The 57,671-nt window shown below is 37.2% G+C and carries 55 protein-coding genes (2 of these 55 only partly in view); 21 read left to right on the plus strand and 34 right to left on the minus strand.

The features are described from left to right. Nucleotides 1–29, minus strand: the beginning of a protein-coding gene (gene hemA / locus BD809_RS04970) for a glutamyl-tRNA reductase (RefSeq protein WP_148781942.1). 1,222 nt of this gene lie to the left of the window's left edge; only the first 29 of its 1,251 coding nucleotides appear in the window; the start codon lies at nucleotides 27–29; its stop codon lies beyond the left edge, outside the window. Between the two features lie 203 nt (nucleotides 30–232). Here hemA and BD809_RS04975 point away from each other — a divergent pair, with 203 nt between their 5' ends. After that, nucleotides 233–1,123, plus strand: coding sequence for an AraC family transcriptional regulator (locus tag BD809_RS04975; protein ID WP_148781835.1), 891 nt, complete (start codon nucleotides 233–235; stop codon nucleotides 1,121–1,123). 3 nt (nucleotides 1,124–1,126) lie between these two features. On the opposite strand, the gene BD809_RS04980 is transcribed toward BD809_RS04975, so the two are convergent. Beyond that, a complete protein-coding gene (locus tag BD809_RS04980) occupies nucleotides 1,127–1,306 on the minus strand; it encodes a hypothetical protein (protein WP_148781836.1) in 180 nt (59 codons plus the stop codon). A gap of 220 nt (nucleotides 1,307–1,526) precedes the next feature. Between BD809_RS04980 and hemH the strand changes: the two genes are divergently transcribed. The 8 genes from hemH (at nucleotide 1,527) to nadD (ending at nucleotide 10,478) form a co-directional block, all read left to right on the plus strand. Further along, on the plus strand, nucleotides 1,527–2,561 hold the full coding sequence (gene hemH / locus BD809_RS04985) for a ferrochelatase (protein WP_148781837.1): 1,035 nt from the start codon (nucleotides 1,527–1,529) through the stop codon (nucleotides 2,559–2,561). After that, nucleotides 2,561–3,952 (plus strand): MATE family efflux transporter, encoded by a 1,392-nt coding sequence (locus BD809_RS04990; protein ID WP_148781838.1) that lies wholly within the window; start codon nucleotides 2,561–2,563, stop codon nucleotides 3,950–3,952. Before hemH ends, BD809_RS04990 begins: the two co-directional genes overlap by 1 nt. A 123-nt stretch (nucleotides 3,953–4,075) precedes the next feature. Continuing rightward, nucleotides 4,076–7,186: a WD40/YVTN/BNR-like repeat-containing protein gene (locus BD809_RS04995; RefSeq protein ID WP_148781839.1), complete on the plus strand. Its 3,111-nt coding sequence runs from the start codon at nucleotides 4,076–4,078 to the stop codon at nucleotides 7,184–7,186. Nucleotides 7,187–7,210: 24 nt separating this feature from the next. Next, nucleotides 7,211–7,762, plus strand: a complete 552-nt coding sequence (locus BD809_RS05000) for a CopD family protein (protein WP_148781840.1) — start codon at nucleotides 7,211–7,213, stop codon at nucleotides 7,760–7,762. Between the two features lie 10 nt (nucleotides 7,763–7,772). Next, nucleotides 7,773–8,288 (plus strand): GNAT family N-acetyltransferase, encoded by a 516-nt coding sequence (locus BD809_RS05005; protein ID WP_148781841.1) that lies wholly within the window; start codon nucleotides 7,773–7,775, stop codon nucleotides 8,286–8,288. Between the two features lie 94 nt (nucleotides 8,289–8,382). Beyond that, nucleotides 8,383–9,240 carry a YicC/YloC family endoribonuclease gene (locus BD809_RS05010; RefSeq protein WP_148781842.1) on the plus strand — a complete coding sequence of 286 codons (858 nt, stop codon included), beginning with the start codon at nucleotides 8,383–8,385 and terminating at the stop codon, nucleotides 9,238–9,240. A gap of 55 nt (nucleotides 9,241–9,295) precedes the next feature. Continuing rightward, nucleotides 9,296–9,865: a guanylate kinase gene (gene gmk / locus BD809_RS05015; RefSeq protein WP_148781843.1), complete on the plus strand. Its 570-nt coding sequence runs from the start codon at nucleotides 9,296–9,298 to the stop codon at nucleotides 9,863–9,865. 28 nt (nucleotides 9,866–9,893) lie between these two features. Next, nucleotides 9,894–10,478, plus strand: coding sequence for a nicotinate (nicotinamide) nucleotide adenylyltransferase (nadD, locus tag BD809_RS05020; protein ID WP_148781844.1), 585 nt, complete (start codon nucleotides 9,894–9,896; stop codon nucleotides 10,476–10,478). Nucleotides 10,479–10,529: 51 nt separating this feature from the next. On the opposite strand, the gene BD809_RS05025 is transcribed toward nadD, so the two are convergent. Next, complete coding sequence (locus tag BD809_RS05025; RefSeq protein WP_148781845.1) at nucleotides 10,530–11,309, minus strand: enoyl-CoA hydratase/isomerase family protein; 780 nt, start codon at nucleotides 11,307–11,309, stop codon at nucleotides 10,530–10,532. Nucleotides 11,310–11,396: 87 nt separating this feature from the next. Further along, nucleotides 11,397–12,854, minus strand: a complete 1,458-nt coding sequence (locus BD809_RS05030) for a sensor histidine kinase (RefSeq protein WP_148781846.1) — start codon at nucleotides 12,852–12,854, stop codon at nucleotides 11,397–11,399. Between the two features lie 103 nt (nucleotides 12,855–12,957). Here BD809_RS05030 and BD809_RS05035 point away from each other — a divergent pair, with 103 nt between their 5' ends. After that, the gene (locus BD809_RS05035) at nucleotides 12,958–14,643 is read left to right on the plus strand and encodes an ABC transporter ATP-binding protein (protein WP_148781847.1); all 1,686 of its coding nucleotides are present in this window, start codon (nucleotides 12,958–12,960) and stop codon (nucleotides 14,641–14,643) included. A 451-nt stretch (nucleotides 14,644–15,094) separates the two neighbouring features. Here BD809_RS05035 and BD809_RS05040 read toward each other — a convergent pair whose 3' ends face one another. From BD809_RS05040 to trhO, 6 genes are all read right to left on the minus strand, one after another. Further along, complete coding sequence (locus tag BD809_RS05040; protein WP_148781848.1) at nucleotides 15,095–15,748, minus strand: CoA transferase subunit B; 654 nt, start codon at nucleotides 15,746–15,748, stop codon at nucleotides 15,095–15,097. Nucleotides 15,749–15,752: 4 nt separating this feature from the next. Continuing rightward, nucleotides 15,753–16,454 (minus strand): CoA transferase subunit A, encoded by a 702-nt coding sequence (locus tag BD809_RS05045; RefSeq protein ID WP_148781849.1) that lies wholly within the window; start codon nucleotides 16,452–16,454, stop codon nucleotides 15,753–15,755. An 87-nt stretch (nucleotides 16,455–16,541) separates the two neighbouring features. After that, nucleotides 16,542–18,875, minus strand: a complete 2,334-nt coding sequence (locus tag BD809_RS05050) for a penicillin-binding protein 1A (protein WP_148781850.1) — start codon at nucleotides 18,873–18,875, stop codon at nucleotides 16,542–16,544. 3 nt (nucleotides 18,876–18,878) lie between these two features. Next, on the minus strand, nucleotides 18,879–19,367 hold the full coding sequence (locus tag BD809_RS05055; protein WP_148781851.1) for a gliding motility lipoprotein GldH: 489 nt from the start codon (nucleotides 19,365–19,367) through the stop codon (nucleotides 18,879–18,881). Continuing rightward, nucleotides 19,354–20,637 (minus strand): PSP1 domain-containing protein, encoded by a 1,284-nt coding sequence (locus BD809_RS05060; protein ID WP_148781852.1) that lies wholly within the window; start codon nucleotides 20,635–20,637, stop codon nucleotides 19,354–19,356. Before BD809_RS05060 ends, BD809_RS05055 begins: the two co-directional genes overlap by 14 nt. 150 nt (nucleotides 20,638–20,787) lie before the next feature. Then, nucleotides 20,788–21,819: an oxygen-dependent tRNA uridine(34) hydroxylase TrhO gene (gene trhO, locus BD809_RS05065; protein ID WP_148781853.1), complete on the minus strand. Its 1,032-nt coding sequence runs from the start codon at nucleotides 21,817–21,819 to the stop codon at nucleotides 20,788–20,790. Nucleotides 21,820–22,293: 474 nt separating this feature from the next. On the opposite strand from trhO, the gene recA reads away from it, so the two are divergent. The 4 genes from recA to BD809_RS05085 all read left to right on the plus strand — a co-directional run bounded on the left by recA (nucleotide 22,294) and on the right by BD809_RS05085 (nucleotide 25,954). Continuing rightward, complete coding sequence (recA, locus tag BD809_RS05070) at nucleotides 22,294–23,301, plus strand: recombinase RecA (protein WP_148781854.1); 1,008 nt, start codon at nucleotides 22,294–22,296, stop codon at nucleotides 23,299–23,301. 160 nt (nucleotides 23,302–23,461) lie between these two features. Further along, complete coding sequence (locus tag BD809_RS05075; protein ID WP_148781855.1) at nucleotides 23,462–23,896, plus strand: hypothetical protein; 435 nt, start codon at nucleotides 23,462–23,464, stop codon at nucleotides 23,894–23,896. A gap of 19 nt (nucleotides 23,897–23,915) precedes the next feature. Next, complete coding sequence (locus tag BD809_RS05080; protein WP_148781856.1) at nucleotides 23,916–24,467, plus strand: RNA polymerase sigma factor; 552 nt, start codon at nucleotides 23,916–23,918, stop codon at nucleotides 24,465–24,467. After that, nucleotides 24,464–25,954, plus strand: coding sequence for an outer membrane beta-barrel protein (locus BD809_RS05085; protein ID WP_148781857.1), 1,491 nt, complete (start codon nucleotides 24,464–24,466; stop codon nucleotides 25,952–25,954). Before BD809_RS05080 ends, BD809_RS05085 begins: the two co-directional genes overlap by 4 nt. On the opposite strand, the gene BD809_RS05090 is transcribed toward BD809_RS05085, so the two are convergent. Next, nucleotides 25,944–26,687: a lysophospholipid acyltransferase family protein gene (locus BD809_RS05090; protein ID WP_148781858.1), complete on the minus strand. Its 744-nt coding sequence runs from the start codon at nucleotides 26,685–26,687 to the stop codon at nucleotides 25,944–25,946. The two genes, BD809_RS05085 and BD809_RS05090, sit on opposite strands and share 11 nt — an antisense overlap. Nucleotides 26,688–26,760: 73 nt before the next feature. Here BD809_RS05090 and trpS point away from each other — a divergent pair, with 73 nt between their 5' ends. Continuing rightward, a complete protein-coding gene (gene trpS / locus BD809_RS05095) occupies nucleotides 26,761–27,729 on the plus strand; it encodes a tryptophan--tRNA ligase (RefSeq protein ID WP_148781859.1) in 969 nt (322 codons plus the stop codon). An 81-nt stretch (nucleotides 27,730–27,810) separates the two neighbouring features. Here the strand turns inward: trpS and BD809_RS05100 are convergent, their stop codons facing one another. The 5 genes from BD809_RS05100 to BD809_RS05120 all read right to left on the minus strand — a co-directional run bounded on the left by BD809_RS05100 (nucleotide 27,811) and on the right by BD809_RS05120 (nucleotide 30,245). Continuing rightward, a complete protein-coding gene (locus tag BD809_RS05100; protein ID WP_148781860.1) occupies nucleotides 27,811–28,206 on the minus strand; it encodes a hypothetical protein in 396 nt (131 codons plus the stop codon). Then, entirely contained in the window at nucleotides 28,207–29,226 is a 1,020-nt protein-coding gene (gene pheS, locus BD809_RS05105) for a phenylalanine--tRNA ligase subunit alpha (RefSeq protein WP_148781861.1), read from the minus strand. Between the two features lie 97 nt (nucleotides 29,227–29,323). After that, on the minus strand, nucleotides 29,324–29,680 hold the full coding sequence (locus BD809_RS05110) for a hypothetical protein (protein WP_148781862.1): 357 nt from the start codon (nucleotides 29,678–29,680) through the stop codon (nucleotides 29,324–29,326). Nucleotides 29,681–29,720: 40 nt separating this feature from the next. Beyond that, nucleotides 29,721–29,999, minus strand: coding sequence for a hypothetical protein (locus tag BD809_RS05115; protein ID WP_148781863.1), 279 nt, complete (start codon nucleotides 29,997–29,999; stop codon nucleotides 29,721–29,723). A 3-nt stretch (nucleotides 30,000–30,002) separates the two neighbouring features. After that, on the minus strand, nucleotides 30,003–30,245 hold the full coding sequence (locus BD809_RS05120; protein WP_148781864.1) for a hypothetical protein: 243 nt from the start codon (nucleotides 30,243–30,245) through the stop codon (nucleotides 30,003–30,005). An 82-nt stretch (nucleotides 30,246–30,327) separates the two neighbouring features. Here BD809_RS05120 and BD809_RS05125 point away from each other — a divergent pair, with 82 nt between their 5' ends. Continuing rightward, nucleotides 30,328–30,852 (plus strand): CvpA family protein, encoded by a 525-nt coding sequence (locus tag BD809_RS05125; protein WP_148781865.1) that lies wholly within the window; start codon nucleotides 30,328–30,330, stop codon nucleotides 30,850–30,852. A gap of 4 nt (nucleotides 30,853–30,856) precedes the next feature. Here the strand turns inward: BD809_RS05125 and BD809_RS05130 are convergent, their stop codons facing one another. The 13 genes from BD809_RS05130 to BD809_RS05190 all read right to left on the minus strand — a co-directional run bounded on the left by BD809_RS05130 (nucleotide 30,857) and on the right by BD809_RS05190 (nucleotide 45,352). Next, complete coding sequence (locus BD809_RS05130; protein ID WP_148781866.1) at nucleotides 30,857–32,710, minus strand: SulP family inorganic anion transporter; 1,854 nt, start codon at nucleotides 32,708–32,710, stop codon at nucleotides 30,857–30,859. A gap of 111 nt (nucleotides 32,711–32,821) precedes the next feature. Then, the gene (locus BD809_RS05135) at nucleotides 32,822–33,454 is read right to left on the minus strand and encodes a carbonic anhydrase family protein (protein WP_148781867.1); all 633 of its coding nucleotides are present in this window, start codon (nucleotides 33,452–33,454) and stop codon (nucleotides 32,822–32,824) included. Nucleotides 33,455–33,478: 24 nt separating this feature from the next. Beyond that, nucleotides 33,479–35,053, minus strand: a complete 1,575-nt coding sequence (locus tag BD809_RS05140) for a SulP family inorganic anion transporter (RefSeq protein ID WP_148781943.1) — start codon at nucleotides 35,051–35,053, stop codon at nucleotides 33,479–33,481. A 117-nt stretch (nucleotides 35,054–35,170) separates the two neighbouring features. Next, nucleotides 35,171–35,392, minus strand: a complete 222-nt coding sequence (locus BD809_RS05145; RefSeq protein ID WP_148781868.1) for a hypothetical protein — start codon at nucleotides 35,390–35,392, stop codon at nucleotides 35,171–35,173. Nucleotides 35,393–35,608: 216 nt separating this feature from the next. Continuing rightward, nucleotides 35,609–36,358 carry a tetratricopeptide repeat protein gene (locus BD809_RS05150; RefSeq protein ID WP_148781869.1) on the minus strand — a complete coding sequence of 250 codons (750 nt, stop codon included), beginning with the start codon at nucleotides 36,356–36,358 and terminating at the stop codon, nucleotides 35,609–35,611. 11 nt (nucleotides 36,359–36,369) lie between these two features. Continuing rightward, nucleotides 36,370–38,136 (minus strand): BatD family protein, encoded by a 1,767-nt coding sequence (locus BD809_RS05155; RefSeq protein ID WP_148781870.1) that lies wholly within the window; start codon nucleotides 38,134–38,136, stop codon nucleotides 36,370–36,372. Nucleotides 38,137–38,179: 43 nt separating this feature from the next. Further along, the gene (locus BD809_RS05160) at nucleotides 38,180–39,073 is read right to left on the minus strand and encodes a tetratricopeptide repeat protein (RefSeq protein WP_148781871.1); all 894 of its coding nucleotides are present in this window, start codon (nucleotides 39,071–39,073) and stop codon (nucleotides 38,180–38,182) included. Between the two features lie 6 nt (nucleotides 39,074–39,079). After that, nucleotides 39,080–40,114 (minus strand): VWA domain-containing protein, encoded by a 1,035-nt coding sequence (locus BD809_RS05165; RefSeq protein WP_148781872.1) that lies wholly within the window; start codon nucleotides 40,112–40,114, stop codon nucleotides 39,080–39,082. 13 nt (nucleotides 40,115–40,127) lie between these two features. Beyond that, nucleotides 40,128–40,652: a flavodoxin family protein gene (locus BD809_RS05170; protein WP_246131426.1), complete on the minus strand. Its 525-nt coding sequence runs from the start codon at nucleotides 40,650–40,652 to the stop codon at nucleotides 40,128–40,130. Between the two features lie 57 nt (nucleotides 40,653–40,709). After that, entirely contained in the window at nucleotides 40,710–41,714 is a 1,005-nt protein-coding gene (locus BD809_RS05175) for a vWA domain-containing protein (RefSeq protein ID WP_148781873.1), read from the minus strand. Beyond that, a complete protein-coding gene (locus BD809_RS05180) occupies nucleotides 41,714–43,378 on the minus strand; it encodes a BatD family protein (RefSeq protein ID WP_148781874.1) in 1,665 nt (554 codons plus the stop codon). Before BD809_RS05180 ends, BD809_RS05175 begins: the two co-directional genes overlap by 1 nt. A 17-nt stretch (nucleotides 43,379–43,395) precedes the next feature. Continuing rightward, nucleotides 43,396–44,262 (minus strand): DUF58 domain-containing protein, encoded by an 867-nt coding sequence (locus tag BD809_RS05185; protein ID WP_148781875.1) that lies wholly within the window; start codon nucleotides 44,260–44,262, stop codon nucleotides 43,396–43,398. Between the two features lie 88 nt (nucleotides 44,263–44,350). Then, nucleotides 44,351–45,352: an AAA family ATPase gene (locus tag BD809_RS05190; RefSeq protein WP_148781876.1), complete on the minus strand. Its 1,002-nt coding sequence runs from the start codon at nucleotides 45,350–45,352 to the stop codon at nucleotides 44,351–44,353. 280 nt (nucleotides 45,353–45,632) lie between these two features. On the opposite strand from BD809_RS05190, the gene BD809_RS05195 reads away from it, so the two are divergent. The 3 genes from BD809_RS05195 (at nucleotide 45,633) to BD809_RS05205 (ending at nucleotide 48,327) form a co-directional block, all read left to right on the plus strand. Further along, entirely contained in the window at nucleotides 45,633–46,388 is a 756-nt protein-coding gene (locus BD809_RS05195) for an SDR family NAD(P)-dependent oxidoreductase (RefSeq protein ID WP_148781877.1), read from the plus strand. A 70-nt stretch (nucleotides 46,389–46,458) separates the two neighbouring features. After that, on the plus strand, nucleotides 46,459–47,595 hold the full coding sequence (locus tag BD809_RS05200) for an ATP-binding protein (RefSeq protein ID WP_148781878.1): 1,137 nt from the start codon (nucleotides 46,459–46,461) through the stop codon (nucleotides 47,593–47,595). Nucleotides 47,596–47,601: 6 nt separating this feature from the next. Continuing rightward, nucleotides 47,602–48,327, plus strand: a complete 726-nt coding sequence (locus tag BD809_RS05205; RefSeq protein ID WP_148781879.1) for a metallophosphoesterase family protein — start codon at nucleotides 47,602–47,604, stop codon at nucleotides 48,325–48,327. Between the two features lie 21 nt (nucleotides 48,328–48,348). Here the strand turns inward: BD809_RS05205 and BD809_RS05210 are convergent, their stop codons facing one another. Continuing rightward, the gene (locus BD809_RS05210) at nucleotides 48,349–48,798 is read right to left on the minus strand and encodes a hypothetical protein (protein WP_148781880.1); all 450 of its coding nucleotides are present in this window, start codon (nucleotides 48,796–48,798) and stop codon (nucleotides 48,349–48,351) included. A gap of 52 nt (nucleotides 48,799–48,850) precedes the next feature. Further along, nucleotides 48,851–52,534: a T9SS type A sorting domain-containing protein gene (locus tag BD809_RS05215; RefSeq protein WP_148781881.1), complete on the minus strand. Its 3,684-nt coding sequence runs from the start codon at nucleotides 52,532–52,534 to the stop codon at nucleotides 48,851–48,853. A 389-nt stretch (nucleotides 52,535–52,923) separates the two neighbouring features. Between BD809_RS05215 and BD809_RS05220 the strand changes: the two genes are divergently transcribed. Continuing rightward, nucleotides 52,924–53,235: a transposase gene (locus tag BD809_RS05220; RefSeq protein WP_148781882.1), complete on the plus strand. Its 312-nt coding sequence runs from the start codon at nucleotides 52,924–52,926 to the stop codon at nucleotides 53,233–53,235. 391 nt (nucleotides 53,236–53,626) lie between these two features. Here BD809_RS05220 and amaB read toward each other — a convergent pair whose 3' ends face one another. From amaB to BD809_RS05235, 3 genes are all read right to left on the minus strand, one after another. Next, nucleotides 53,627–55,180, minus strand: coding sequence for an L-piperidine-6-carboxylate dehydrogenase (gene amaB, locus BD809_RS05225; protein ID WP_148781883.1), 1,554 nt, complete (start codon nucleotides 55,178–55,180; stop codon nucleotides 53,627–53,629). Nucleotides 55,181–55,336: 156 nt separating this feature from the next. Next, complete coding sequence (locus BD809_RS05230; RefSeq protein WP_148781884.1) at nucleotides 55,337–55,876, minus strand: 3-hydroxyanthranilate 3,4-dioxygenase; 540 nt, start codon at nucleotides 55,874–55,876, stop codon at nucleotides 55,337–55,339. Between the two features lie 197 nt (nucleotides 55,877–56,073). Continuing rightward, nucleotides 56,074–57,006 (minus strand): nicotinic acid mononucleotide adenyltransferase, encoded by a 933-nt coding sequence (locus tag BD809_RS05235; RefSeq protein WP_148781885.1) that lies wholly within the window; start codon nucleotides 57,004–57,006, stop codon nucleotides 56,074–56,076. 176 nt (nucleotides 57,007–57,182) lie between these two features. Between BD809_RS05235 and BD809_RS05240 the strand changes: the two genes are divergently transcribed. Then, nucleotides 57,183–57,671: the 5' end (the start) of an NAD(P)H-dependent glycerol-3-phosphate dehydrogenase gene (locus tag BD809_RS05240; protein ID WP_148781886.1), read on the plus strand. Its footprint extends 507 nt past the window's final position; 489 of the gene's 996 nt are visible here — the first part of the coding sequence; it begins with the start codon at nucleotides 57,183–57,185; its stop codon lies off the right edge, out of view.

Consider the following 57,671-nt stretch of genomic DNA (forward strand, 5'->3'; position numbering starts at 1 on the left):
GTTCCTTTAGCTCGTAGGTGAGGCTCCATCCAAATTGTTGTAAATTTTTCCACCACAAAAATATTCTACTGTCCTGATAAAAAATAACGCCAAGGGTTTTATTAATAACGCCAAACGTTATTTTAGTCCATTACACACGTGATAAGCCCAAAATTCCTTATTTTTGTAGGGTTACAAACTATTTCTTTTGCAACAGTTTAGATCAATTCTAAATAAATTAAAAATTATTTTTATGGAAATAGAACTCAAAAATAACGCTGCAGGGATTCTTGAAGAAATCAAAATTGAAGAGGGTTTTTATATACTGAAATCCCAGAATGAGACCACTGATCATCAAACAGTTATACGAGAAATCGACAGTAGTTTTATCCAATTTCATTTTTGCATCAAAGGTGCGATGAAATTTAATTTCAACAATGGAAGTTATGCTATTAGTCTATCTGAAGATAAGGCCTTACTTCTTTATAATCCACAACGAGATCTACCGCTAAACATTGACATCGATAAAGAGTCGTGGTTGATTTCTGTTTTGATTTCTATTAAAAAATTTCATTCTCTTTTTTCTGCCGAAGCTGATTATATTCCTTTTTTAGGCGAAGGTAATCGCGATAAGAAATACTATTCTGATAGTGACTTAAGCCCATCGATGTCTGTCGTTCTTAATCAGATTATGAATTTTAGTTTACATCCTTCAATCAAAACCTTATACTTAAAAGGAAAAGTATATGAGTTGCTGGGCCTATATTTCAATCGTCCTGAAGATGCAGATATAGAGCAATGTCCTTTTCTGGTGGATGAGGAAAACGTTCTCAAAATAAGAAGAGCCAAAGATATCATTATAGCACGCATGTCTGAGCCTCCAACTTTGCAAGAACTCTCTAATGAAATTGGTTTGCCATTAAAAAAGTTGAAAGAGGGCTTTAAACAAATCTATGGGGAACCTGTGTATAGTTTTCTATTTGATTATAAAATGGAAGTTGCAAGACAATTGCTTGCCACCGGAGGACACAATGTAAACGAAGTTGGCTTAAAAGTAGGATATAGCACAGCTAGCCACTTTATAGCAGCGTTTAAAAAGAAATTTGGCACTACACCAAAAAAATATGTCATGAATCTAGGGTAATCTTTAGTCAAGTAACTCAGTACTTGGGATCCCTATTCCTTTTTGTAAAGACACAATAGAATCATACATTCCTCTAGCATCCTCATCGGCATCAGCCATGACAGATACAAACTCGAACTGATTCAATAATTCAAGAATAAACTGAAGTTTATCTTTCTCGACATCTACAATTATACGTTTCATCATTTGTTTTTTAAGTTCACCTAAAAATACTAAAAAATTAATAATGCTTGATTTTCTTTATCCGTATTTAACGATTTCTTATAAGGATCGAAGCAATTTTGTGAATTTTCAAAAAACATTTAAGAAGCTATACTCTATTGCACTATTACAAAGTCTTATGATATTTTTATAAGCCATACCTTGCGAAGTTCGTATTTTTGTGAAGCTTAAAAAAATAACTATGAGTAAAGGAGTTTTACTGGTTAATCTAGGTTCACCGGATAGTACTGATCCCAAAGACGTAAAAAAATACCTTGGAGAATTTTTAATGGACCCAAGAGTTATTGATGTACCTACCTGGGCACGTACTTTATTAGTTAAAGGCATTATTCTTAACACACGTCCTAAAAAATCTGCCGAAGCCTACCAAAAAATATGGTGGAAAGAAGGCTCTCCTTTAATTGTACTATCTCAACGCTTGCAAAAGAAAGTTTCTCGTTTTAGCGACATTCCTATTGGATTAGCAATGCGTTATGGAAAAATGAATATTAAAGATGGTCTACAACAATTGAACGATCAGGGTGTTGACGAGGTTCTAATCGTCCCACTCTATCCTCAATTCGCCATGGCTACTACCGAAACTATTTTGGTGCTCGCAGAAGAATTACGTAAAGAGTTTTTTCCTCACATGCGCTTTTCTGATCTGCCACCTTTTTATAATAACGAAGCTTACACAAAAGTGTTGGCTAAAAGCATTGCCGAGCAATTAGAAAATTTAGACTACGAACATCTCTTGTTTTCTTACCACGGTGTACCTGAACGTCATATAAGAAAGAGTGATGTTACCAAATCTCACTGTAAAATTGACGGGAGTTGTTGTCAAACAGCCTCTGCAGCACATCAATTCTGTTACAGACACCAATGTTATGAAACCACACGATTGGTGGCCGAAGAATTGCAGTTGAAACCTGATACATTTTCTACTTCCTTTCAGTCAAGATTAGGTTTTGATCCATGGTTACAACCTTATACCGATCGCACCATTGAACGAATGGGGAAGCAAGGCATTAAAAAAATGGCAATTGTTACTCCGGCTTTTGTATCGGACTGTCTGGAAACACTTGAAGAGATAGCTATGGAAGGTGAAGAAATTTTTCATGAGGTTGGTGGTAAAGAATTTACTACGATTCCTTGCCTAAACGACCGGGATGATTGGGCGCAAACACTATCTTCATGGATCAATGAATGGGCTGAAGTAAAAACTGAACTTGCATAATGGCAAAAGTCTCCACTGAAGCACTTGGGCAGGAACCTATAGGATCATTATTGATCAAACAAGCTTTGCCAGCTTCAATCGGGATTTTAGTCATGTCCTTAAACATTTTGATCGACTCTATATTTGTCGGTAATTGGATAGGATCCATTGCTATTGCAGCAATTAATGTAGTTTTACCTGTATCTTTTTTTATCGCAGCTTTAGGAATGTCTATCGGCATAGGAGGGTCTAGTATTATATCAAGAGCTCTTGGGTCTAATCAAAAAGAAAAAGCCTTACGTACGTTTGGAAACCAGATTACTCTGACTTTTATATGTACAATTTCTTTCGTTATTGTCGGACTCTATTTCATAAATGTTATCATTCCGCAATTTGGCGGTAAAGGTGATATTTTTGATCCTGCCAAAATCTACTACACCATCGTACTATACGGAGTGCCAATTCTTGGATTCGCCATGATGGGCAATACGGTTATTAGAGCAGAAGGTAAACCAAAATTTGCTATGATCGCCATGATCATTCCTACTGTTGGTAATCTGCTTATGGACTATGTTTTTATTAATCTCATGGATATGGGTATGCATGGAGCGGCTTGGGCAACTACTATTTCATATACTTTATGCTTTAGTTTTATTGCCTGGTTTTTCTTCTCAAAACATTCGGAACTTAAAATTAGCATTCGTCATTTGCGTTTAGATCGATCAATAGTTTCTGAAATCGCTTCTTTGGGCGGCGTAACTTTGGCACGACAGGCTGTTGTAAGTATTACCTACCTCTTAATGAACAATATACTTTTTGATCTTGGGCAAGAAGCTTTAGTTGCAGTTTACGCTATAATTGGTAGAATGTTAATGTTCGCTCTGTTCCCCGTTTTTGGGGTTACGCAAGGTTTTTTACCCATAGCAGGATATAATTACGGTGCCCTGCGTTTTCAACGGGTACGAGAAAGTATCAATACCGCTATTTTATATGCTTCAATAGTTGCCACTATAGTGTTTATCGGTCTTATGACCTTTCCGGCAGAAATCACCTCTCTCTTCATAAGTACTAACGAAAACATGTCTGCAAAAGAGCTCGCGCTCAATAACTTTGTATTATCACATACCGCCGAACCTATGCGCTGGGTATTTGCCGCCACGCCTATTATTGCTCTGCAACTCATCGGAGCTGCTTATTTTCAAGCGATCGGTAAAGCTATTCCCGCCTTGTTACTCACACTTTCACGACAAGGGTTCTTTTTTATCCCACTACTCTTAATCTTACCCAACTATTATGGAGAATTAGGTGTTTGGATTTCATTTCCAATTGCAGACGTTTTAGCGACCATCGTAACCGGATATTTCTTAAATCGAGAAGTACGTAAAAAACTATTAGTTCGACCAGCTACCTAAGATTTCTTTTGAATCGCCCAAGAAACGCAGTAATTTTTTATTAAAATAATATTAAATTCTTACTTTTAGCTAAGAATTTATAATCAATACAAATCTCCTCGAGATCTACAATACTTTTATTTTATGTTTTCACATGTTTTAAAGACTATCTGCCTTCTTTTTTATGCACTGATTTTTATTCATACGGGTCACTCTCAAGACATTGACCCTAAATATTATGAAGGCCTTGACTACCGGCTTATTGGACCTTTCAGAGGAGGAAGAAGTGCCGCTGTAACCGGAGTGCCGGGCAAACCAAATCTTTTCTATTTTGGTGCTACCGGCGGTGGTGTTTGGAAAACTACAGATGGCGGTCGTACTTGGGAAAATATTTCGGATGGTTATTTTGGAGGTTCTATAGGTGCCATCACAGTAGCAAAAAGTGATCCTAACGTCATCTACGTGGGGGGTGGAGAAAAAACCTTACGTGGTAATGTCTCTTCAGGTTACGGAGTTTGGAAAAGTGTAGATGCCGGCAAAACATGGAAAAAATCAGGTCTGCCTAAAAGCAGACATATCCCCAGGATCAGTGTGCATCCAACAAATCCTGACATAGTGTATGCTGCCGTTTTAGGGAATATATACAAGACTACCGAGGAACGCGGAGTTTATAAAAGTACCGATGGAGGTGAAAATTGGAAAAAAGTCCTTTTTGCCAATGAAGATGCAGGTGCTGTAGATTTAATTCTGGATCCCAATAACCCAAGAATACTCTATGCCTCTACCTGGAACGCCAGACGTACCCCATACAGTTTAAGTTCTGGTGGTGAGGGTTCAACCTTGTGGAAAAGTACAGACAGCGGAAAAACATGGAATGATCTATCCAAAAATAAAGGATTTGCCAAAGATACCTTAGGTATTATCGGAGTCACAGTATCCCCTGCTGATAGCGAACGTGTTTGGGCTATTGTTGAAAACAAAGAAAAAGGTGGCGTTTATCGCAGTGATGATGGAGGTACTACTTGGAGTCTTATAAACAGCGACCGAAGTCTAAGACAAAGGGCCTGGTATTATACCAGAATCTATGCTGATCCGGCTGACAAGGATATTGTGTACGTAGTTAATGTTTCCTATCATAAGAGTAAAGACGGAGGTAAAAATTTTAGTAGCTACCGAGCGCCACATGGAGATCATCATGATCTATGGATTGCTCCAGAAAACCCGAAACGCATGATTATAGGTGATGATGGGGGTGCACAAGTTACATATGACGGCGGAGAAACCTGGAGCACTTACCATAATCAACCTACAGCACAATTTTACAGAGTTACTACCGATAATCATTTTCCATATCGTATTTATGCTGCTCAACAGGACAATTCAACAATACGCATCAACCATCGCAGTAGCGGGAATGCAATCACCGAAGATGACTGGGAAGAAACAGCAGGTGGTGAATCTGCTCATATCGCAGTGGACCCTACAAACAATGATATTGTCTATGGAGGTAGTTATGATGGTTTTCTTACCCGTGTCAATCACAAAACCGGATCAACACGATCGGTGAGTGTGTGGCCGGATAATCCGATGGGACATGGTGCCGAGGATATGAAATATCGTTTCCAATGGAATTTCCCTATTCTGTTTTCTAAACATAATCCTAAAAAATTGTATACTTTTTCTAATCATGTACATGTAACCGAAAATGAAGGACAGAGCTGGGAGGTACTAAGTCCGGATCTCACGCGTAATGATCCAACAAAATTAAAATCTTCCGGTGGTCCGATTACACAAGATAACACATCGGTTGAATATTATTGTACAATCTTTGCCGCTGCCGAAAGCCCGTTGAAAGAAGGTTTATTATGGACAGGGAGTGACGATGGATTAATTCATGTGAGCAAAGATGGCGGTAAAAATTGGAAAAATGTGACACCGAAGGGATTGCCCGAATGGACAATGATTAACAGTATAGAGCCTAGCGCATTTGATGAAGGGACTTGTTATATTGCAGGTACCCGTTATAAATCAGGAGATTTTGCGCCCTACCTATACAAAACCACAGATTTTGGTCAAAATTGGATCAAAATTGTTCAAGGTATCGCTCCAGAACATTTTACTCGTGTGTTACGAGAAGATCCTAAACGCAAGGGATTATTATACGCCGGTACAGAAACCGGTATGTACATCTCTTTTAATAACGGAAAACTATGGAAACCTTTTCAATTGAATCTTCCTATTGTTCCTATTACCGACTTGACTATCAAAAATAATAATTTGATCGTTGCAACTCAGGGTCGAAGTCTGTGGATTCTCGATGATCTTACGCTTTTACACCAACTCACTTCTGATATTCAGGAGAAGTCTATGCATCTCTATCAACCTAAGCAAACAATTCGTATGGAGGGCCGTTCAAAAGAAGCGTCAAAAACCGAAGGAATGAATCATCCATCTGGGGTGCTTACTTATTTTTATTTGGATACCTATGATGCTAAAAAAGACACCATTTCACTTACTTATTTTAACAAGAATAAAGATACACTCGCCACTTTTTCAAATCACGCAAAAGAGAAAAAAGATCAATTGAACCTATCAGCAGGACTCAACACCTATTCATGGAATACCCGTGGTAAAGGCGCTAAAAAATTAGACGGCATGATCTTATGGTGGGCAAATCTGGATGGACCTAAGGCAGTTCCCGGCACCTATAGTGTAACATTGAATAAAAACGGTAAGATCGAAGAATCATCAGAATTTTCTATTACTGCCGATCCTAGAACCGAAGCGACGCCAGAAGCAATGCAAGCACAATATGATTTTATAACAGATGTGAATAAAACAATTCAACGTGCGCATTCTTCTATCGAGAAAATCAAGGAAATCAATAAAAAACTAAGTGCCTTTGAAACTCAGAATAGACAAAATACTAAGACCAAGGAACTTGTTGAAAAAGCTGCTGAGCTTCAGAAAAAATTTTCAGCCATAGAAAAAGCTTTGTACCAGACAAAAAATAAAAGTGGACAAGATCCTCTAAATTTTCCCATAAAACTTACCAACAAATTAGGCCATCTTAATGCATTGGTCGGCATGGGAGACTTTGGTCCTACGGCTCAAGACGTGGCAGTAAAAAATGAATTAACTGAAAAAATAGAAGCGCAGTTGACAATATTTGATGCTTTAATAGAAAAAGAAATTGAAAGTTTTAATAAAGCTTTCAACACATTGCAGCTTAAGTATCTATCGGTAAGTCAATAATATCAATTTAGCGTATCAAGCCAAATGTTAGAATATTATAATTACATAAAATCCCTGCACCTTATCTTTGTGATCACATGGTTTGCAGGGTTATTTTATATTCCCAGATTATTTATTTATCAAATAGAAGCGTATCAAAAATCTGAGCCTGAACGGACTATATTAACAAAACAGTTCAAGTTAATGACAAAGCGTCTTTGGTTTATAATCAGCTGGCCCTCTGCAGTTTTGGCCACCGGATTTGCCATTTGGCTACTTGTTCTTATGCCGGGTTGGTTACAGGCGCCATGGATGCATGTCAAGTTGGGGTTTGTAGTTTTATTGATTGGGTATCATCTAAAATGTCATCACCTCTACAAGCAACTACAACAGGATATTGTAAAATGGAGTTCGAACCAAATGCGATTATGGAACGAAGGTTCAACCTTGATTCTTTTTTCGGTTATTTTTCTCGTGATCGTACGGGATGCTGTAAATTGGATATACGGAGTCATCGGTATATTTTCATTAGCAATCATGTTGATGTTGGGGATAAAAATATACAAACGCATTCGAGAAAAAAATCCAGAAGCTTAATCTAATCGGTATGAAGTCTCCCTCACTACATATCCGTGAAGCCATACCAAGTGACGCCAAAGATTTACTAGCACTAAAAATGAATTACCTGCGCACTACGCAAACGATTCCGCTGTATATTGAAGAATACGCAAACGACCGTCAAGCGGAAGCTGAATTAATTCTGCGATATCAAAAACAAGCAAACAGTCTATTATTATTGACTTATAGTGATGATCAACTGGTGGGAAATATTGATATAACCGGTAACCAACGCCAAAAATTACAGCATACTGCAGTTGTCGGAATGGGTGTACATACCGCTCACCATAACAAAGGCATAGGAGCAGCCTTATTACAACAAACAATCCATTGGGCAAAAACAAACTCAATACTCAAAATTCTTTGGCTGGAGGTATACAGTTCTAATTGTTCAGGCATAGCCCTGTATACTAAGCTAGGTTTTACGAAATGTGGAACTATTCCAAAATTTTTTAACGAATCTAGCGGATATGTTGATAAGCATACCATGTATTTGATGGTTTAGTTTATAGACATTTGTTAAAACGGGGCTTAAACTCCTGTAATTCGTGGTACTTCGTGAGTTTTCCTTATCTTCGTGCAACTTTTAGCAAAATCTTATGATTAAATCAATGACAGGCTTTGGTAAAGCAGTCCTGCAATTACCTACAAAAAAAATTACCATCGAGGTTAAATCTTTAAACAGTAAAAATCTGGATCTTAATGCAAGAATACCTTCTCAATACAGAGAAAAAGAATTAGCAATGCGTAATACGATCGCTAAAACCTTGCAACGTGGTAAAGTTGATTTTGGGCTTTATGTAGAGGTAACAGCCGAAGAAACCTCTACTCAGGTAAATGCTGCTGTAGTTAAAAATTACATGGAACAACTTCGCGCTATTCATAGCGGTGCTGATATGGAATTGATGAAAATGGCTGTTAAAATGCCGGATGCTTTAAAAGTTGAGCGTGAAGAAATCGATGAAAAAGAGTACAAAGCAATCACAGATGCTTTAGCTACCGCACTTGTAGAGATTGAAAAATACAGAGAAGATGAAGGGAAAGTATTGGAAGAGGATTTTATTAAACGGATAGAAAAAATAGCAGAGCTTCTTGAAAAAGTCATTGCGATCGATCCCGAACGTATTGATGCCGTAAGAGAACGCCTACGTAAAGGTATCGCTGATTTGAAAGAAGCAGTGGATGAAAATCGTTTTGAGCAAGAATTGGTGTACTACATTGAAAAATTTGATATCACCGAAGAAAAGGTTCGTTTAAATAATCATTTAGAATATTTTACATCTACTTTAAATTCTGATGATTCGAATGGTAAAAAACTAGGCTTTATTACGCAGGAAATTGGCAGAGAAATTAATACTATTGGCAGCAAATCCAACTATGCTCCGATGCAACAACTGGTAGTTCAGATGAAAGATGAGCTAGAAAAAATCAAAGAACAATTACTGAATGTTCTTTAAGTCAAATAGCTTAAAATTACAGATCCCAACGATCAAACTTTAAAAATATATTTCAATGGAAGGAAAGCTAATCGTTCTTTCAGCACCCTCTGGTAGTGGTAAAACCACTTTAGTTAAATATTTATTAGCTCAAGAAGAGCTCAAATTAGGTTTCTCGATCTCTGCTGCCTCTCGGGAACCGCGTGGTGCTGAGATTCATGGTAAGGACTACTATTTTCTCTCCCTGCGTGAATTCAAAGATAAAATTAAAGCCGAAGACTTCTTAGAATGGGAAGAAGTGTATCGAGATAGTTTTTATGGAACGCTTAAATCTGAAGTTCAGCGATTATGGGATAGTGGAAAACATGTTATTTTTGACATCGATGTTGTTGGCGGACTCGATATTAAAAGAATCTACCCGGATAGAACATTGGCTATTTTTGTAAAGCCTCCGAGTATTGAAGAGCTAAAAATTCGTCTCAAAAAGCGTAAAACAGAGTCCGAGGACAAAATTAATATGCGGGTAGCCAAAGCTTCTACAGAATTAGCAACTGCTCCGCAATTTGATGCCATTATCACCAACGATGATTTGGTAAAAGCAAAAGTCGAAGTCTATCAATTAGTTAAAAAATTTCTCTTAGGATAGTTTTTAAAACTCGAGTATCTTTAAACATATGAAAAAAAAGATCGGACTGTATTTTGGCACATTTAACCCTATTCATATCGGGCATTTGGCAATTGCAAATCATATGGCAGAATATTCCGATTTAGACGAAATCTGGTTAGTAGTTACTCCACATAATCCGTTTAAAAAGAAAACCTCCTTATTAGACAATCACCATAGGTTAGAAATGGTATTTCAAGCTACCGAAGGTTATGACAAACTTAAACCAAGCGATATTGAGTTCAAACTACCTCAACCTAATTATACGGTAAATACCTTGGCCCATCTATTGGAGAAATATCTGGACTATTCGTTCGGCTTAATCATGGGCGAAGACAACTTGAAGGGTTTTCATAAGTGGAAAAACTATGAAACTATTTTAGAACACCATAACATTTATGTGTATCCAAGAATCGCTGAAGGGAGGGTAGATAATCAATTTAAAGATCATCCAAAAATTCACCGTATTGCAGCACCTATTATGCAGGTTTCATCAACATTTATTAGAAAGGCGATCGCCGAAGGCAAGAATATTCAGCCTCTGCTGCCCCCTACTGTCTGGAACTATATTGATGAAATGAATTTCTATCGATAAACCCTTTCATCACAGTCCTATATAAGGCACCGTGATGAAAAGATTATTGTTTTATTTTCCTGGGAAATCTGCTTTTCTTTTTTCCAAAAATGCAGTAGTTCCTTCTTTAAAATCTTCGGTACCGAAACAGCTTCCAAAAGCCTCGACTTCCATATCAAATCCATTAATACCATCCTCATAACTGGCATTCACAGCTTTTATGGCTGCGCGTATAGCAACGGTAGAGTTTTTCATGATCCTTGAAGCAATCTTTTCCGCCAACGGCAACAAATCCTCCTGTGTGGTTACATGATTTACTAAACCATATTGCAGCGCTTGATTAGCATCGATCATACCGGCAGTCATAATCATTTCCATAGCTCTTCCTTTTCCCACTAATTGCGGTAAACGTTGTGTCCCTCCATAACCCGGAATAACACCTAGAGAAACTTCCGGCAGACCCATCTTTGCTGTATCACTCGCTACTCTAAAATGAGCAGCCATTGCCAACTCTAACCCGCCGCCTAAAGCAAAGCCATTGATGGCAGCAATAACCGGTGTTCCCAAATTAGCTACAAAGTCAAAAAGTAATTCTTGCCCTTTTTTTGCTAATTTACCACCATCTGCGACAGAAAAATCAGCAAACTCCTTTATATCAGCTCCTGCTACAAAAGCTTTTTCACCACTTCCTGTGACAATAATCACTTTGACTTCGAGATTCTCATCAAAGAATTTAAAAGCTTCGTGAAGCTCTTGGATAGTGTCTTTGTTAAGCGCATTTAATTTTGAAGGACGATTAATGGTGATCCTTCCTAGATTATTTTGATGTTCTACGGAGATGTTTGTGTACATACTACTATTAATTTATTAAAACCGAATGTTATATCGTTTCTGATATTTATCTTTGAATTATTACAGTAAAGCTACAAATATTTGTGGCTATTCTCGAGGAAACTTTACGATAAAAACGGTCCCTCTATGCTCCTGTGATGTAAAGGTAATACTTCCTTTATAGGTTTCCACAATGTTTTTGACCATTCCCAATCCCAGTCCCATACCACTGGTTTTTGTAGTAAATTTTGGTTCGAAGATTTTTGTGATATTTTCCTCTGAGATACCTATACCATTATCTGAGACGGTTATAACCACCTTTTCTTCTTCGGTATAAACGTTTACCATTATCTTTGGGGTGCGATCATGTGGTATCGCCTGAATTGCATTTTTAACCAAGTTTGTAACTACACGAATAAGTTGCGTACGATCGAACTTAGCCACGATTTCTTCTTCCTCTGAAGGAAAAACGATATAATCTTCATTAAAAATATCTAACGCCAATCTTGTAATCTTAACTACATCAAGCATTTCGCTTTTTTGAGCAGGCATTTGAGCAAAATTTGAAAATGCTGATGCAATCGAGCTCATCGTGTCTATTTGTTGTATCAACGTTTTGCTGTACTCCTGAACTTTTTGACGGATATCCGGATCTGCAGGGTCGAATTTACGATCAAAACTCTGTACCGTAAGACGCATAGGAGTTAGCGGATTCTTAATCTCATGAGCCACCTGTTTTGCCATCTCTCGCCAAGCCGCTTCGCGTTCATTTTTGGCCAGTTTGACAGCACTTTCTTCCAATTCATCAATCATACTATTGTAGGCATCAACCAACGAATAGATTTCAGCACTGGCATTGCCAATGGCAATTCGTTTATTGCGTTTATCCAAACGCGTTTGATCAATCGTATCAGAAATCGTTTTTAAGGACCTAGTAATATAATTTGATAAAAAATAAGCGATCGCAATAGCGATAAAAAGCATAAAAACATACACCTCTCCAAGACGCTTTAGGAATTCGAATAGCTCTTTAGAAAGTAAATCATCATCCTCCAGATACGGTAAATTTAAAATAGCCAAAGGTTTTGCTCTACTATCGGAAATATAGGTGTAGGAAGATCTGAACTTCTCTCCCTTTTTTTCGGATTTGATTAAGAAGCGTTTATCATATAGCGAAGCCAACGTGTCAATAATAGTCGTGCTTAATTGTTTTGTTAGGGTGTCCTCTATGAATGTTGCTTCAGATCGTATCAGCAAATCCCCGGATAAATCATAAATATTAATCGGCATCCCATGCTCCTCAGAAATCTGATAAATTCGATCCCTCTCTCTAAAGATGGAGGTAACATTCTCTTCGTTTACCGGAAACGTTGTGCTGCGTAATGCATTATCAATCGCTATTTTGATACGTTCTTCTTTTCTTTCCAATCGGTCTTTGTGATAATCCTCGGCTTCTTCTTTATATTGGTAGATCGTTACCGCGGCAATTAAAATAGAAGCAATTAGAACCAGTAAAGTCATAGAAACAAAAATACGGGTACGCAAAGAAAGTTTAAGTAGCTTCATACAGAGAGTTAATGCCTAAATATAGCAATTATCACACCAAATTAACCAATTAATTAAATCACGATCTTATAGAAATTACTAACTTTACAGTAGTATTTATCTTATGAGTTCACCTAATCTTCTTAGCGTAAAAAATCTTTCTATAACTTTTGCGGTAGATAACACCCAACGTCGCGTTATCGAAGATCTGTCATTTACCATTAGACGTAAGGAAATTCTTGGTGTCGTAGGAGAATCTGGTAGTGGAAAATCCATCACCTCTCTTGCCGTTTTAGGATTACTGCCCAAAAACGCCACCGCTTCCGGTGAGATTTTATTTAACGGAGTCGCGCTATCACAATTGTCAAGTAAACAATTGAGCGATATTAGAGGAAATGAAATTGCCATGATCTTTCAGGAGCCTATGAGCTCGTTGAATCCTTCTATGCGATGTGGAAAGCAGGTGGCTGAAATATTACAAAGGCACACCGAACTTAAACCGAAAGAAATAAAAAAAGAGGTACTATCCCTGTTTAAAAAAGTACAGCTTCCTGATCCCGATAGAGCCTATACGGCTTATCCACATGAATTAAGCGGCGGACAAAAACAACGTGTTGTTATCGCTATTGCGATTGCGTGCAAACCTAAGTTACTAATCGCAGACGAACCCACCACCGCATTAGATGTTACAGTACAAAAAGAAATAATTGAGTTACTCAAAAGCTTACAGTTAGAGTACCAAATGAGTATCCTTTTTATCTCTCATGATCTTGCTTTAGTTTCAGAAATTGTGGATACTGTCTTAGTAATGTATCAAGGTAAAATGATAGAGTATGGATCTGTTCAAGAGGTTTTTAAAAACCCTAAAGCGGAATATACGCGTGCGTTGCTATACGCCCGACCTTCTCTAGACCAGCGACTTAAAAAACTGCCGACTATAAAAGATTATCTAAAAAAATCCACTTATACCACCGACATTGTCTCGACAGCAGCACGCAAGGAACGTCATGCAAGTTTGTATGCTCAACCTCCGTTGTTAGAAGTGGTTGCTTTAGAAAAGTGGTTTACATCTAATGATGGTTGGTTTCGAAAAAAGGTAGTAAAAGCGGTAAATAAGGTTAGCTTTTCTTTATATGAAGGAGAAACACTTGGATTAGTTGGAGAATCCGGTTGTGGAAAATCAACTTTAGGAAACACCATTCTACAACTTCATCGTGCTGATGCGGGTGAGATTTTTTATAAGGGTAAAGACATTACAAAGCTTTCATCTAGTGAATTGAGACTCTTGCGAAGAGAAATCCAGTTAATTTTTCAGGATCCGTTTGCCTCCTTGAATCCAAGGCTAACGATTGGTGAAGCAATCATAGAGCCTATGAGGGCACACAATCTATACGAAAACGCGACACAGCGTAAAATAAAAACGTTGGAGCTATTAGAGCGTGTCGGTCTGGACGCTAGTCACTTTGATCGCTATCCACATGAATTTAGTGGCGGGCAGCGACAACGTATTGGAATAGCTAGAACAATTGCTTTGTCTCCAAAACTTATCATTTGCGATGAATCTGTAAGCGCTTTAGATATATCTGTCCAAGCACAGGTGCTCAACTTATTAAATGAATTGAAAGATAACTTCGGGTTTTCCTATATTTTTATATCTCACGATTTAGCAGTAGTAAAATATATGTCTGATCAGCTGGTGGTCATGAATAACGGTAAGGTTGAAGAAATAGGTGATGCTGATGCAATCTATAAGAACCCAACCAAGGAATACACCAAAAAGTTAATTAACGCAATCCCTAAAGGAATATAAAAACATAAAAAAACCTGTTGTTCTTAAAAGACAACAGGTTTATCTTATTGCAACTTGGGGTAGATGCAACTAATTAACAACAAAATTTACATTAATAAAAAAACCTTTTTTGCTAAATACATACAGTTTGAAATCAATTCGATAGTAGGTTTTACGGATTGCTGTATACGGTTAAATTTATTTTTCATGTCGGTTAAAATAACGTGGTTAAACTTCTTTACTTTTTTTAAAAAATTGGCTTTCCTATTTTTGGATTACTAAGATGCAAAAAAAAGTAAAATCCCACGTTCAAAGACAATTATATTCGACAAAAAGCACAAAATTTTAACATTTATGCCTAGAATATCCGAATAGTGGTTGAAGTAATCCTTCAAGTAAAACCTGTAACCACTATAAAGGCCAGAATATTTGTAAGAATATTCTGGCCCTTATATTTTATAAATAATTAGCGTTATATATGCATTTCTGGTATTTCCCCTTCAATTAGTAAATTTCCTTCTGTCGCATCCTCAATTTCCTCTACCGTGACCCCAGGTGCACGCTCTAGTAATTTAAAGCCATTTTCTGTAACTTCTAATAATGCAAGATTAGTAACTATTCGTTTAACACATCTCACGCCTGTAAGCGGCAAACTACATGTTTTCAAAAGTTTAGATTCCCCGGCACGATTGGTATGCATCATAGCGACAATAATATTCTCGGCACTTGCTACGAGATCCATCGCACCACCCATACCCTTAACCATCTTGCCGGGAATTTTCCAGTTCGCAATATCCCCGGTTTCAGAAACTTCCATCGCTCCCAAAATCGTTAAATCTACATGTTGACCCCTGATCATCCCAAAACTGGTTGCAGAATCAAAAAAAGATGCTCCTGGCAACGTGGTTATTGTTTGCTTACCAGCGTTAATAATATCTGCGTCCTCCTCCCCTTCAAAAGGAAATTGACCCATTCCTAAAACTCCGTTTTCACTTTGAAACTCAACAGCTATCCCTTCAGGTACATAATTTGCAACCAAAGTAGGTATACCAATACCTAAATTGACATAGTACCCATCTTGCAATTCTTTGGCAATTCGCTTTGCTATTCCGTTTTTATCTAACATGTACCTATATTTTTTTTCGAACTGTTCTTTGTTCTATTCTCTTTTCGTAACGCTCTCCCTGAAAAATACGTTGCACAAAAATCCCCGGAATGTGAATTGTATTTGGATCCAATTCCCCGGCAGGAACCAACTCTTCCACCTCAGCAACCGTAATTTTAGCCGCTCCGCACATGCATGGATTAAAATTACGAGCCGTTCCTTTAAAAATTAAATTTCCGGCTTCGTCTCCTTTCCATGCTTTAACGAAAGCAAAATCAGCTTTGAATGCTTCTTCAAGAATATACATCTTTCCATTAAATTCTCGGGTTTCTTTTCCATCGGCCACCTCGGTTCCATAACCCGCAGGTGTATAAAACGCAGGGAAGCCGCCTTGTGCAGCACGACAACGCTCTGCCAATGTGCCTTGCGGTATAAGCTCTACATCGAGCTCACCGCTCAACATTTGTCTCTCGAACTCTTCATTTTCCCCTACGTAAGAAGAGATCATTTTTTTGATTTGCTTTTTTTGGAGTAATAACCCGAGACCAAAATCATCAACCCCTGCATTATTAGAAATACAGGTTAACTCCTTAATGTTGAGTCTGACCAATTCTTTGATTGCGTTTTCCGGGATTCCGCAGAGTCCGAACCCCCCCAACATTAGTGTCATAGTATCGGTAACGCCTGATAAAGCATCAGAAACATTGTCTACCGTTTTTTGAATCATATCGTTTTAATTTTAGCACTTTAAAAGTACTAAAATTAAAACGATATGCACAACTTTATCTATTGATTAAACCCTCTTTACATGAGACTAAAATCCAAATTCATCTTCTAACGCTTCTTCCTGCTTTTGACTAGATTTATATGCTTCACAATCCACTGCGATGGAGAGGTTTTCAGGTCTTTCAAAAGCCTCTGTAGACACATTTAACGTTTTATCGGCATAGCATTTTTTCATAAACAATCCCCAGATAGGCAATGCCATCGTAGCACCTTGCCCAAATGTTACTGTTTCAAAATGAGTAGCACGATCATCTCCACCTACCCAAACACCGGTACATAAATTAGGGACCATACCCATAAACCAACCATCACTCTGGTTTTGCGTAGTTCCTGTCTTTCCTGCTATTGGATTTGTAAATTCATAAGGATATCCTGTAATTACGTTTTTATAATCGTACCGTGTCCTTGATTTTGTTCGCAAACGCACACCGGATCCGGACTGCGTAACACCTTCCATAAGATTAACAGTTACATATGCTGCTTCTTTACTGATAACGTCTTTAGTTTCTGGGACAAACTGGTACAATACTGTTCCATTTTTATCCTCAATACTTGTGATCATCACGGGTTTGGTGTAGATTCCCTGATTTGCAAAGGTACTATATGCACCTACCATTTCTGATAGTTTTAAATCTACAGAACCAAGCGCTATAGAGGCAACGGGTAAAATATTAGATTGGATCCCCATTTTTTCGGCAAGCCTAACTATAGGTGCCGGACCAATACGATCCATCAAACGGGCCGAAATAGTATTAACGGATCCTGCAAGGGCCGCTTTAAGGCTTAAATACCCTGAATACTTTGCTCCTACATTCTTAGGTGTCCAATCGTTTTCGACAACACCGTGAGAGCCCACGGGAATCGTAATTTGAGAAACCGGGAGCGTATCACAAGGTGATAGTTTTAGTTGATCAATCGCAGTTGCATACACAAAAGGTTTAAAAGTGGAACCAACTTGTCGTGCCCCCTGATACACATGATCGTATTGAAAATGTTTATAATTAATACCCCCAACCCAGGCTTTAACCTGACCAGTTTGTGGCTCCATAGACATCAAACCGCTTCGCAAGAATTGCTTATAATACAAGATCGAATCTTTGGGTGTCATGATAGTATCGATTTCCCCTTTCCAGGAAAAAATTTTCATTTCGGTTTTCTTATCAAAAGAAGCTACTATTTCTTCTTCACTCTTTCCCTGCGCTTTCATTTTAGCCCTTCTTGCAGAAGTACGTATAGCTCTTTTTATAATGGAACTTACTTCCTGTTTCGTTAAGTCACGAAACGGGGAAGTCTTATTCTCTTTTTCCTGTTTATCAAATTCTTTTTGAAGATTTGCCATATGCTCTTGAGTAGCTTCTTCGGCATACTTCTGCATACGAGAATCGATAGTTACATTGATTCGCAAACCATCACGATAAATATCAAAAAACTCTTGCTCTCCATCCTCATTTTTGCCTTTTGGATTAGCTTTTACCCAGTCTGCCATCCAACTACGCACATACTCTCTAAAATAGGTTGCCGTTCCATCAGAATGTCCTTCTGGTGAATAGTCCAGTTTTAGTGGTAAAGCTTGTAAACTATCTTTTTCGGGCACTGTGATAAAGTCGTACTTTTCCATTTGAGCCAGAACTACGTCCCTGCGCTCTCTAACCATTTCTGGTCTTCTCAATGGATTAAACAGAGAAGAATTTTTGAGCATTCCGACTAATACAGCTGCTTCCTGAATTTCCAATTCTTTTGGATTCTTACCAAAGTAAATTCGTGAAGCAGAACTAATACCAATAGCTTGATTCAGGAAATCATACTTATTTAGATACATCGTTATGATTTCATCTTTGGTATATTGCCTCTCTAACCTAGTAGCGATTACCCATTCCTGTATTTTTTGAGTATAGCGCTCAAATTTATTACGGGATCCTCCCGTAAATAATTGTTTAGCCAATTGTTGAGAAATGGTACTGGCTCCTCCTTTAGTCCCTAAAAAGAATAGCGCTCTAAGCGTCCCCCTAGCATCAATACCAGAGTGTTCATAATACCTAGCATCCTCTGTAGCTATAAGTGCTTCAACTAAAAAATCCGGTAAGTCTTCATATTGAACAGGCGTACGATTTTCCTTGAAAAAAGTACCGATTTGCTTACCATCGGACGAAATAATTTGCGTTGCTAGATCGTTTTGAGGATTCTCAAGTTCAGCGAATTTTGGCATTTCACCAAAAACACCCATACTTGCTAACAAAAAAACGATAGCTATAAGCAGGATACCACTTGCAAAAGTGATCCAAAACCACTTTATATATTTTAAATTTGGATTCGAAGCAGGTTTTTTGGTAGTCTTTTTTGATTTAGGTGTTGCTTTTGCCATATGTTAAGGATTTTTTACATGCTCTATTCTTAAACCCACATCGGTTACGCCTTCAAGAGCATGTACCCCGTGGATTTCACCATTCTTTCGCATCGCATGTTGCAGGGAAATTTTGTATTCCCCTTTTTCAATAAATTTTACTTTCTCTTTGTACCACAGTTTATTCTCTTTGAGATCGGTAAACCCAGTGCCCATCCAAGTACCGTCAGGATAAGCCATTTCATATTCTAAGGTGTCTGACACTACTTTCCCGTTCGGAAATTTTATTTGGCCTATCAAAAACAAATTGCTGAAAGGGTACTCATTCGTATTACGCACGTTAATAAACAAGTCATACGACTGTACTGAATCAAGCTGAGGAATTGAAAATTCTATATACTCATCTTGTTCCCAAGCACCATTAACCGTTGTGTACTCATCAAATACTTGTTCCGTATCACAAGATGCTAGAATGAAGAAAAATAAAAATGGTATATACTTAAGATTTTTCATTCTTATTTGATTGAGAATTGCGCTTTTGATCAGGTTTTGGACCTTTTTTTCTAGACGGCTTTCTTTTGGCTCTTTGATTAGAATTTGCTGTGGTGGTTTCTTTTTTATTGGATGCCGTAGAACCCTCTCTAGGCTTACGCTTAGTATTCCGGTTTTTACGTTTTTTCTTTGTTCGCTTGGGTTGATCAAATCTTGTTAAGCTATCTTGACCTACAACGTTTCCAAAATCGTTTTTAGTATCATCCAGTAATTCTAAAGCATAATCTTCTAGACTTTGTACCTTTTGATCCTTTTTATTTAATTCTATAATCTCATTAGCATCTTCTGTAGATATCTTATGCCAATTCATCCATTCGCCTTCGTAAGCATACCACAGATGACCCTTAAAAATGTCTATTTTTTGACAAACAGCCGTTCCCTTTTCTGTTCTTAGTTTTACCTCAGTTTTAGGAAAGCTTTTTAAAGCGTCTATATAAGAATCAAGTTCGTAGTTTAAACAACATTTTAGCTTTCCACATTGTCCGGCTAGCTTTTGCGGATTTAGTGATAACTGTTGATACCTTGCTGCACTCGTGTTTACAGATCTAAAATCCGTAAGCCAGGTTGAACAACACAATTCTCGCCCACAGGAACCAATCCCACCAAGTCTTGCAGCTTCTTGTCTAAACCCGACTTGTCGCATCTCGATCCTCGTACTAAATTCGTGTGCGAATTCTTTAATCAGTTGTCTGAAATCTACACGCTCTTCTGCCGTATAATAAAACGTAGCTTTGGATCCATCACCTTGGAATTCTATGTCAGAAATCTTCATTTGCAGCTTGAGTCGAATCGCTATCTCACGAGCTCTGACCTTCATACTATCTTCACGATCTCTCGCCGTCTGCCATATATCGATATCTTTTTGTGAAGCTTTTCTGTAGATTTTTTTAACTTCTTCGCTATCTACGGAAACCTTTTTCTTTTTCATTTGAACGCGCACTAGTTCTCCAGTAAGTGTTACTACACCAACATCATGCCCCGGAGAGGCTTCTGTCGCAACGACATCTCCTATACTTAGCGTTAAATTTTCCTGATTATTGAAAAAAGCTTTCCTACCGTTTTTGAAACGCACTTCTACTATTTGAAAAGGTGCCACACCACTGGGAAGTGTCATGTTGGCTAACCAATCAAAAACCGTTAATTTATTGCAACCATCGGTACCACATGTACCGTTATTCTTACATCCCTTTGGTTGTCCGTCTTTACCGGAGGAACAACTACTACACCCCATATTGCTCTACTATATTGAAATTTGTCCATGATCCTCATCACAACAAATATGGTTCTTATTCATATAGAAATTCTTACAATTTCTATGATCTCAATTGATAAAGATACTATGAAATATCTAATCGACCACAGGATACTAAAAAAAATAGAATCACTGCTTATATTTCAGCACTTCAGACCTTCCTTTTTTGAAGATTTTATTACTGTTTCCTTTGCCTTTACGCAACGCTTTTTGTTCCTCGTACGGCAAACTATTTATCTCTTTACATGCTGTAGAACAACATGTGTCCATCGCTTCTGCACATTTTTCACATTGTATAAACAGCAAATGGCATGCTTCGTTTGCACAATTTACATGTGTATCACAAACTGCACCGCACTGATGACAATTCGCTATCACATCCTCTGTTATTTTTTCTGCACGACGATGATCAAATACAAAGTTTTTACCCTTAAATTTATTTTCAAGCCCTTTTTCATTTACTTGACGGGTATATTCTATGATCCCTCCTTCTAACTGAAAAACATTTTTAAAGCCTTTATGCTTATAATACGCACTAGCCTTTTCACAACGAATTCCGCCAGTACAATACATCACCAGCTTCTTATCCTCTTTGTGATCTTTAAGATCTTCTTCAATAATATCTAAGGAATCTCTGAAAGTATCTACATCGGGGGTGACAGCACCTTTAAAATGGCCGATTTCGCTCTCATAATGATTACGCATATCTACCAATACGGTGTCAGGGTCCTCAATTAGCTCATTAAATTTAAAAGCATCTACATGAACACCCTTATTGGTTACATCAAAGGTATCGTCTGCTAAACCATCGGCTACAATTTTATTCCTGATCTTCACTTTTAATTTCAGAAAAGATTTTGCCTCATGTTCGATAGCGATATTAAGTCGGATATTTTCAAAAAAACTAATACTGTCTAGATGTTCTTTGAATGCATCGAAATTGGGCGCGGGCACAGAAAGTTGAGCGTTCACCCCCTCGGTAGCCACATAAATACGACCGAGTACTTCCAGTTTATCCCAATTAATAAACAAATGATTCCTGAAAATTTCAGTATTCCGAATATGCGCATAGGTGTAAAAAGAAAGCGTAAGCCGCTCAGTTCCGGCTTGATCAATTAAGGCTTCTCTTTCTTTTGCGCTTAATTTGTTGTACAGTTGCATGCTATACCTTCATTTTAAGTTAAAGAAAAATTTATGCAAAAATACAAAAATTGACGAGTGTCCCGGTTTTTATTTTTTAGAACCTTTATTTATATAAAATTAGAGCATAAAAAAGCCACGAAATATTAGTTTCGTGGCTTTTTTGGGCTAATTCGTTATTTAATAGTTTATTACTAAAATATTAGAATAACGAAGCTAGCCTCCTTCGACTATACAATTACTGATTTTAGTAGTTGTACAGCCATCCAGCGTATGAGTTACCACACTTTTAAGAAATTTCATCTTACATCCTCCTTCCTCATAAATTGTTCATGTTGCTTTTCTGTTAGATGCAGCTTCTAAAAAATCGTTGCGTCAACCTTCCAAAAAAATCTTTCTGTTGATAAAAAGCATTTCATATATCTGAATTTAAACTCCTCATACAAAAAACTTATAGTACCTTAGCATAATCATTATAAAAAGAGAGACAGCACAATGAGTACGGAAAAAGATGCTAAATTAAAGGCGCTAAAACTAACGTTAGACAAACTAGATAAGGCATATGGCAAAGGAACGGTAATGAAAATGGGCGATAGTGCCGTTCAGGAAGTAGATGTAATTTCAACAGGATCCCTTGGATTGGATCTCGCCATGGGCGTGGGTGGCTACCCACGAGGCAGAGTCGTAGAAATCTACGGACCCGAATCATCCGGTAAAACAACACTTACATTGCATGCAATTGCACAAGCACAAAAAGCAGGTGGTATCGCAGCTTTTATAGATGCAGAACACGCATTTGATCGTTTTTATGCGGAAAAGCTGGGTGTGAATATTGACGATTTAATCATCTCACAACCCGACCATGGGGAGCAAGCTTTAGAAATTGCTGACAATCTTATTCGATCGGGAGCTATTGACATTATTGTTATTGACTCGGTTGCTGCTTTAACTCCTAAAAGTGAAATTGAAGGTGAAATGGGGGATTCCAAGATGGGTCTGCACGCACGTTTAATGTCACAGGCACTAAGAAAATTAACAAGTTCGATTAGTAAAACGAATTGTACCGTAATATTCATCAATCAATTGCGTGAAAAGATTGGGGTTATGTTTGGAAATCCTGAAACCACAACTGGTGGGAATGCACTAAAGTTTTATGCTTCTGTACGTTTAGATATTCGCAGATCCACTCAAATTAAGGATAGCAATAGTGCTGTTATGGGGAACAAGACCAGAGTAAAAGTGGTTAAAAACAAAGTAGCTCCTCCGTTTAGAACAGCTGAATTTGATATCATGTATGGTGAAGGAATTTCGAAAAACGGAGAAATTATAGATATCGGCGTTGATTATGAGATAATCAAGAAAAGCGGTTCATGGTTTAGCTATCAAGACACAAAATTAGGTCAAGGTAGAGATGCTGTTAAGAATCTACTTAATGACAATCCTGATCTTATGGAAGAATTAGAAGTTAAAATAAAAGAGGCTATTAAAATAGCTAACGAATAAATAGGTGGCTACACCAAGTCCTCAAAAGTTTTATACGTTTTGACCGAAAAGACTCCAAATCATGGGGTCTTTTTGATTTTAAGAAAACTTTAGTCCTTCATCACGCAACCTCAAACCTACACTGTCATCTACTTATTAACAACATTATACCCCGAACATTATGAAAACGTTATTCATACTACCACTAATCATACTCTGTATTAGTTTTACAAGTTGTCTGGATGATGATGATGCAGTTAACTTTTTTTATGAAGGACTACCTATTGCCACTGCTGAGCTCCCCGAAGAACTTGTTAAAGATTCAACGTATACAATTAAAGTTTCGTACTTTAGACCGACTTCATGTCATCTTTTTGAAGGTTTTGACTATCAAAAAAACAGAAATGAAAGAACTATTTCTGCAATAGCTTTAGTAAGTGAAGCAACTACTTGTGAAACTTATGAGGAGCCAAGGGAAGAAGAAACCTCTTTCAAATTTTTGGTAGGGACCGAATCTAGCTATATCTTCAAATTTTGGCAAGGTAGAGCAACAGATGGATCTTCTAAATTTTTAATAATAGAAGTTCCTACGGCTGAAGCTAAGGTGAAAAATTAACTAAAATCGTATACTATTAGTGAGTTTGGAGCAACTCATAGAACAATGTAAAAAAAGAGACAATAAAGCTCAAGAACAGCTCTATCGTCTTTTTGCTAGTAAACTATTTTCTGTGTGCTTAAAGTACTCTGATAATCAGGCAAATGCTGAAGACACGCTCCAAGATGCGTTTATTACCATATTTAAGAAAATTGATCAATTTAAAAATAAAGGTTCTTTTGAGGGCTGGCTCAAACGGATTGTAGTAAATACCGCGTTACAAAAATATAGAAACCAAAAGGTTTTTGAAATTTTTAATGAGGAGCAACTAGAAGATCCATATATCGATCTTGATGACGAATCAATATCGTTAGATTATCTTCTTAAGATCATACAGCAATTACCACATCGTTATCGATTAGTATTTAATTTATACGTCTTAGATGGATATTCACATAAAGAGATTGCAGATTTGCTTAATATTTCACAAGGTACATCCAAATCTAATTTGGCACGCGCCCGTTATATATTAAAGGAAAAAATAGAACATCAAAATGAAACACAAGTACAATCGATTGAAGGAAGCAGATGAAAGATAAGAAACATATAGATCGCTTATTCCAGGAAAAATTCAAGGATTTTGACGTTAGTCCTAATGCGAAGGTGTGGGAACGAATTAAAGCATCTCAAAAAGAAGACCGTAAACCACTTATCTTACCGTTTTGGTACCGTATTGCTGGTGTCGCAAGTGTGGTTCTTCTACTTAGCACTATAGCCATATTTTGGCTGAATCCCTTTGGATCACAGACGAATCTTGTCGTCGACTCTCCTGAACAAGACAGCAACTCTGCTCCTGCTATTGTGGACACTACTGTTAAACCAGAAAAACCCGGAATTGAAATAACTAAAGAGATAGTTGCTGACAGAAAAAATATCACTTCCAAATCAGAAAATAATCAACAGGTGGTAAAGACCGAAAAGGTTAAATCAAACACCACCATACTTCAAAGCAGCTTAGCAGTAGAAGAAAAAACTGATAGGCATCCTTTAAATAACAATAGACACACACTTAATAATCCTGTCCTGGCCGAATCAGATACTATTAATTTTAATAAGGAAACAGTGCGTATTGCTACTTCATCACAAAAAGACTCGAAGAAAGAGGCCATCACGCCCACTGATGAAAAATCAAAAGTGTCATTGCCTGATGCTGTTTTAGACACGCTTGACACTACTGCAATCTCAGAAAACTCAAAGGAAGTTCCCGAAGCACTACCCACTAACGAAAACTCAAATAAAAAATCACTTTTTGATGTTATCAAATCTGGTGAAGAAACTGAAGTTGCTGAAAATGATACACGACAAAAAAGATGGAACGTTACCCCTAATATCGCCCCGGTATATTACAGTTCAATTGGAAACGGATCCTCAATTGACCCCCAGTTCAAGGACAATAATAAAGATGGTCAAGTGAATATGAGTTATGGTATTCAAATAGCCTATGCCGTAAATAAAAGAATTAAAGTGCGCTCCGGTGTGAATAAAGTTGATTTAAGCTACAATACTGAAGGTATTGGTTTTGGACCTTCAATTGTTGGACGAGAACTACAGAGTGTTAATTATAATACGGTTGCAGACGAAATAGAGATCACAGATTTCAAATCTCCTAAACCGGTTGCATTAGATGTCAATGGTGAATTTATCAATAAAAAGCAAAACGTAGGCTTTCTAAACCAACGACTGAATTACATTGAGGTTCCTTTAGAGATTGAATATGCATTAATTTCAAAAAAGATCGCAGTACAAATGATCGGAGGATTAAGCACACTTTTCTTAAACGGTAATGAAATCTCGGTTCAATCCGGTGGTTCTGAAAGCTCAATAGGTACAGCAAATAATCTGAACCCGGTGAGTTTTAGTGGAAATATTGGTGTAGGCTTGGATTATAATCTATCCAACCGTTTTCAAATAAATGTAGAACCGATATTCAAATATCAGCTCAATGCCTTCAGTAAAAATGATGGGAATTTTAAACCCTATTATTTTGGAGTGTATACAGGTATTAACTTTAAATTCTAATTGAATCTAATAAGCTTTGCAGAATAACCTCCCTGCACTGTATTTTTAAAGATCTTTTATCTTCTTGCGTCAAACCAACCGTTGTAATCATGGGATGTAATACAGCTCTCATTTTACCCGGGCTTCCGCTTAGAAAAGTATAAGAAAAACGTTTCTTATTGTCTAAAAAGCTTAAGGGCACAATCGGAATCTGATAATCAATCGCCAACCTGAAAGCTCCATCCTTAAATTCATCCAACACTATAGATTCGTCATCCGGCACCCCTCCCTCGGGAAAAATACAAATGCTGATACCGGTATCTAACCGCTTTTTTGCTTCTTTAAATACTTGCGTTTTGCTTCGTTGACTGTTACGATCAACCAATATACAGGTACGTCTATAGAAAAAACCAAAGATTGGGATTTTGGTTAATTCCTGTTTGCCAACAAATACAAACGGATTTTTTACACAGTACAACATAAGCATTATATCAGCCATAGACGTATGATTGGCTATAAACATATAACTACTATTACAGTCTAAGTTACCCTTTCTCTTTACTTTGGGCAGAAATCCACTACCGTATAAAACAATGGTCGCCCAAAATCTGGCTAAAAGGAAGAACTGTGGATACCAACGCTCTTTCGAGGTTAATAACAATAACACAGGAAAAAGTATAAGGATAGGCAGGGCCATAAGCACATAAAACCAGACGCGCCATAGAACGATCAAAAGCTTTTTTAGTATTGACATAGCGTCAAAAATACATAATTGGCTTGAGCTATCTGAACAAAAAAATTACCTTTGTTCAAATTAAAAAATTACTATGTCCAGAATACTTACAGGAGTGCAAAGTACAGGTACTCCTCATTTAGGAAATCTTTTGGGAGCTATCATTCCAGCCATACGTATGGCCAACGAGCCTCAAAACGAATCTTATCTATTCATTGCTGATATGCATTCTTTAACACAGATCAAAGACTCAGCAACCTTAAGAGAGAATACCTACTCAACAGCAGCAACGTGGTTGGCGTTTGGACTGGATATAGAGAAAACTGTTTTCTATCGTCAAAGTGACATTCCACAAGTGACAGAATTATCATGGTATCTTAGCTGTTTCTTTCCATATCAACGTCTAACGTTAGCCCACTCATTCAAGGATAAAGCAGATCGACTTGAAGACGTAAACGCCGGTTTATTTACGTATCCTATGCTTATGGCTGCGGACATTTTATTATACGACGCAGAGATTGTTCCCGTAGGAAAGGATCAACTACAGCACATTGAAATGACACGGGATGTTGCATCAAGAATACACAATCAAATCGGAGAGCTTTTTGTAATGCCGGAAGCGCAAGTACAAGAAGACACAATGTATATTCCGGGTACTGATGGGGCTAAAATGAGCAAGTCAAAAGGAAATATCATTAATCTCTTTTTATCGGATAAGAAATTGAGAAAGCAAGTGATGAGTATTGCAACAGACAGCATTCCGTTAGAAGAACCGAAGGACCCTGACACTTGCAATGTTTTTGCGTTGTATAAGTTACTAGCTAATACTGAGCAAATTGAAAAAATGCGCAACAATTATAAAGGTGGTAATTATGGATACGGACATGCTAAACAAGCCCTCTATGAAGTTATCATCGCAAAGTACAGTAAAGAACGAGAATTGTATAACTACTATATGAGCAATCTAAATGAAGTTGATGAGATTCTCAAAAAAGGCGCTCAAAAAGCCTCGGTGACAGCCTCTGAGGTATTAAACCGAGTACGAAAACAAGTCGGATATTAACTATTACTTCTATCCGGACACAATAAAAACGGAGCATTTTTCATCAAAAAAATGTTCCGTTTTAAATTAATCAATAGTTTTTTATTTTATCAAAACACCACGTTGCTCTATTACCGGTAAATCTTGCAATGCATTTTCGTTAATGGTGTGTTGTTTGAAGATATATTTTTTATCATACAGCTTACCGTCAGCAAAAAAGGTCACCGCAAACTCATTGTTCATGGCCAATAATTCTTCTTGAATCATTTCTATCTTAGTGCTTGATTTTGCATCTACTGTACCAATACCATGACGAAGCAATGATGTTTTGCGCTCGTTATCATATCCCTTCGTTACTATTAAAACCATTTCGATAGCCGTATCCCCATCATTGATAATATAGGCTACCCAATTTTGAGCCAAAAACTCTTCATCCCATTCTTTAATAATTGCGATGTATATATCTTTTACCTCAGGTATATCAATATCCTTTCTCACTTACAGCGTTGCTTTAAATTGCTCTAAAAATCTAGTATCATTCTCACTTAACATACGTATATCAGTAATGCCGTATAATAAGAGAGCAATTCGATCGATCCCCATACCAAAAGCAAAACCGCTATACTCTTCCGGATCGATGTTACAATTTTTCAAAACATTTGGATCTACCATACCGCATCCCATAATTTCAAGCCAACCGGTACCTTTAGTCATTTTGTAATCAGTTTCAGTTTCCAACCCCCAATAAACATCGACCTCTGCACTGGGTTCTGTAAACGGAAAATATGAAGGTCTCAATCGAATCTTAGACTTCCCGAACATCTCTGTTGTAAAGTATTGCAGCGTTTGTTTAAGATCTGCAAAGGACACATCTTTATCAATATACAGTCCTTCCACCTGATGAAAAAAGCAATGGGAACGGGCAGAAATAGCTTCATTACGATACACCCTTCCCGGAGAAATGGTGCGTATAGGCGGCTTATTTTCTTCCATATAGCGAACTTGCACAGAGGATGTATGTGTTCGCAATAGGATATCTGGATCTGTTTGAATAAAAAAAGTATCCTGCATATCGCGTGCCGGATGATATTCCGGTAGATTTAATGCGGAGAAATTGTGCCAATCATCTTCGATTTCAGGCCCTTCACTTACATTAAAACCAATACGTGAAAAAATTTCAATAATTCGATTTTTAACCAATGAAATTGGGTGTCGCGCTCCCAGAGGTATCGCTGCAGCAGGTCTCGTAAGATCCCCGTAAACGCCTTTTTCTTCTTCATTGGCCTCCGCCTTTTCTTTTAAGGCAACTACTTTGGCTTCGGTTGCTATTTTTAAGGCATTAATAGCCTGACCAAAATCTTTTTTCTGATCGTTAGCCACATTCTTAAATTCAGCAAAAAAGTCATTTATAATTCCTTTTTTACCAGAAAATTTGATTCTAAACGTTTCGATTTCTTCTTTAGATTTTGAAGAAAAAGATTCTACCTCCGCGATATATTCTTTTATTTTATCGATCATGAAAATTTCTTAATAAGACGGCAAATTTATACATTTTCTCTGTATTTGTGACATAGATACCCATTGTTCTTTTGGTCTATGTAGCTACAACTATGAACTATTCTATGTAGTTACTGGTAACAAAATAGTGCACTATCGCTTCTTTCATCAAAACCGATTGTTCTCCCGATTTGAGATTTGGTAAGGCCTCCTTCATCGTATAATGTGGCCAGCCTTGTTCATCAAAAAAGTCGAACTCGTAATATCCATAAGGTTCAAGAAGACGGCATATTGCGATGTGCATGAGGTCTAGTTTCTCGTCTTTCTTATACTTTCTATGTACTTGACCCAGCTCCTGAACACCGATTAAATAAATAATCGCATCTAAATCCAAACTATCTCCATCTGCAAATTGGCCAGAAAGTTTAGTTACAAGAAGTTCCCACCGCTCTTTAAGTTTATTATCTCTCGACATGTATTCTTTTTTAGCAAAAATACGACAGAAAATTGCATTACTAAATTGATTTATGGAGAGATTGTCTTAATTGATCCCGATGTACTACTCTAACTAGTACCAACGATTTTTTTGACACATTTTTTATGATAAGATAATAAAATCCAACGCCCATTTTAAAATACCTGTCAGAATCGTTGAAAGCTTGAATCGGTATAAGCACAGAAGTGTCTTTTGAGTTTTCTAAGGATGCTACAATACTTTTTATCTTTTCCTTAAAAGAAATATCCGTGATCATCCTAAAATCAGATGCAAATGTTTTTGAAATTGTCACTTCCATATTTTATGAATTAAATAACTCTTCCTTAGTGATAGTCTCAGTAACTTCAATATCCTTAAGTAAAAACATAAAAGCTAAGTCCTCTTTTTGCTCCGCAGATAATTGTTGTAAGCGATTTTCTCGTTTATAATCAATATAAAATGCTACAGCTTCCTCAATTACCTTTTTTACGCTTGAATTCTCGATAGCGGCAATTAATTTGAGTTTGGGAATCAAATCGTCCTGAACATCAATAATTTTTCTCATATATATTATATATATTATATATCAAATATATAGTATTTCAATTAATTTTTAAAATGTATATTCGTCCTAACAAAGGATTATTATGGGATATATCGATATTATATTAGGCATTTTACTGCTATGGGGGCTTATAAGGGGGTTTAGCAAAGGGCTTATAGTTTCTTTGGCTTCTTTGGTAGCACTCGTTGCCGGAATCTATATAGCGATACACTTTTCACATATAGTAGGAGCATATCTTGAACAATATGTAAGCTGGGAAGAAGGAGTCACGCAGTTACTAGCTTTTGCCCTCACCTTCATCGTTGTCGTTTTGTGCGTCTCTCTTATCGGAAAAATACTTACAAGAGTGGCTCATGCTGTTGCTTTGGGAATTCTAAATAAATTACTGGGAGCCGCCTTTGGGATTCTTAAAATGGCATTTATAGCAAGCGTGATAATTATGTTTATAGATGCTGGCAATATCACGTTACATATGATTGATGAAGAGACCTTGGACGAATCAATTCTTTATCGCCCTGTACAGGCTATTGCGCCCGCTATTTTACCCGAAATAATAGAAAAGGCTTCCCAAAAGGAAGCCCAGTCTAACAATTTACATACTGCTTGATCGATTAATAGATATCTGCAACATTATTTTTGATGTACGCTACACAATCGTCAAAATTTTCGAAGAGATGTTTCTCAGGAATTAAGTCTGGTATAATATCAATTCTTTTCATTAAATATCCAGGCTGGTTTTGTAAGCCCGTAACAAAGGTTCTGATATTTCGTTGTTCTAAACTTAAGATAATTTCTTCAAGGGTATATACCCCCGATTGATCCATATACGGTACCTTATCCATTCTTAGAATTACATGCGTAGCCGTTGGGGGTATCTGTTGAGCTAACTGCTGCAATTCACTAGTAGCACCAAAAAACACGGGTCCATTAAGATGTTTTACAAAAACTTCTTCTTTTAAATTTTCAGGAAAATTAATTTCGTCTATCCAATTTTTCACTCCAGTTTCCTTCTCTAATCCTTTTAATGAGTCAACTGTAGAGTCCTTAGCGGTAACATCTCCCATCTTTTTCATGAATAAAAGAGAAGCCAACACCAAGCCAATACCTACGGCATATACCAAATCCCAAAACACAGAAAGTAACATTACAACTAGCATAATAGCAACCTCCACTTTTGGCATACTAGGAATTGCTTTTAACCCTTTGTAATCCATAACGCCAATACCAACAGTAATTAATATACCGGCTAATACTGCAGCAGGTATCTGAGAAGCTACCGGACCAAGAGCTAGGAGTATTACTAATAATAGTACCCCTGCGATCATACCCGAAAGCCTTGTTTTTCCTCCCGAGTTTATATTTACCACAGTACGAATCGTTGCTCCGGCCCCCGGAATACCACCAAAAATTGCCGCTACACTATTTCCTATACCTTGTCCAACCAGTTCTTTATTAGGATTATGCTTTGTTTTTGTCATATTATCGGCGACTACAGATGTAAGTAAACTATCGATTGCACCCAAAAACGCCAAAGACAAGGCAGAAAAAACGTAAGGGGTAATAGCGCCTAGCTTAAATTCTGTAAAAATCCCAAGATTAGGGATGGGAAATCCACTGGGGATTTGCTCTATCGGACGATATTCTAAATTCAAACCATATGCAGCACCGGACACTATCAACAAAGCAACTAACGTACTGGGTATCGCAGTGGTTATTCGCTTAAAGCCGTAAATAATTACTATCGTAATCAAACACAAAATAAGCTCGAGCATATTTACATTTGAAATAGCTCTCGGCAAGCTAATAATCGCTCCCCAAACACCTCCACTCTCTTTTCCGGCTTGTACTGTAGCCTCTGATGTGATCTCTTGTTGAGAAATATTTTTAGCACGACGTATGGTTTCTTCAAAATCTTCCAAAACCAATATGCCTTCTCCTGCTTCTTCCTTTAATATTTTATCTAAAATCACCTCTTCAGCAACGGGTTTAAAGGTGTTGACGTACTCCACATCTTCTTTTGGATAATACCCTAAGGCCGGGAGCAATTGTGTGATTAAGATCATCACCCCGATTGCAGTCATAAATCCTGATATCACAGGGTACGGTATATATTTTATATACTTACCTATTCCGAGTGCACCTAAACCTATTTGCATAAGACCTGCCAATACAAAAACCGTTAAAATAGCTGGTAGAGCTTTAGTAACATCTCCATCATTTGCAGCTATAATACCGGCTATAACCACCATACTTACCGCTGTCATCGGGGCAGTTGGTCCAGAAATTTGAGTATTGGTTCCACCAAATAAAGCAGCAAAAAAGCTAATGAAAATAGCCCCATATAGTCCAGCACTAGGACCTAAACCTGAAGAAACTCCAAAGGCTAACGCCAAAGGTAGCGCCACAATACCTGCTGTTAATCCTCCAAAAGTATCCCCCTTTAAATGTCTAAAAAATCCTTTCATTGTGTTAGTTTAATATTTAATAACAATGATAATAAAACTAATTAGGATTTAGCCTAAAAAAAAGCCTAAGTAGCAGATACTTAGGCTTTTTTGGGAAAGTTTTAGGGTTTTCTAATTATCAAAGAAAGTAACCTTACCATCATTGATGTCGTACATACCACCTATAATTATAATTTCTTTATTTTCCTCCATTTCGCGAAGTACTTCGCTTTGTTTTCTAATATTGTCAATTGTCAGGTGAACATTTTTAACAGCCACTTCATTAACAAAATCAATATTTTTAGAAGTTCTCTTAGACGGATCAGAGGGCTCAGTAACTCCTTCAACTGCAGGTTTTATTTTACTAAGCAGGGCTGTCAAATTTCCTAACTTAGCATCGTCGCAGGCTCCTTTTACAGCACCGCAACTTGTATGACCCAATACCAATACTACTTTAGTGCCTGCAAGTTTACAAGCGAATTCCATACTCCCTAAGATATCTTCATTCACAAAATTTCCCGCCACCCTTGCGCTAAAAATATCACCTATACCTTGATCAAAAATTAATTCTGAAGACACTCTGGAATCTATACAACTTAGAATAGTAGCGAATGGGTACTGTCCATTGGTAGTATCTTTCACTTGCTCTAAGAGATCCCTATCGGCTTTACTATTATTTAAAAACCTTGCATTCCCTTCTTTGAGCATTTGTACTGCAACATCAGGGGTTATGCTCGCTTGTGTTTCTTTTGTATGTGCTTTCATATGTTGTGTATTTTAAAATTTTAGTTATTTTGTTCTCAAATTAATAAACTCAATATAACTCTGAGGGTTTTCTGCAATCCCACTTTCTGATATAAGTTTGATATTAATATTTTTATTTTTGGCCTTCTCAGAGAAGTCATCTAAGATTTCTATAATATCGTTGTCCAAATATCTCGTTTTTCTAACATCTAATGTAAGATGAGTATCCATCGGTAATTGATCTAGCTCTTTTAAGATGGCGCCTTTATTAAAGAAAGTTACTTCTTCGGCCAGGGTCATTTTAATGCTATGCTGACCATTGCTTTTGTCCTCAATATGTAAAAAATGTGAATTTTGATAGCTTTTAATTAGAATGACTACAATTCCCACTAATAAACCTAGACCAATCCCCCACAATAAATCGATGAATACAATTCCCAATACAGTCACCATGAAAGGTACAAATTGTTTCCAACCTAATAAATACATTGTCTTGAATAATTTAGGTTTGGCTAACTTATAACCTACAATCAATAAAATAGAGGCTAACACCGACAGCGGAATCATATTTAATAATCTAGGAATTAGAATTACGGATATTAATAATAAAAATCCATGAATGATAGCCGACATTTTTGTCTTTCCTCCAGACTGTATATTAGCTGAACTACGAACGATTACTTGCGTTACAGGCAAACCACCAATCATACCGGAAATAATATTTCCAGTTCCCTGTGCTAATAATTCTCTATTGGTTGGCGTGACTCTTTTTTCAGGATCAATTTTATCTGTAGCCTCTACGCAGAGTAAGGTTTCCAAACTAGCTACTAATGCAATTGTGAATGCTGTAACCCAAATTTCCGGTCTGGTAATTACTCCGAAATTTGGAAAACTAAATTGACCAAGAAAAGAAGTAAAGTCGTCCGGTATAGGAACACTTACTAAATGATCTTTTGAAATAGAGAGTGCTTCTGAAGATGAAGTAAGTACATAATACAAAATACCTACTACAACAGCGACTAACGGACCTTGAATTATTTGAAAAATTTTACCCTGCTTACTTAATATCTTATCCCAAAGTAATAAAATTGCTAATCCAATTACCGCAATCACAGTGGCTCCCGGACTTATAAAATTTATAGCATTGATAATTTCGGTAAAAGTGTTCTCCCCATCGATCTGGAAAAAAGAGAAATCTCCTTCTGGATCTGAATCATATCCAAAAAAGTGAGGGATTTGTTTTAGTATGATAATTATACCAATACCAGTTAACATTCCTTTAATTACTGAAGACGGAAAATAATAACCAATAATTCCTGCTTTTAAAGCACCAAATACTAGTTGAATAACACCTCCTAGAACTACAGCCACAAGAAAATTCTCATAGCCTCCTAATGCGCCTATTGCTGTTAGCACAATTGCAGCTAATCCCGCAGCAGGACCACTGACACCAATTTGCGAACCACTCAATGCTCCTACTATTATCCCACCTACAATTCCTGCAATAAGGCCTGAAAAAAGTGGTGCTCCACTCGCTAATGCGATTCCCAAACATAATGGTAGTGCTACAAAAAATACTACAATACTAGCTGGAAGATCATTTTTTATATTTTTAAAAATGCTCATAATTTAAAATTTCTTTGGTACCCATATAGGGTATACTATTTCATTTTGATAACGAGAAGATAGTATACAACTTCTCTGATAAAACGGACTAAATAAAGTTTGCTGAAAAAATTACGAATAATCTGGAGGAGGTGTAGTGTATTCTAGGTATACAGAAGAATTACCAAAGTAAATTTCGGGATACTGATCGCAACAATAGTAAATTATTGCCAGGGCTTTGTCGTTGACAACTTGAGAAATAATCTCTTTTTCTTTGCTATCATCTTTTTCTTCAGAATTTTCTTTTCCTTCAGAATCCGATTTCTCTTCTCCATCTTCCAGTACTGAAATCATAGAGGCTGTTTCATCTTGATAACAGTTCAATAACAATAAAGTGTAATTACCCAAACTTATTAAAAAACATGTTATGATTAAAATTCGTGCTGTCTGAAGTTTTGTTATCAATTAGAAAAATATTAGGAGACAAAAATAAAGGTAAAGCTTTCAGGTTTTGTTAAATCAAATGTAAAATTATTTGAACAAAGGTAAATAAAAACAAAAATTTACTACTTATAATTCCTTTAAATTCTTGGAAAACATCCATCCGCTTTTACCATCAGCTAGCCTGATGTTTTTCCAACTGTTTACTGTGCTGATAACTTTGACCTTAGTTCCCTCATGCAGTTCAAAAAGCTCTTCACTCCCAAGATTTGGCTCGCTTAACACCGCACTTTCTTTGGCAAAAATAATGGCATATTGATTGTTAGCCTTTAAAGACTGTTGTTGTTGAGCCAAAAAAATGATAAAAATCCCGATACCAAAAGATAACCAAGAACCTACAAAAAACCAACGTTTTTTTCTGGTGTCTGATGACCGTTGGTATCCAATAAACAATAGAACAAATGAAAGTATGCAAAATACAGACAACCATGCCCATGTTTGTAATGAGAATAATGAGACTGTACGTTTAAATATTTTAGACAAAAATCCCTGTGGTATTTCGTCAATGACATCAACTGTCGCGTTACGTGCGAACGTCAAATTATTCTTTATATCTTGATTTGTTGGATTTAAACTTAAGGCCTTCTCGTAATAATAAATGCTGGGCCCTATTTCATTTTGTTTGTAATACGCATTAGCAAGATTAAAATATAATTCTTCAGACTCATACCCCTCCTCTATAACTCTAAGGTAATTTTTGATCGCTTCTTCGTATTTTTTTGCAGTATACAGTGCGTTTCCTCTATCAAAACTTTCTGTTTGCTGAGCACAAACACCTATACTCATTAAAAAAATAAATAAACCTACTATATTCTTCATTTTGTTTCTCTTTACAGTTGTTTATCCATGGCAGCTATCACCCGCGAAGCTTTCTCGTAATCCTGTTGCATTGCTGTAGAAGATAGCGGAGTGTATCTTGCAAATTCGCAACTCTCCAGTAATGCAACAAACTCAATAACCAACGCGTCGTCTACCTGACGCTCTCTCAGCAACCGCTGAATACGATCCTTACTCATATCACTGGTTTGTATTTGAAGCTTTGCTTTCAAGTAATTGTGCAACGCACGCTCCATAGCTATATAAAAGGACTTAGGTTCACCTAGATTTTTTTTGGCTTCAGATAGATATTTTCTGGCCAATTTATCAGCTCTACGAACTCTACTACCGACAACATCATTCTTTCTGGCTTCTTGTTTTTTACCAAAAAATAAAAACAACGGGATAGCGAGTAAAGGTGTAATTAACGCTGTCCAATAGAGAGCTGACCCAAAGAAAGGTTCGCTGTTAATTTCTTTTAGGGTAGTTTTTAATTTAATAAACTTAAATTGTCTTCCACTCTGTGTGACAACTTGTTTTTGCACAGTATCATCTGAAGAAGTGACTATGCGTTGACCATCGGGTCCTTTTCCTACATTCAATAGGACTTCTTGTGATGTAATTGTTTTATAGGAATTAGAGGACACATCGAAATAAGAAAAGCGCAACGCAGGAATCGGATATTTGCCTTTGAACTGAGGAACCAGGGTGTACGTGTCTGTTACCGTACCTTCCATACCCCCTAAATTTGTACGTACTCGTTCGCTGTGTTCCGGCTCATATTGTTCCAAACCGCTTGGCACAGTTAAATTGGGAAGATCAAATAATTTTAAATTTCCTTCTCCGCTCACCTCAACTTTTACTTCTAAGGACTCTGAAGCGTCCAGTTCAGTTCTACTCGCTTTTACTTTGAAATCAAAATCACCCACCGCTCCGGTAAATCCCTCCGGTTTCCCGTTTTCGGGTAAAGGTTTGACGTTGATTGTGCGATTGCCGGCGGCGACCGTTTTATTTACGGTTGAGTACAGTCTACCTCCAAAAATATCTCTGCGGTTAGTTGGTACATCCACAGCGATAGAAAGCGTAAGAGGTTCGATGTTTAACTTACCTGTTTTTTGTGGATATAAAACGGTTTTACGAAGCACCACATATCTATAGGGCTCTCCTTCATAGGTTCCATTTTCCACTTTAAGTTGCTTCATATCGATAGCCTGACTCCAAAAATCACTGTATTTTGGGCTATCCAGTTCGTTCCAGTTGCTTACACTGATTCTAGGACTTACATACAATTTGTACACCACCGTTATCGCTTCATTCAAATACGGATTAGCTTTGGAAACTTCTGCAACTAAATGTAAGTTTTCACTAGCAATATAATCTGAATTATTTCCGTCTTTGGGTTTGTCGACCGCAGCGGTTACCTCAACTCGTACCGGTAAGGTTTTATAAGTTTCACCATCTATTTGAATCTGTGCTTGTGCAATAGTAAATTTTCCGCGTTGTGTAGGGGCAAGAAAATAGCTAAACGTTTTTGCATACGACCGTTTACCATTAATCCATGAGTTACTAATAGATTGATTGGGGCCACCCACTACCGTAAAACCCGAAAAATCAGGTGGGGTAAAATTATCGCCATCCTGGTTCATCTCAAAATCAACCCGTAAACGTTCATTAACGCCCAATTTTTTCTTACTAACCTTTGCTTCAAACTTTACTTGTGCCGTAGAAAACGTAACAGCACTTAAAGTAAAGAGCACCCATAACATTAATTTCAACTTCATTATTACAATATTTTCTGGAAAAGTAAACTGATACAATCGGCTATTACCAATCCTTATCTGTTTGCTTCACATTTCCTTTAACCTTTTTAGCATTAATCTTATCCTGTACTTTCTTTTCCTGATTATTCATCGCTTCAAGTAAACTCTTTACCTGCTGTGGTGATAACTGACCCTGAACGGGCTTAGGAGCTCCTTGTTGTGGTTCATCTTTCTTGTCACCAGCATCCTTCCCTTCATCAGTTTTATCATCTTTAGGTTCTCCATTCTTTTTGTCATCTTTTGGATCATCACCTTCTTTTTCTTTATCTCCTTGGTCACCCTGATCTTTTTTATCTCCCTGATCACCTTTTTCTTTCTGATCCTTATCTTTCTTGTCCTGGTCTCCCTGATCCCCTTGATCTTTTTTATCTTGGTCTTTTTGATCCTTGTTCTGGTCTTTATCGTCCTGATCCTGATCTTTGTTTTGCTCTTGCTTTTTTTCTTCTTCCTCAAGCATCTTTTTTGCTAATGCCAGATTATATCGAGTTTCATTATCCTTTGTGTTATTTCTTAAAGCATTTTTATAAGCTTCGACCGCTTCTTGATATTTTTTTTGCTCCATAAAGGTGTTCCCCAAATTATGAAATGCTTTATGCTTTTCTAATTTGTTGGTTGCCGTTTTTGTGGTTTCTGCATATCGTACGATAGCCTCATCGTACTTTTCTGAATTGTAATACGCATTACCTAAATTATATTTAGCATCTACAGCATCAGGATTTTTGGCTATTGCCTTTCGATATTCACCTTCGGCTTTGGGGAAATTACCATCCCTGATCAAACTTTGGTTACCTAGTGCCAAATGCTCTTTTGCTTCACTCTCTAATTGTTTTAAATCCTTCTCCTGTGCAAAAGAAAGTATCGTCCAACAACATGCTATAATACATATACTCTTTTTCATCATCCTTTAATTTTCATTGAACAGATTCAATTTTTTTACCCATGAGGTTTTAGGCTCTAAAAGAAAAACATCAAGCAGCAATAGTAAGAATCCCAATCCCAAAAACCATTGGAATTGATCCTGAAAATCTGCAAACTGCTTTGCTTCAAATTCTTTTTTATCCATATTCTGCAGGATCTCTGTAACCTGAGATACAACCTCTTTAGTCCTAGTACCATCAAGGTATGTGCCATTTGCTTCCTTTGCAATTTCCTGTAAAGTTGTCGGGTTCAACTTGGTTATTACGGTCTCTCCAGCGCGATTCTTCTTATAAGATTGTACAATTCCGTTTCTTTTAATCGGGATCGGACCTCCTTTAAGGGTCCCTACGCCGATTGTATAGATTTGAATTCCTTCTTTTGCAGCTTCCTCGGCAATGGCTCCTACATTACCCTCATGATCCTCACCATCGCTAATTAGAAAGAGGACACGATTGGTTTGTTCCTCGTCATTGTAATATGTTTTTGCCAGGGCAATCGCTTCATTAATAGCTGTTCCTTGTGAAGAAAGCATATCAGTATTCATTGCTTGCAGAAACATTTTGGCAGAAGCGTAATCCGTGGTTATTGGCAGTTGAGGAAAAGCACTGGCTGCATATGCAATAATACCCACTCGGTCGCTGGCCAAACTATTGATTATTTGTGTTACTAATTGTTTAGATTTTTCTAATCGATTCGGCGCTATATCCTCTGCCATCATACTTTTAGATACATCAACAGCAAATACCACGTCGACCCCTTCTCGTTTTACGGTTTCCAGCTTGGTACCAATTTTTGGGTTTACCAACGCCATTGCAAAACACGTGAACGCCAAACAAAGAATTAATATCTTAAGAACAGGCTTAAAAATTGATCTATTCGGGCTCAGAAAATTCATCAGCCTGGGATCTGCAAATCGCTTCTGCATCGATTTCTTCCACAATACCGTCCCTATAAATAACAGGAGTATTAAAGGAATTATCAACAACAGCCAGAAATATATTTTTTCTTCTAATAAATACATATCATTATTATTTCTATAGCGGATTAATTAATTGTGCAAACTTTGTAATTTTCTCTTTCACTTCTTTCGGAATACTGTCCACTTCTACCCAAGTATGTATATCACCTATGAATTTCATTCCTAAGTAATCCGCACTTCGGACAAAAGGCATCGTAAAACTCTCATCACGATCATCATGATTACTACAACTAATTACAGCCATATTTTTACCTCTTAGCATACGCCCATATTCCTTCTCCTTATTTAAAAAATCAGAAATCCGATCTAAAAACACCTTTGTGATACCACTCATGGTATACCAATAAATTGGTGTTGCAAATACAATAGTTTGATAATTTTCAACTAACATTTTAAATAATTCATTAAAATCGTCATCATAATTTAAAAAATTATAATCGTAATGATTTATTCTCTTTTGACTCAAATCTATCACATCATAAGCTATTTTTTCTCTTAACAATGAAACTACCTTAGCAGTATCTCCATCACTTCTCGAACTTCCTAGTAATATGATTCCTTGATTCAAATTCAAATTCAAATTATTAATTTAAAAAAATGTGGCCTTTTTGAGGTCTTTATACATGACAATCAAATATTAAATAAAACTTCTAAAAAGGGTATGCTTTAAAAGGAGCTCGAAAAACAATAAACCTATGGCAATTAACACTAGAATTCTAAATTTTTCCTGGTAGTTATAAAACTTAAACTCCTCAACATCTGTTTTCTCCAGTTTATTGATTTCTTCATATATCGCTTCCAGTTTCTTATTATCAGTTGCCCGGAAGTATTTTCCCCCGGTCATTTTTGCAATTTCTTTGAGCAAAGGCTCATCTATTTCAACTTTTACCCGCTCATAGCGAAAGGCCCCATTAGGTAAAATAGCTACGGGTGCCAGCGCCATTCCGTTAGTACCTAATCCAATTGTGTATGTTTTTATTCCGTACTCCATAGCCAGCTCTGAAGCAATTTTGGGATCAATAAAACCGGCGTTGTTGGATCCATCTGTCAATAAAATAATAACTTTACTTTTTGCCTTGCTATCTTTTAATCGATTTACGGCAGTTGCTAACCCCATTCCGATTGCGGTACCATTTTCTAGAATAGTATTGTATTCGATTTGATTCATGGCACTCAAAACAATGGATTTATCGCTGGTGAGGGGTGTTTTAGTAAAACTCTCTCCTGCGTACACCACCAGTCCGATTCTATCGCTGGGCCGTTCTTTAACAAATTCTGCTGCCACTTCTTTTAACGCCTCAAGACGATTGGGTTTTAAATCTTTGGCAAGCATACTGGCAGAGACGTCAATAGCCATGACGATATCAATACCTTTTGTTGTTTTTGTTCTACTGGATACATCGACGGTTCGTGGTCTTGCCAATCCTAAGATAATCAGACTTAACGCCAACAATCGTAGTATAAACAGGATCGGTCTCAATCTTACCAGAAAACTTTTTTTGTACTTAAATCCGCTGACGCTGGATATTTTTAATGTAGCCTGTTGCTTGTTATTTTTCCATATATACCAACCTATCAACAACGGAAACAAGGCAAAAAGCCAAAAGAAGTACGGATCTTCAAAAATATACTTATCAAACATTATCTATCGGCATTTTTAAGTTCTACAGAAGTAATTATGCGCTGTGCAACCTCATCAGCATATAGGTCGTCCTCATCAAACACAACAGTTATTTGTTGAAAACCTCCATTTTCAGCAAAATTCAGCATGATATACTCATTTTTTTGTTTTTCCTGCGTAGTTGGGTTTGTCACCTCAAGATTTCCAAAAACTTTTATGCCTTCTGTTCCCCCCAAGGTTCTATATTCCTCTGTTTTAACTGTTATATTTTTAGCGCCTTGCGACTCAAACTTTCCTACAATTCCTTCGACCGCTTTTTCGAGATCCACTTGATTTTTTGGATCAGGAGCCACAGTGCTCACAGCGATGTATATGTTTCCTGTCATTTCGCCATACACAAAAGTTTCATTTCCTTTTAAGATTTGCTTCTGCTCTTCGGTCAATTGATAGTTGTTACGCAAGAGTACTTCTGGTGTAGCAATCGCAACAGGTGGCGTACCGTAGGCACTTGATATCCATTCTTGTTTAGCAAGTGTTCTTGTAGGATGTCCAAAAATAGAATCGACAGTTTCCTGATATCCATTACGCCAAACAACCACTCCAAAAATAATTCCAACCACTGCTACAACAGCAATACTAGCTAGTACTATCTTTCTTTGTTGTTCTTTCTGCGCTTTTGTCTTTCTATACTCTTCATCGGCTAATAATTCTTCTTCGGTAGGTTCAGGAATCGCTTCTTTTGTCTTATTGATCACCTGCTCTATAGCCGTACGGTCAGCTCGTGCTGTCAACTTATCAGGTCGTGATTTTGCAAACTTAGCTAAATCGGCTGTCATCAGAACTCTTTTTAATTCTTGTAACGTCTCTGATTCTAATAATAAAGTTCCCGATTCTATTTCTCGATTTAACCGTGCTATTAATTCGTCGGTAGTGCTTTCCATTGCGTGGTCATAGATCTCTTCATCGATATATTTACGCGCGGTATCACTAAGTATTGAGTAATATTCTTTATGCGAATCCTTTTCTAATAAATCGGAAGTGTCAATCATACGCAAGGCTTCGATGGCACGTTCATAGGGAGGAAGTTCTTTTGCTTTTTCAGCTTTTTTCTTCTTTCGGTAGCGCAGTAAAAAAATTAATAGGGCACCTACTAAAAGAATAATAACCGCATACCATACATAATCACGCCATTTAAACGACGGTGGATCGACCTCAACCATCGGTTTGATCTCAAACATTTTCTGTTTGGTTGTATCTACAAGTACTTCCCGCACCTCCACCTGAATAGAGTCTGTCGTAAAAGCCTGCTCGCCAATAAGCACTCGCTGACCGGGAATTGTATACGCGCCGGTATCAAACTGGGTCAGACCATATTTTTTGATAATGTTGTATCTGTTATTTTTGATTGTCGTATCTGCCGGAAAAGATTCAATGACCTCCATAGGTAAAAATGTTTTTCCTTCCGGAAATACTACCGTTTGCGTAGAATCAGCCTGTACTTCTAACGTATATTGAATTTCTTCACCTATTTTAATGGAAATACTATCAACTTGTGCTTTCACCTGTGCCAGTGCACTCGTGCCTGTCAAAAGAAAAAAGGATACTAAAATCAATATCCTTTGCATTACGATTTGAGGAAATCGATTATATTTCATAAAATCATATAGTATGCGGTTCTCTGTCATTCGTATATATTGTTTAGCTATCCTCTTCTTTTAAAATAACCGAGTAATTTTTTTACATAGCTTTCATCAACTCTGGTACTTATTACACCTGCACCACTTCGTGTAAAACTTTCAGTAAAATAAGAAACCCGTTCGTTGTATTGCTTGGCATATTGCGCTCTTGTACTCTTAGAACCCGTATTTACCAACATAAGTTCATTGGTTTCTTCATCTTCCATTTGAACCATTCCTAAGTTGGGTAATGTTTCTTCTTTTGGATCATACACCCTTATCCCTGTCACATCGTGTTTATTGCCGGCAATTTTTAGTGTATGTTGATAATCGTCAGCCATAAAATCTGAAAGCAGGAATACAATAGCTTTCTTTTTCATCACACTGGACAGAAATTTCAACGCCTCGGCAATATTTGTTTTTTGACTTTTTGGTTCAAACTCTATAAGTTCCCTAATAATTCGCAGTACGTGGAATCTTCCCTTCTTTGGCGGAATGTATAATTCTATTGTATCCGTAAAAAGTATCAGCCCAATTTTATCATTATTCTGAGTGGCAGAAAAGGCTAAGGTAGCTGCTATTTCTGTGATAATTTCCTTTTTAAAATATTGAGAAGTTCCAAAATTTTGAGAACCCGACACATCCACCATTAGCATCATGGTCAGCTCACGTTCTTCTTCAAATACTTTTATATACGGTTCGTTGTATCGAGCAGTAACATTCCAGTCAATACTACGCACATCATCACCAAATTGATATTGCCTCACTTCGCTAAACGTCATCCCTCTACCTTTGAAGGTTGAGTGGTACTCACCTCCAAAAATATGGTCACTTAGACGTCGTGTCTTAATTTCAATTTTTCTGACCTTTTTTAATAAAGCTTTGGTATCCATAGCTATTTGAGATTCTTAAAATGCACAGACACTATGCTGCACGATAAACAGTTTGTCTTTTGCTCCTTACAATAAACGTTCCTGCTGATTAAGGCACCTCAATCTCGTTGACAATCTTATTGATTATATCTTCAGACGTTACATTTTCCGCTTCGGCTTCATAAGTAATACCAATTCTGTGGCGCAACACATCATGAACAACAGCTCTTACATCTTCTGGAATCACGTAACCTCTTCTCTTGATAAAGGCATAGCACTTGGCAGCGGTGGCCATATTTATACTTCCTCGAGGCGAGGCCCCAAAGTTAATTAGTGGTTTTAGCTCTTCCAGATTATATTTTTCAGGAAAACGCGTGGCAAAAATTATATCGAGAATATATTTTTCGATTTTTTCATCCATATATACTTCCCGAACTACCTTTTGAGCATTAATAATTTGTTCTACCGAGACTACAGGGTTCACTTTTTCAAAACTTCCGGAAAGGTTGGCTCGTACTATTAACTGTTCCTCTTCCAACATCGGGTATTTAATGACTGTTTTCAACATAAAACGGTCAACCTGAGCTTCGGGTAATGGATAGGTTCCTTCTTGTTCCACCGGGTTTTGTGTAGCCATAACCAAAAATGGCTTATCCAATATAAAAGTTTCATCTCCGATAGTTACCTGTTTCTCCTGCATTGCCTCCAGTAAAGCACTCTGTACTTTTGCCGGAGCCCTGTTAATTTCATCTGCTAGAACAAAATTGGCGAAAATTGGACCTTTTTTGATTGAGAAATCATTCTCTTTCATGTTGTAAATCATAGTTCCTACAACATCAGCCGGTAATAAATCCGGGGTAAACTGAATTCTACTAAAACTACCATGAACAGCTTTGGAAAGTGTATTAATCGCCAACGTTTTTGCTAATCCGGGAACTCCTTCCAGTAAAATATGGCCTTGACCTAATAATCCTATGAGTAATCGTTCCACCATATGTTTTTGGCCAACTATTACTTTATTCATCTCCATGGTGAGTAAATCGACAAACGCTGATTCCCTCTGTATTTTCTCATTTATTGAGGCAATATCGATAGCACTATTTTCTTCCATTCATTAAATATTTTAAAAGCGTGAATTTAACATTCAAGATTCAAGATTGCAAATTGTTTAATTAATTTTCGGTTCCTTGTTAATTATAGGTTAAATAACGGTATGTGATTTTTTTAAAAGCCCTTAATTTAAAGTATCTTTAATCCTAAATGAGCTGTAATCACCTACAGCAATCGCTTAAAAAAAGACGAGGTAATAATTGCAGTGTTGCAAACATAACCCAAATTCGTTTACTTAAGAGTTTTATGCAGGGAGCATTAAATTAATTTTAAACTATTAAATTGTGAAGACAGCATTAATTACAGGAGCTACCAGTGGTATTGGAAAGGCGACAGCTCGTGAGTTGGCAAAACATAGAATTAACTTGATAGTATGTGGTCGTCGTACAGATCGGCTACAGCTATTAAAAAAAGAGTTAGAAGCTCAGGTGAGTGTCCATACGTTAAGTTTTGATGTGCGAAATAAGGAAGAAGTACTGGACGCCATTACCAAGTTACCTGAAACTTTTACTACCATTGATATCTTAATAAACAATGCAGGTAACGCACATGGACTTGATCCTATTCAAGATGGTAATCTTGAAGATTGGGATGCAATGATTGATATCAATGTAAAAGGTTTATTGTATGTTTCAAAAGCTATTATCCCCGGAATGATCGAAAAAGGTTCCGGTCATATTATCAATATCGGCTCCATTGCAGGAAAAGAGGTATATCCTAATGGGAATGTGTATACTGCAAGTAAACATGCAGTTGATGCTTTAAACAAAGCCATGCTATTGGATTTAAACGGAAAAGGAATTCGTGTAGGCGCGGTTCATCCGGGATTGGTTGAGACAGAATTTAGTGAAGTTCGTTTCAAAGGTGACGCTGATAAGGCAGCTTCGGTGTATACGGGGTTTTCTCCTTTAAAACCAGAAGATATTGCAGATATCATTGCTTTTGTAGTTACTCGCCCCTATCACGTGAATATTTCGGATCTTGTCGTATTACCCACGGCTCAGGCCAATAGTACCACCGTTTATAAAACACTCTAAACAAAACCTCATATAAATAACCACTTAAAAAATTGAAACCCAGATAATAGCAACCCCAAATTAATTTATTGTGATTAACAAACGACTTTTAGTAAAGCATCTATTAGCTCATAATGATGAAAATAGTTTTTATGACAAAAAACGCTTGCTTAATATCGGAGAGCGTGAGGGGAAAGCAAAGTTTTTAAAACATATATGCGCACTGGCCAATTCTAATCCAGAGAATACCTCCTATATTGTTATTGGGGTTGAAGATGAGGACAATACCATCTCTGGTGTTGATTTTTTTGATGATAGTAAGATTCAAAATTTAGTTAATGCATATCTAGAAAATCCGCCATTGGTAGCATATGAGAATATTCCCTTTCCGCATTTACCGGAAGATAAAGTAGTGGGCTTGGTTTCAATAAGATCACAAAAAGGAAAACTTTGTGCCTTAAGAAAGAATATCTGGAAATATTATGGAGGTACCGTCTTTTTTAGAGAAGGCAGTATTAGTATGCCCAAGGTTTTTGACATTGAAATCAAAGATATGAATTCTCAAATTGTAGCTGCTATTGAGAATAACGCCCAAAATAATATTGAACTCACTCTGGATGGCGTTTTTGATTTTCTGAAATTTCGACGAGATTACAATCCGCAATACAAAGTGTTTAAAGAGTATTTTGTGGTCTGCTGGGCGGGAAAAGCACATGAAACTGAGAAAACCACCTATTATTCGCGAGTTGATATTGCGCTGATTAACGAACAGGTAAAGTTATTTTATTCTGAACTCGATGAGGTAAGCATAACAATTTCTGAAGATGAATTTAGAATTATTGAATATGTTCAATTAGGGTTGAATAAAAGCTTTAAATACTATCCTTTGGAAGAAGTCAGCATTATTTTTAGGGACAATGCACATTATGATATCGAAAGAAAACTCTTGTTTGAACCTCCCCAATTTGATAAAAAAATATTATATCATCTATATAACAGTAATAATGTCTTGATTGATAAATTAAAATCAAACACCTCATTATCTCAGCATGAGCAATCGGATCTTCTGAATTTGCCTGCAACCTATCTAATATGTTATTTTAACGGCTTTGAAGAGGCTAAAGAAAAACTCGAAGAAGCTAAGCCCTACATAAAAAAACACAGTAAACAAGTGTACAGTTTATACAAAGAAAGCATCCGCATCTTGCGTAAAGTACGATATAACTAAAATAGTATGAAAACAATTGTCATAGGTGATATTCATGGGGGTTTTAGAGCTATTACTCAATTATTTGAAAAACTGAATCCTACTTCGGAAGACCACTTTATATTTCTTGGAGATTACGTAGATGGATGGAGCGAAAGTGTTGAGGTAATCACCTATTTAATAGCGTTGCAAGAAGAATACACGTGTACTTTTCTGCGAGGAAATCACGATCAGCTTTGTTATCAATGGTTACTTTCAAAAGAAGTATTACCTGAATGGTCTGCAAATGGTGGCGAATCAACAATAAAGTCTTATGCCTCATCCAACATCTCTCAGTTAGAAACACATGTAGCATTTTTCAAAAATCTAAAAAACTATTACATCGATGCCTCGAATCGCTTGTTCATTCATGCCGGGTTTACCAATCAACACGGTCCTGAGAGTGAGTATTTTGAAAAGATGTATTACTGGGATCGTACACTTTGGGAATTAGCCATTGCACTTAACCCAAATTTATCAAAAGACAGCTTGTTATATCCCAAGCGTCTGCAACATTTTAATGAGATTTTTATCGGACATACCCCAGTAACAAAAATTGATAAAACTACACCAATTCAGGCAGCTAATGTTTGGAATGTTGATACCGGAGCTGCTTTTAAAGGAAAGATAACAGCAATGGATATTGACAGTAAAGAATGGTGGCAATCGGATCCTGTCTATACCTTATATCCTGATGAACAGGGAAGAAATTAAGACTTTTGATCAAATTCTTTATTAAAACTGAACAGAAAGTATCTCGTAGTCAGTTGTCGTCATATCAGGACAAGGTTTCTCTCTAAGTTTTAAAATGAGGATATCAAAATTTTCTTGGGTTCTTTGCAATTGATACTGTTCACTTACAACCTTTGATACTCCGAGGGTCAAAACTTGATCTTTGGAAATCATATTTATTAAAGACGATCCTGAACCTTCAATTTTCTCAATTTTTACAACGAGCGTATGATCATAAGCCGTTCCACATAAGAGAACATCATTAGAATGAAAGCTAATTTCTTTTGCTTGCACCAAAACGGTATTTGGATCCATGGTTTGTGATTCCCCAGAATATTGTGGTTTTTTGGGTGTGGTATTCGTTTCCACGGGTTTTTTTATCTTTTGAGAGGGTTCCTGTGACTTACAAGCCCACAAAAACAGAAAGAAACAACAATAAACTAGGATTTTCATATGTTTAAAATAAAAAGAGGGTTACTATCCTAGCAACCCTCTAAACTAAAATTTATTTTTTGATAATCTTAAAACTTCTGTTTATAGATTGACCTTTTATCTTTACAAAATAGAATCCTGCAGGACGTGATCCGGCATTCCATTCTACTGAAGCATTCGCATCAATATTGTCATTGGCAAACACGGTTCTTCCTGAAATGTCAAAAATTTCTAAAGAAACATTTTGTTTAGCTTTTAGTATTTTAAAATTAAAAACGAAACGATCAGAAGATGGGTTTGGATATACTAAGGGTGTTATCTCGCTTCCAATAACAGCTAGTGTTTCAGGTGCAGCTTCTTGAGTTTCCGGAGTCGTAGCTGTTGAGGTAACAGAACCAAAAATCTGAAATATCTGATCTAAGGGTTCTCTTGCCAATGCGATGGATACTGGTGTCCAGTCCGTAGCTCCTGTGCCAAACAAATTAATGCTGTCCTTAAATTGTGGCTCTAATCCAACTCCTCCTGCTTGTGAAGCCCAGAACCACTGCGTTTGATCGGGACTAAATGCTAGGTTCGTGTACACAGACAACCAATAGGATCCGCTTTCCAGATTTACCTCTGCTGGTAATTGCAGTGTTAAATTAGTATCTGTAGCCTCTGACGTTGGTGTGATCTCGCCACTTTTATAAACTTCTTCACCCGGTGCACCAGCATTGTCAGCATAGATTACAACTGTTGCACTCGTAAGTAAAGGAGCGTTATTTCCGCTACCGAAAGCAAGTATCTTTTCGATGTTCCAAACGTATCCATCAGGAACATTAAAGTCATCTGCAGATTGTGCCAGCCCTCCAAAATCTGTAAAAAACTGAGAGGGCAAAGAAGAAACGGCCGGTTCAATTTGTTCGTATATAGCCGGCTCAGTAATCGTAACCGTAAATCCTTCAGACACTTGTTCATCACCAGAGGTTGCGATAAGACCAATTGCTGCCTTACCTAAACTATCAGGAACATATGTTAAGGTTAAAAGATCACCTTTCAAGACTGCAGTAACCAGTTCGGGGTTTGAATTTGTTACTTCGATTGAAATTGAGTTTCCTGCTGTTTGTTCGAATAAACCTTCTATATTAATTTCGGTCGGTTCACTGTTCTCATCTATGATTAAATCATCAAGTAAATACGCAACACTCAATTCTGACTCAGGCAGCGGATTAAATATCATTGGAAAACGTGCGCTGAACAATCCATTACCATGCGCTGCAACGGCTATAAATCCATCTTTCCTTACTTTCACTTGATCGGTAACAGCGTTACCAATAGCAAAAGGTTCCTTGAACCATCGTGTACGCTCGCCATTAATTCTGTTTGCGTAATACAGACCAGTACTCGTAGCCGTGAATAATCGTTGAAAATTAGCTCCAAAGTATCCTGTACTGCTTCCAAAAAAGGCAGTGCTTCGTACAGAAGGTCCGTTACCCGAACCATCAGGATTTTCTTCTAAATTTCCACTAATGTTTGTCCAGGTTTCTCCTGCATCGTCTGTAAGGAATATACTCTGAATTCTATAATTGGAAAAAGTTACAATAACACGGTCCGTATTTGAAGGATCTACTGCAATATCATTCACAAAACCGGGAGGCAATCCTTTTCCTGTAGAAATATCGACAGGCTCCTGATCATCGACGTTTGCATTATCCAATCTGTAAATGTTACCCGCATTGGTACCGTAGTACAAGCGATTGGCAACCGGATACTTGGAAATAGCTAAGGCTGTTATTGAGGTTCCCGCCGGGGAATCAGTTTTTGGTAAATCAACCCAATTCACTGTTGCTAAAGCATTAGAAAACAAGGGTAATTCATCCAAATTGTTATTTCTCCAAATTCTGTTACCAGCCGGTAAATACATTATATTATCATTATTTGGATCTAAGATAAATGGCGTGATAAATGACAAGTTGTTTGCACCTGCAGGTCGAACTCTGCTAAAAGAAACAAATGCACCTGCTTCATCAAAGTTAAATCTGTAGATATTTCCATTTTGTGAAGAAACATAACGCGTTAATCCACCATCGGCAATAGCATTATACGAACCATCACCACCAAAATCTTCTATCCAAGGTTCAACACTCGAGGTCGATGACGTAAACCACGTACCGTTATCCTGAAATCCTGCTAATAAATCATCAGAGTTAGCTTCTGGATCAAATGATACGGCGTATGGCTGCGTAGTTACATAACCATTATTAAGTGAGGTCCAGTCCACGGGTTCTGCTCCCGGATTTTCTGCAGTAATATCTTCAGTTACAAAAACACCTCCATCATTACCGGATAACGCTTTATTTGGATTCGAAGGATAAAATAACAATTCGTGTTGATCAGGATGTTGATCGGTATATACACTCACATTATTTAGAGGTGAGTACCCCGCTATCCAGGATTCTTGTCCCGCAGGCGTGGTAAATCCTGTTTCTGAGCGATAAATGTTAGTTCCTCCGACAAAAACATAATTACAATTACCAGGATGTACCTTGACAATCATATTATAGCCTCCTTGTAAGTTCAAGTTTCCAACCGATCCGCCAATAGTAACAGGTAAATTTGCCGTAAGATCAGTCCAGGCGGTCGCTGTACCCTCGTTGAGTGCATTGTATTTGTATAAAAATGCCGGCGTACCTCCCGCTACATTTTGCGAAAAGAAATAAACCATATTTTCGTGCATTGGATCGATTCCCATCACTGTTCTCCCTAAAGAGCCAACAATGGCTGGTGGTGTAATGGCGGTCCATGTATTTCCATCAGTAGAGGTAAAAAATCCTGCATTAGGCACTCCGTTTGATGCAATGGTTGCATAAATTTTCCCTTCAGAAGTAATCGTAACTTCTGATGTACTATCAAATCCTCCTTCAAGAACTTCTTCAAAAGAATTACCTTCATCCTGAGATCTAAAAATTCCATTGAATGTAGCAACGTATACATCTCCATTTGTTGGATTAACTGCAATAGAATTGATTAAATCAAAAGGAGCTATTGCGCGAATATCTCCGTCGTCTGTCGCACTCAATAATTTCCAGGTTCTTCCCCCATTTACAGATTTATAGACCCCTGTCCCTGTATAAAAAGCTCCTCCTGCACTCGCAGAATTTCCAAAACGCTCTCCAGATCCGTAATACCAAACATTGTGCTTACCAGGCCTTGGATCTTGCACGATACACGTGATGCTTGGTGACTGACGCCTGGTAGTTACTTTTCTCCAGGTCTGACCAGAATTTTCTGAACGCCATAATCCTCCGGAAACTCCCCCTGCTAAAATAACATTATCGTTGGTGGCGTCAATTGCCAAAGCGCGTGTTCTACCCCCAACATTGTAAGGTCCTCTATTTTTCCAATATGAGAATTGAATTCCTCTAGAAGATTTTGTAGCTGCAGATTTTTGCAGATCATCTCCTGCGGTAATTTTTTTCGAAAAATCAAGTTCCAAGCCTCTAATTTCTAGTGGAAGCTGTCCCGTGTACGGATCTTTTAGTCTATTGAACTCGTATTCCATACGCTCCAATGCCTTGTCCCCTACAGCTTTTGGAGCACCTTCAATAGCTCCGGTAGAATTGTCGTACAGTTTTGACTGCTTATAAAGTTGATGACCCCGCGGTGTCGGTTGTGGATCCGCTTCTGTTTTTAATGTTTGTGCAGTTGTTGTATATCCTAACAACAATAATAAAAAGACACAAACATTGCTCTTTGTAGAGAGTAATGATAAATGCATAGTTTAAGTTAATTTGTGTGAATTCTGCAAAACTAACTGATTTTTCTTAGTTTTTACTATTAAAATCCTTTAACTCTATTGAATTAAAAGCAACGATAAACTTCTTCACTTCATTTTATATATGAACTGCACTTGGTCTTAATCAAAACACTGATAATCAAAATTATACACTATAATTATTGACTATAACTCTTACGAAACTGGATATTTTTCTTATTAAACTACTATTGTATTAGCACTTAACGAAATGTTAATTGCGGTAAAACCGTAATAAAAAAGCGGTCATTAGGGCAATAAAATAAACTTCGCTGAAAAACATTGTCAATCATCAACCATATTAATGAACAAATAGCTCACCTAGAAGCTCAGATGATAGATATCTTGATCGCATGATACAGCAAGTAGAAAGATTAGAATCCATTCCAGGTGTATCCAGACAGATTGCTACAGGGATTATCGCTGAAATCGGAGTAACTATGGAACATTTTCAAACCCACAAACATTTAGCATCTTGGGCAGGGGTTTGTCCTGGTATCAATGAAAGTGCAGGAAAGAAAATGTCTTCCCGAACAACAAGGGGAAACAAATACTTAAAGACTACCTTAATCGAAGCTGCATGGTCGGCTACTCGATCAAAAACCAATCCATTACTTGCTATAAAGCAATCGCTGCCAGAAGAGGAAATAAAAAAGCAGCAGTAGCCATAGGGCATAAAATCTTGACAGCAGCCTACTTCGTTCTTAGGGATAAAGTTAATTATAAACCTCATACACAAAGCCTTGAAATTGCTGAAAAAAGAAAACAAGAAAGAATAAAAAGATTAGAAAAACAGTTGAAAACCCTAAAGCAAACGTCTTTCAAATAAAAGGTCGAGGTTTTTTTGGTGGATCAATCCCCGGCATAAAAACTGACAACAGACGTAGTGTACCAACAGTTGTTGCCATAGAGCACGTAGAAAAAATTACACTCAATTTGTTTTTACAATCTTATAAAATCAAAAATATGGAATAGACTTTCAGAAAAAAAACCTGTAAAGTTTGACTTTACAGGTTTTTTTAAAACTTTCCAGACATTACTGGCTCTCATTTATTATTACAAGTCGAACTTGATACCTTGCGCTAGCGGTAACTCGGTTGTATAATTTATGGTATTGGTTTGCCTTCTCATATATACCTTCCAAGCATCAGAACCGGATTCTCGTCCGCCACCGGTATCTTTTTCACCTCCAAATGCACCACCGATCTCAGCTCCTGAGGTTCCGATATTCACATTTGCTATTCCGCAATCAGATCCTGTATGAGACAGGAAACGCTCGGCTTCTCTAAGATTATTGGTCATGATTGCAGAGGATAACCCTTGTGCAACTCCGTTCTGCACATCAATTGCGTTTTCTACATCACCTGAATACTTTAGTAAATATAATACAGGTGCAAATGTCTCGTGTTGTACGATTTCAAAAGAATTCTCGGCTTCAGCAATAGCTGGTTTCACATAGCAACCACTTTCATATCCTTCGCCAGAAAGCACGCCTCCTTCAACCACAATCTTACCACCTTCTTCAATAACTCTGGTCAATGCACTTTCATACCCTTTAACCGCATCTTTATCAATCAGCGGACCTACATGATTGTTCTCGTCCAGTGGATTTCCTATACGCAATTGTTTGTATGCATCCACAACAGCATTCTTTACTTTATCGTAGATAGATTCGTGTATAATCAAACGACGTGTAGAGGTACAACGTTGACCGGCGGTACCCACAGCCCCAAACACAGCACCTATAACGGTCATCTTGATATCCGCATCAGGGGTTACAATTATTGCGTTATTACCCCCCAACTCCAACAAGGATTTTCCTAATCGCTGTCCTACGGTGGCAGCTACAATCTTACCCATACGCGTTGATCCGGTTGCCGAGATTAATGGCACTCTTTTATCAGTGGTCATAAATTCTCCCACCTGATAATCCCCATTAATCAAATTGGATATACCTTCTGGTAAGTTATTGTCTTTTAAAACTTTGGCAATAATATTTTGACAAGCCACACCACATAAAGGTGTCTTTTCACTTGGTTTCCAAACACACACGTCCCCGCAAACCCAGGCCAAAGCGGTATTCCATGCCCATACTGCTACAGGAAAATTAAACGCAGAAATAACACCTACGATTCCCAGAGGATGGTACTGCTCATACATACGATGTCCAGGGCGCTCAGAATGCATAGTGAGTCCGTGCAGCTGCCTTGACAATCCTACTGCAAAATCACATATATCGATCATTTCCTGAACTTCACCCAATCCCTCTTGATAGGATTTTCCCATTTCATAAGAAACCAGTTTACCTAACGGTTCTTTTAATCGACGTAATTCTTCTCCAAACTGACGCACTATCTCTCCGCGTAAGGGAGCAGGCATTACGCGCCATTCTTTAAAAGCGCTGCTTGCCTTTGTAATAACACGCTCATAATCCTCTTTTGTGGTCGCGCTTACTTTTGCGATCAATTCACCATCAACCGGAGAGGTTGAAGAGAATTCTGATCCCGATGCGAACCATTCTGATCCTGTAGAAGTTCCTTTATTCGTAGCTGAAACTCCAAGTTGCTTTAATGCTTCCTGAATTCCAAAGTCTGTTGCTATCATTGTCATGTTATGCGATTTTATGTAAAATGTAAATATAAGTCCTTAAAAACATAATTTAAAATCTGACTGATTTTGAATCAGTTTTTAAGTTATTTTTATCACAGGTTCTTGATAAATTGTCAAATTGATGTTTAACTGATCATAATTTATAAAATTTGATAGTTAGTGATGTGCTACAAAACGTTCGTCCACCGCCATGACGTTACCGCAATTATTGCATGTACGCAGCTCCTCGTTCTCATAGAAGTGCTTAAAATGCTTTAAAAAATCTGTCTCTATATCAGTAAGTTTAAAATACACTTCGTGAAGTTTATTATTACAGATATCGCAAAACCAAAGCAAGCCGTCTTTGGCATCTAAGTCCAAACGCTTCCGTTCGATCACTAATCCTATAGAATTTTCGTGACGTACCGGTGAATGTGGTACTCCGGCGGGATGCAAGTACATATCTCCAGGTCCTAACTGCATTGTCTTTTTTACTCCTTCATCCTGTACATGTACTTCAATAGTCCCTTCCAGCTGATAAAAAAGTTCTTCGGTTTCATTGTAGTGATAATCTTTACGTGCATTGGGTCCTCCAACAATCATTACGATATAATCACCTGCATCCTTATATAGATTTTTGTTACCTACAGGAGGTTTTAACAGTGCTCTGTTTTCATCAATCCACTGTTTAAGATTAAAGGGTTTTTGAATTGCCATATCTTGATTTTTGGTTGTATAAAATTACATATTCTTGAGAGGTTCTCAATATAAAGAAGATTTAAATTTTAAGGAATTAACGTATTATTTTAAAAAGTAAAGAATGTTGAGATAACTCCCTTTAAATTAAAAAAGAAATCGCTCTTACAAAACAAGTTTGCAGAGCGATTTCTAACTAAATAACCAACCAAAAATTTTTATAAAACGGAGCTCTTTTTAAGAAACTCAGATTTTTTCATTCTTTTCTTATTATTCTGAAGTTTACTTTTGCCTTCAGTATTTTTAAATTGAACATATCCCCTTCCTACAAAACGATACTCAGTACCCGAAGCGGGATGATATAATTGAATCTTGTTATCATTGATAACGGTTAATTCAAAGAATTCATTGCCTAAATAATCGTAATCCAGTGTTAAAGTTTTCAGATAAAAATCATCTACTACATCATTGACCTCATAGTATCCCTCGTAATCATAATAGATTTCACTACGAGGTGTCCCCGGTGCATCTTTTGAACTTCTAAAATTATCTCCCAACCCAAAGGGTAAGAACTGTACATAATTCTCTTCGTCAAATTCATTAATTGCCCCATACTGACTGGTAAAAACTTTTTCCCAAGTGCTATACTCATGCAAGAAATAATGAATATTATCATAGAAAACTTTTTCATAGTCAAAAGTACTTCGTTGATAGCCTTCTAAAAAATAGGAGGTGTTGGTAACGGCATCATAAATCTCAATTTCATTTCCTGATTTCTGAATAACTTCCAGATCATACACACCGTCCAGATCATGATCGATTTGCACCTCGGTACGGTATGTGGCATACAATCCTACATCAAGTCCGAAGCCTCCACCATTGTCTCCAATCCCAACTAAATTATTATTGGCATAAAATGTTCCGTTTTTAAATGAAACAGTAAACGCTTTTTGAAGAAAAGGCACTTCCCCTTTTCCTTGGGTTCTTTCGATATCTACATACCATATTTCATAAGACTGTAAAAATTCATCCAGATTAAAAACAGGTTGCGGCTCTTCGATATAGTTTTCTTCAACGACTACCTCAGCAACACATGCGTTAAATAGAAAGAGGCCAGATATTCCAGCAAAAAGTAATAGTAATGGTCTCATAAGCTTATATTTTAAATTATAGCAAAGGAGAACCAAAAGATATGCCAAACTTTTAACACTTTGTTAATCAAAGGTTTAATTTAATTTCTATTTTGTTTATTTTTGGCGTTATAATAGATTTCGATCTAAAGTTTATTCATTAGGTTTGAAATCCAGAAAAGAAAAAAGAAAATCCATTGAAAGATAAACCAAAATTTGCAGTCATAGGTGGGGGTAGTTGGGCTACAGCTATTGTCAAAATGTTAACGGAAAATGTTGAAGTTGTAGGATGGTATATGCGTAGCGTCTACGCAATCGAACATTTAAAACGACAACAACATAATCCAAGCTACTTAAGTTCGGTTGAATTTAAAAATGAGCAGCTTAAACTTACTGATAATATTAATGAAGCTGTCGAAGAAGCTGATTATGTAATTTTTGCAATCCCATCAGCTTTTTTGCATACGGAATTAAAAAAACTAAATGTATCTCTTGAAAATAAAATTATCTTTTCAGCTATTAAAGGTATCGTTCCGGAAACCGGCCTGATCGTAGGTGAATATTTTAATGAAATTTATGACATCCCTCTTGATAATATTGGGGTAATTACTGGTCCTTGTCACGCCGAAGAGGTCGCATTAGAGCGCCTATCTTATCTGACTATTGCATGTAATGATGCAGAAAAG

Source organism: Aquimarina intermedia (assembly GCF_008124785.1).
GTDB lineage: Bacteria > Bacteroidota > Bacteroidia > Flavobacteriales > Flavobacteriaceae > Aquimarina > Aquimarina intermedia.

Bases quoted from the DNA above. Each gene is read 5' to 3' on its own strand.
- BD809_RS04975 (WP_148781835.1), top strand. From the start codon at position 233: ATGGAAATAGAACTCAAAAATAACGCTGCAGGGATTCTTGAAGAAATC.
- BD809_RS04980 (WP_148781836.1), bottom strand. From the start codon at position 1,306: ATGAAACGTATAATTGTAGATGTCGAGAAAGATAAACTTCAGTTTATT.
- hemH (WP_148781837.1), top strand. From the start codon at position 1,527: ATGAGTAAAGGAGTTTTACTGGTTAATCTAGGTTCACCGGATAGTACT.
- BD809_RS04990 (WP_148781838.1), top strand. From the start codon at position 2,561: ATGGCAAAAGTCTCCACTGAAGCACTTGGGCAGGAACCTATAGGATCA.
- BD809_RS04995 (WP_148781839.1), top strand. From the start codon at position 4,076: ATGTTTTCACATGTTTTAAAGACTATCTGCCTTCTTTTTTATGCACTG.
- BD809_RS05000 (WP_148781840.1), top strand. From the start codon at position 7,211: ATGTTAGAATATTATAATTACATAAAATCCCTGCACCTTATCTTTGTG.
- BD809_RS05005 (WP_148781841.1), top strand. From the start codon at position 7,773: ATGAAGTCTCCCTCACTACATATCCGTGAAGCCATACCAAGTGACGCC.
- BD809_RS05010 (WP_148781842.1), top strand. From the start codon at position 8,383: ATGATTAAATCAATGACAGGCTTTGGTAAAGCAGTCCTGCAATTACCT.
- gmk (WP_148781843.1), top strand. From the start codon at position 9,296: ATGGAAGGAAAGCTAATCGTTCTTTCAGCACCCTCTGGTAGTGGTAAA.
- nadD (WP_148781844.1), top strand. From the start codon at position 9,894: ATGAAAAAAAAGATCGGACTGTATTTTGGCACATTTAACCCTATTCAT.
- BD809_RS05025 (WP_148781845.1), bottom strand. From the start codon at position 11,309: ATGTACACAAACATCTCCGTAGAACATCAAAATAATCTAGGAAGGATC.
- BD809_RS05030 (WP_148781846.1), bottom strand. From the start codon at position 12,854: ATGAAGCTACTTAAACTTTCTTTGCGTACCCGTATTTTTGTTTCTATG.
- BD809_RS05035 (WP_148781847.1), top strand. From the start codon at position 12,958: ATGAGTTCACCTAATCTTCTTAGCGTAAAAAATCTTTCTATAACTTTT.
- BD809_RS05040 (WP_148781848.1), bottom strand. From the start codon at position 15,748: ATGTTAGATAAAAACGGAATAGCAAAGCGAATTGCCAAAGAATTGCAA.
- BD809_RS05045 (WP_148781849.1), bottom strand. From the start codon at position 16,454: ATGATTCAAAAAACGGTAGACAATGTTTCTGATGCTTTATCAGGCGTT.
- BD809_RS05050 (WP_148781850.1), bottom strand. From the start codon at position 18,875: ATGGCAAAAGCAACACCTAAATCAAAAAAGACTACCAAAAAACCTGCT.
- BD809_RS05055 (WP_148781851.1), bottom strand. From the start codon at position 19,367: ATGAAAAATCTTAAGTATATACCATTTTTATTTTTCTTCATTCTAGCA.
- BD809_RS05060 (WP_148781852.1), bottom strand. From the start codon at position 20,637: ATGGGGTGTAGTAGTTGTTCCTCCGGTAAAGACGGACAACCAAAGGGA.
- trhO (WP_148781853.1), bottom strand. From the start codon at position 21,819: ATGCAACTGTACAACAAATTAAGCGCAAAAGAAAGAGAAGCCTTAATT.
- recA (WP_148781854.1), top strand. From the start codon at position 22,294: ATGAGTACGGAAAAAGATGCTAAATTAAAGGCGCTAAAACTAACGTTA.
- BD809_RS05075 (WP_148781855.1), top strand. From the start codon at position 23,462: ATGAAAACGTTATTCATACTACCACTAATCATACTCTGTATTAGTTTT.
- BD809_RS05085 (WP_148781857.1), top strand. From the start codon at position 24,464: ATGAAAGATAAGAAACATATAGATCGCTTATTCCAGGAAAAATTCAAG.
- BD809_RS05090 (WP_148781858.1), bottom strand. From the start codon at position 26,687: ATGTCAATACTAAAAAAGCTTTTGATCGTTCTATGGCGCGTCTGGTTT.
- trpS (WP_148781859.1), top strand. From the start codon at position 26,761: ATGTCCAGAATACTTACAGGAGTGCAAAGTACAGGTACTCCTCATTTA.
- pheS (WP_148781861.1), bottom strand. From the start codon at position 29,226: ATGATCGATAAAATAAAAGAATATATCGCGGAGGTAGAATCTTTTTCT.
- BD809_RS05110 (WP_148781862.1), bottom strand. From the start codon at position 29,680: ATGTCGAGAGATAATAAACTTAAAGAGCGGTGGGAACTTCTTGTAACT.
- BD809_RS05115 (WP_148781863.1), bottom strand. From the start codon at position 29,999: ATGGAAGTGACAATTTCAAAAACATTTGCATCTGATTTTAGGATGATC.
- BD809_RS05120 (WP_148781864.1), bottom strand. From the start codon at position 30,245: ATGAGAAAAATTATTGATGTTCAGGACGATTTGATTCCCAAACTCAAA.
- BD809_RS05125 (WP_148781865.1), top strand. From the start codon at position 30,328: ATGGGATATATCGATATTATATTAGGCATTTTACTGCTATGGGGGCTT.
- BD809_RS05130 (WP_148781866.1), bottom strand. From the start codon at position 32,710: ATGAAAGGATTTTTTAGACATTTAAAGGGGGATACTTTTGGAGGATTA.
- BD809_RS05135 (WP_148781867.1), bottom strand. From the start codon at position 33,454: ATGAAAGCACATACAAAAGAAACACAAGCGAGCATAACCCCTGATGTT.
- BD809_RS05145 (WP_148781868.1), bottom strand. From the start codon at position 35,392: ATGATTTCAGTACTGGAAGATGGAGAAGAGAAATCGGATTCTGAAGGA.
- BD809_RS05150 (WP_148781869.1), bottom strand. From the start codon at position 36,358: ATGAAGAATATAGTAGGTTTATTTATTTTTTTAATGAGTATAGGTGTT.
- BD809_RS05155 (WP_148781870.1), bottom strand. From the start codon at position 38,136: ATGAAGTTGAAATTAATGTTATGGGTGCTCTTTACTTTAAGTGCTGTT.
- BD809_RS05160 (WP_148781871.1), bottom strand. From the start codon at position 39,073: ATGAAAAAGAGTATATGTATTATAGCATGTTGTTGGACGATACTTTCT.
- BD809_RS05165 (WP_148781872.1), bottom strand. From the start codon at position 40,114: ATGTATTTATTAGAAGAAAAAATATATTTCTGGCTGTTGTTGATAATT.
- BD809_RS05175 (WP_148781873.1), bottom strand. From the start codon at position 41,714: ATGTTTGATAAGTATATTTTTGAAGATCCGTACTTCTTTTGGCTTTTT.
- BD809_RS05180 (WP_148781874.1), bottom strand. From the start codon at position 43,378: ATGACAGAGAACCGCATACTATATGATTTTATGAAATATAATCGATTT.
- BD809_RS05185 (WP_148781875.1), bottom strand. From the start codon at position 44,262: ATGGATACCAAAGCTTTATTAAAAAAGGTCAGAAAAATTGAAATTAAG.
- BD809_RS05190 (WP_148781876.1), bottom strand. From the start codon at position 45,352: ATGGAAGAAAATAGTGCTATCGATATTGCCTCAATAAATGAGAAAATA.
- BD809_RS05205 (WP_148781879.1), top strand. From the start codon at position 47,602: ATGAAAACAATTGTCATAGGTGATATTCATGGGGGTTTTAGAGCTATT.
- BD809_RS05210 (WP_148781880.1), bottom strand. From the start codon at position 48,798: ATGAAAATCCTAGTTTATTGTTGTTTCTTTCTGTTTTTGTGGGCTTGT.
- BD809_RS05215 (WP_148781881.1), bottom strand. From the start codon at position 52,534: ATGCATTTATCATTACTCTCTACAAAGAGCAATGTTTGTGTCTTTTTA.
- BD809_RS05220 (WP_148781882.1), top strand. From the start codon at position 52,924: ATGATACAGCAAGTAGAAAGATTAGAATCCATTCCAGGTGTATCCAGA.
- amaB (WP_148781883.1), bottom strand. From the start codon at position 55,180: ATGACAATGATAGCAACAGACTTTGGAATTCAGGAAGCATTAAAGCAA.
- BD809_RS05230 (WP_148781884.1), bottom strand. From the start codon at position 55,876: ATGGCAATTCAAAAACCCTTTAATCTTAAACAGTGGATTGATGAAAAC.
- BD809_RS05235 (WP_148781885.1), bottom strand. From the start codon at position 57,006: ATGAGACCATTACTATTACTTTTTGCTGGAATATCTGGCCTCTTTCTA.